A 57,245-nucleotide genomic window follows, 5' to 3' on the forward strand; every position below is an offset into this window, starting at 1 on the left:
CCGTGTTGACCCGGTGCGAAGTTGCGCTTGAGTTCTTTGCCGGTGCCGCTCAGGGAAATGCCGAGACGACGGCTGAGTTTAAACTTGGGACCTGTATAACGTGACATATTGGGTGTAACTCCTTCTTCAAATGGAATGTTTGAAAAGGGTCCAATGATTTCGCCGGATGCTGCACGGACATGGACAAGCCATGACCCCGAAGGACTAGTTCAGCCGCTGGCCCTCCAGCTGCAGCACCCCATGAGGGTGTCACAAAAACGTTGGCCTATATTCAACAACTAATTTTATAGGAATCAGGCATCCAGTGTCAAGCCGAATCCCGTTGCGGAAAGCTTGCTTCGCATATTAGTTGTTGCGGGTTGGAAATGCTAGTGGAAACGAGCGGAGGTTGGAATGACATGGAATGGAAGCGGGCAGGAACGGTTGCCGCCGGAACGGGCGCGATTCTGGCTATAACCTTGGGCGGCTGCGCGGCTATGCAGGCGGACCGTACGCCGGAGGAGCTGTTCAGCCTTGCCGTGTCGGGGCTGGCGGCTCAGGACAGCTACAGCTTCAGCGGCTTCTCCACATCGGCCGGCAGCTCCGCGGCCAAGACGCAGTTCAAGGGAGAGGTGCAGCGGCATGAAGGAGTTCGGCTGCTGGAGAGCAGAGAGGGAGAAGCGGACATGCTGGAAACCGAAGGCGGAATTCCGGCCGGATACAATCCGGCATGGCTGCTGGGCCGGCTGCTGGACAGCAAGGCGGCCGTCGCTCTGGACGCTGCCAATTCGGAGGCAGGCCGCGCTGTTCTCATCATCCGTCCGAACCCGGCAGAAGCCGGGAGGATATGGCGCAGCCGGCTTCAGGACCAATGGAGCCGCATCGAGAGCAGCTCCCCGGAGGACAGCGAGGTGTGGGGGCGGCTGGACGGCTCCCGGCAGGCGGAGCTGAAGCGGGAATGGAACCGGGAGCTTATGCGCAGCGCCGGACAGTGGCAGGAAATGATGGATTCCTTATCCGCGGACTCCTCGTATACTCTCGTCGTCGACCGCAGCCAGCTCGTGCCATTGAAATTGGCCGAAAACGCGGATCTTCATTATAGATTGGACGGGAACAAGGCCGATGAGCAGAGAAAGACGGAGTTTCTGTTCCAATTGAATCATTAGTGCAATAACGCATGACCGTGCAACAGAAGAGGCGTTCATGATAGGATGGTTCGCGTAAAAAGTTTTTTAGATCGAAGGGAGATTCAACCGTTCATGCGTGATCCTAGACTTCAAACACTCGCCGCGAATCTGGTGAGCCATTCCGTCCAAGTGCAGCCTGGCGAAAACATCCTGATCGACTTGATCGGAAGCGAGCTTGAGCTCGGCAAGTGCCTCATCGAGGAAGTGGTCAAGCGCGGCGGCCGTCCATTCGTGGAAACAAGCGACCGTTCCATCCTGCGCTCCCTGCTGCAAAATGCCTCCAAGGAGCAGATCGAGCTGTGGTCCAAGCTCGACCAGGAAAGAATGAGCCAGATGCAAGGCTACATAGGCGTCCGGTCGGGAGAGAACGTCAACGAGCTGGCCGATGTGCCGGAAGAAAGCATGAGGATGTACCAGCAGCTCTACTCTCACCCGGTCCACTCCGAAATCCGGGTGAAGCGTACCAAATGGGTCGTGCTCCGCTATCCGAGCGCATCGATGGCGCAGCTGGCCAAGATGAGCACCGAGGCGTTCGAGGACTTCTACTTCAATGTGTGCAATCTGGATTACAGCAAGATGGAAGCAGCGATGACGCCGCTCAAGCAGCTCATGGACCGCACCGACCGCGTGCGCATCACCGGACCGGGCACGGATCTCAGCTTCTCCATCAAGGGAATCGGATCCGTGAAATGCGCGGGCGAGCGCAACATTCCCGACGGCGAGCTGTACACAGCTCCGATCCGCGATTCCGTGCAAGGTACGATTACGTACAATACGCCCAGCGTGAATTCCGGCGTGACCTTCGACAACATCTCCTTCACGTTCGAGAACGGACGCATCGTCAAGGCGACCTCCAACAACACCGGCCGCATCAACGAAATTCTCGATACGGACGAAGGAGCCCGTTATATCGGCGAGTTCAGCCTCGGCTTCAATCCGTACATTCTGCATCCGATGAACGATACCCTGTTCGACGAGAAGATCGCGGGCTCGCTGCACTTCACGCCGGGTCAAGCGTACGAGGAGGCCGACAACGGCAACCGTTCCGCCGTCCACTGGGATCTCGTTCTCATCCAGCGTCCGGAATACGGCGGCGGCGAAGTGTATTTCGACGACGTGCTGATCCGCAAGGACGGCCTCTTCGTCCTGCCGGAACTGGAAGGCCTGAATCCGGACAGCTTGAAATAATCCGATTCGATTCCGACTGCGTTTGCGGGGCTCTAATTGAGGTTAAATTTTACATGTTCCATCTTGAATGGGCATCCTGATTCAGTTATGATGAAGGAAACGTTTTCTTTATCGACTTCTTACAAGGAGGAATCCCTATGTCCAACAATGCGGCTATCGTAGAAATTTCCCAAATTGCAAGCCGGTTCCGCTCATCGATCGTCCTTCAGGCCGACAACAAGTACATCGATGTGAAGAGCATCCTGGGCTTGTTCACGACGTTGGTCGGAGGCCATTCCTATGAGCTTCACGTTCACGGGCCTGATGCCGACGAAGCGAAAGCAGCCCTTTCCGAGGCTTTCTCGAAGCATAACCTCGACGTGAAAGTCATCGGCGAGTAGCTTCATTCAGCAGCTATCGATAAGCCCGGCCGCGCATTCGGCCGGGCTTATTTTCATGGGCTTGTTCCTGCAATGACCTTGTGTATTGGACAGAGATCGTCTAATATTAAAGATACTATCGTAACATGAAGACGGCGAGACATCCGCACAGGGGGGGAAACTATGTCTTCACCGGAAGTCCTGGTCCATCTGCATCAGAAGGCGGTTCAACTGCTGCAGGATGACGCGAACAAAATCGAGAAGCTGATTGAGGTTCAGATGGAGAATCTTGCTACCCGCAAGTGCCCTCTGTACGAAGAAGTCCTCGATACCCAGATGTACGGCTTCTCGCGGGAAGTTGACTTTGCCGTAAGGGCGGGGCTTATCGATGAGGCCGCTGGCAAAGCGATCATCAGCCGGCTCGAGCGCAACCTTGCCCAACTGTATGAAGCGCTGGACCAAAAGTCTCAGCTCCTATAGCAGCCAGCAACGGTGGCTTCCCGGCCATCCGCAGCAAAAAGGCGCATCCCCCGCTGTCGGCGGGAGATGCGCCTTTTTGCTGCGTGCTTCCTAGACGAGGAAGAAGGCGAAGCCTAGAATGATATAAACCATAATCAGCAGAAAGCCTTCATACCAGTTGGTCCTTCCGTCGCTGGAGACCGCCTTGGCGATAAATACCGCGACCGCAATGGAAGCCAGCTCGATCGGGGTGAAGACGATGTCCATCGTCGGCCCGAACAGGCCGCTGATCAGCACGAGCACCGGGGCGACGAACAGCGCGATCTGCAGGCTGCTGCCGACGGCGATTTCCACCGCTGCGCCCATCTTGTTTTTGAGCGCGAGCATGATGGCCGCGCTGTGCTCGGCGGCATTGCCGACAATTGCGACGACGAAGGCGCCGATGAACAGCTCGGAGAGGCCGAAGCGGGCCGACACCTCATGCAGCGTTCCGACAAGCCATTCGCTGACGAAGGCGACCATGACGGTGGCCACGACCAGATACAGGATGGAGCGGCCTTTGCTCCATACGGGTTCTTCGTGGTGGCCCTCCGCCGACGCATCGGCCTTATCCTCCATATCGGAGAGCATGTTTTTGTGCGTGACCATGGAGAAGACCAGCCAGAGCAAATAGCTGACGATCAGAATGATCGCGACCGTAATGCTGAGCACCTTGTCGGCTTGTACGGAGAAATGCTCCGCCGCGACGAAGATGGCCGGCACGATGAGGGCGATGACGGCCATCACCATGAGCGTCGAGTTGTGGGTGGCCAGCTGGACGTTGTAGCGCTGCTCCTTGTACTTCAGTCCGCCCAGAAAAATGCTGAGGCCGAGCACCAGCAGCAGGTTGCCGATGATCGAACCGGTCAAGCTCGCTTTGACGGTCTCGAAGGAGCCTGCCCGAACGAGGAAAATCGCGATGATCAGCTCGGCTGCGTTGCCGAAGGTGGCGTTGAGGAAGCCGCCGAGACGCTGTCCCGCATAATGCGCCACGGACTCGGTGGCCTGCCCGAGAAACCCGGCCACGAAGATGACGGAGATGGCGGAGACGACGAATTGGAACATTTCGTTCCAATGGGCGTAATGGGCGATTCCGCTCAATGCGAAGCTGATGATCAGCCCGGCGAAAAACAGTTGACGACGACTCAAGAAGCGGCACCTCGATCATTTTGGAATATGTAATACGGCAAAATCTGTATCTTAATATACCCATCCCGCATGGAAAAGTAAACGCCCGGAATGGATTGTGCTTGTCTTGCTTTTGGAAGAGATCATCCCTTACAATGGAAGAAAGAGTGGATTCATTGAAGGAGTTGAACGTGATGGCGGAAGACCTTCAAACAGGCTTGATTCGGATTTCGGATGACGTTGTCGCTACGATCGCCGGACTGGCGGCGCTTGAGACTCCCGGGATCGCCGCGATGTCCGGCGGCATATCCGAAGGTCTCGCCAAGAGGCTCAGCGGAAAGAACGCCCAGAAGGGCGTGTCCGTCGAAGTCGGCCAGCTGGAAGCGGCCGTCGATCTCAGGGTAATCGTCCAATACGGCATTCCGATCCAGGAAGTCTGCAGGCAGCTGCAGCTGAACGTCAGGGAAGCCGTAGAGAATATGACGGGTCTCAACGTGGTCGAGATCAACGTCAAAGTGGATGGAGTCCTGTTCCGGGACGAACCGGTAGAGGAAGCCGGAACCGGTCCGGCAAGGCTGAAATGAAAAAGGAGCCGCTCATGAGAGCGGCTCCTTTTCATTTTGCGGATGCAGGGACGGCAGCTACGAATTGGCCTGCCGGCCGACTGCGCGAAGCGGGTTGTCCGTCGCCCGCTTCGCCGATGCGGGCTGACGATTGGCTTCGCGGCTGATGCTGAGCAGCACGCCGACGGACATCAGGCTGGCCAGCAGGGAAGAGCCTCCATAACTGATGAACGGAAGCGTGACGCCGGTCAACGGAATCGCATTGGTGACGCCGCCGATGTTGATGAATGCCTGTACCGCGAACAGAGAGACGATGCCGGCTCCCACAACCGTGCCGTATATATCGGGACAGCGAAGGGCGACAATCAATCCGCGCCACAGGAAGAGCAGGAATACGATCAGGAACAACGTGCTTCCGATGAAGCCGAGCTCTTCCCCGATGATGGCGAAGATAAAGTCATTGTAGGCGAACGGCAAGTACTGGACCTTCTGGATGCCGTGTCCGAGGCCGGCTCCGCTGAATCCGCCATGGCCGAGCGCCATCAGCGAGCGGGCGACCTGATAACCGTCCCCCAGGGAGTCGGCCAGCGGATCCTGATAGCTCGTAAACCGGCTGATGCGGTATTCCCACTTGGTTGGCGAGATGAGGAAGGCTACGGCTCCGACAGCGGTCAGGACGATGCCTCCGAAAAAGGCGGATGCCGCCAGCTGGCGCAGGTTGGCTCCTCCTGCAACGATCATCAGGAACGCGCAGGCCGCTATGACGAGGCAGGAGCCGAGATCCGGCTGCAGCATGATCATTCCGCATACGATGCCGACGATGACGATGACCGGCACGAGCCCTTTTTTGAAGCTGCGGAACCGTTCCCCTTTTTTGGCGATCAGAGTGCCGAGATAGAGGATAAGCGCCAGCTTCGCGAATTCCGTCGGCTGTACCGCGAATCCCATCACATTGAACCAGCTTCTTGCCCCGTTGATCTCTCTTGCCACGAACGGAACGATCATGAGCATGAAAAAGACGGGAAGAAAGAACAGCATGAACCCCCGCTTGAACACCTGATAGCGGAAATTCATCACAACCAGCATGATGACCGTCCCGAGAGCGGCGAACAGGAATTGCTTCTTCAAGTAATAAAGAGGATCATTTCCTGCAGTGCGGCTGACGGCGGCCGTGCTGGAGCTGGAGCTGAACACCATGACGAGACCGAAGCCGACAAGAGCCAGCGTCAGAATCAGGAGCAGGAAGTCCGGCCTGCCGCGGCGGCCCTCCGGATTGACCTTCATGGTTGGCTGTCACCTACTCGGAAAGCTTATTTTTGAGGTCGGCGAGCTTCTGCTTGGCAGCGCTCAGAATAGGCTGGGGCACGGCGGACTCATATTCGAGGCCGTGCGGGAAAGTGGCTCGTCCGATATAGACGGATTCAACGGTGAGCACGGCTGCCGGATTTTCCAGCTTGCCTTCGACGGCCCGCGTGCTGATCCGCAGGAAATATTCGTAGTTCGTGCCGCGGTCCACGAATTTCAGATCGTATGTAGCGCGGTAGTATTCCCATTGCCAGCGGACGAATCCGAGGCTCTCGGCGCTTTCGTCAAGGTGGGCCAGATCGCTTTTCAACCCGTTCAAGCCTGAATTTTCAATTAACATGGGGGAAATCCTCCTCAGCAGCATGGCAAAGACTGTATTCCCTTTCATATTAGTATGTTTCCAAAGCCAGTGCAACCCTGCGCGGCCTGTCGTCCCGAGCGCCGCGGCAGTATCGTCTACCCCGGCGGGGCCTGCATCTGGTACACTACAAGAACAGCAGGAAGATTATAAACGGCCGCTCCGGGAGCCGCCTCTGGCGTCCCGGCACAAGGCAAGGAGGGCAACAGCTTGAATCAAGACCAGACCGCCGCGACGGACAAGCTTTTGGAATTGTATCCGCGCATGGTAAGCGACCGCCGCCATCTGCATCGGCATCCTGAAATCAGCTTCCGGGAAGAGCGTACATCCGCCTGGATTGGAGATCGTCTGGCAGAAATCGGCTGCGCCTCTGTCCGCAAGGGGGTCGGAGGCTACGGACTTGTCGTCGATCTGAAAGGGGATCATCCGGGTCCCGTAATCGCGCTGAGAGCGGACATGGACGCTCTGCCGCTCCAGGACTTGAAGGAAGTGGAATACCGCTCCCAGACACCGGGCGTCATGCATGCATGCGGGCACGACGCCCATACGTCCTCGCTGCTGGCGATCGCAGAGTACTATCATTCGCTCGACGGCGGCTTCGGCGGCACCCGCAGGCTGCTCTTCCAGCCCGCGGAGGAGCTTACTCCCGGCGGCGCGCTGCCGATGATCCGCGACGGAGCGCTTGAAGGCGTCGACGTCATCTACGGCGTGCATCTATGGACGCCGGTCCAGGCCGGTACGGTCAGCATCCGCGGAGGCGCGTTCATGGCCGGCGTGGACGAGTTCACCATCGAGATTACCGGCAAAGGGGGGCATGGAGGGATGCCGGAGCATACCCGCGACACGATCGTCGCGGGGTCTGCGCTCGTCCAGGCTCTGCAGTCGGTCGTAAGCCGCAATGTCAGCCCTCTCGACACGGCGGTTCTTTCCATCGGCTCTTTCCAGGCCGGAGAGGCGAGCAATGTCATTGCCGGCAACTGCCGGCTGAAGGGAACGGTGCGCACCTTCGACAAGGGCGTGCGGGACCTGATGCGCCAGCGCATCTCCGAGCTCGTCCGGCTCGTATGCGCCGGATTCGGCACCGAAGGGGAGCTGGATTACCGGGAGGGCTACCCGCCGGTCGTCAATGACGAGCTGGAGGCGGCCCGCTGCATGGCTGCGGCAGCCGAGCTGTTCGGAGACGGGAATGTCCGCGAGTCGGAGCTGATTACGGCAGGCGAGGACTTCGCCTATTATCTCGAGCAGGTGCCGGGCTGCTTCATGTTCGTCGGCGCAGGCAATTCCGAGGCGGGCGCCGTGCATCCGCATCATCATCCGAGATTCGACCTCGACGAAAGCTCGATGCTTCAATCCGCCCGGCTTATGATTGGCTGCGCGGAAAAATATGCCGCCACATTCTCCCGTGAATGACCTCATGGAGGCATGCGCACGATAAGGAAACAACCGGACTTCCTGTGCTGGAAAGCAGGACGGAACGAACCGGCCAATTTCTTGGGAGGTCAAGCGCATGCCAGTTGCGGTATCACAGATCATGAGCAAGCCTTGCATCACTGCTACGCTGAAGGACAATGTGTATGAACTGGCCGTGCTGATGAAGGACCACGGCATCGGCTTCGTTCCGATCGTCGAGGGCGAGAGGCTGATCGGAGTCGTGACGGACCGGGATCTTGTCGTGCGGGGATATGCCGGCAAGCATTCCGGCTCCACCGCCGTAATCGAAGTCATGACGCCGAACCCGGTCACGCTGAGCCCGGCTGACACGGCCGAGGAAGCGGGCCGCCTGTTCGCGGAAAAGGAGATCCGCAGGCTGCCCGTCGTGGAAGACGGCCGCTTGATCGGCGTTGTCGCGATCGGGGATCTCGCCGTACGCGACAGATTTGCGGATGAAGCGGGACATGCGCTGAGCGCCATATCCGAGGCGGCTCCGTCCCCGTTCGTCCATTGACAGGCATAGGAAAGAAAAAGGCCGGCATCCCTTCGGGAACTGCCGGCCTTTTTGCTTCAGCCCCTCCTATGCGCGGCCAGGCGGCATAAAAAGGCTGGGTTTTGCCCCATACTGTCAGCATTGGCAAGTGATAAAAGGAGGCTGGGTCTAACATGCTGAAGCGGAAGAGCGGCCCGCTTGTCGTGCTGGAGGACGGCACGGTGCTGCTGGACGATGCCCATCCCGGAGCCGAAAAGGCCAGGGAAGCGCTCGCGGGCTTTGCCGAGCTCGTCAAGCGTCCCGGCACGATGCATACCTACCGAATGACCCCGCTGAGCGTATGGAATGCTGCTTCCCAAGGCAAGCCGGCGGAAGAAATCCTGGACTGCCTAGAAGCCAATGCGCGGTACGGGGTGCCGGGCGCGGCCGCCGGCAGAGTGAAGCAGTGGCTCAGCAGGTACGGGGAGCTGGAGCTGACATCGATTGAAGACGGCATGCTGCTGCTGTCCGGACCCGCCGCAAGGCTGCGGGAAATTACGGACGAGTGCATCGCTTCATGGGGGGCTGCCCGCGCAGCCGATGGAATCGCCGTTCCGGGCGATCGCCGGGGAGATCTGAAGAGAGAGCTGCTGCGGATGGGCATGCCGGTCGTCGACCATGCCGGCTACCGGGAAGGCGAAGCGCTCCGCATCGGTCTGCGCGGCGAGCTGCCCTCGGGCAAGCCGTTCCGGCTGAGGGATTACCAGCTGCAAGCGGTGGAACGGTTTTGCCGGGACGGCGTCCAGGGAGAGGGCGGCAGCGGCGTCATCGTGCTGCCGTGCGGAGCGGGCAAGACCGTCGTTGGCGCCGCCGCTCTCGCCAGGCTCGGCTGCGCGACGCTGATCCTGACATCGGGCACGACCTCCGTACGGCAGTGGCGACGAGAGCTGGTGGAAAAAACGACGATCGCGGAGGATGACATCGGCGAATATACGGGGGAGAACAAGCAAGTACGGCCGGTCACCATCGCCTCGTATCAGATTATGGGACGCCGGGGCAGCGGAGGCCATATGGATTTGTTCAGCCGCAGGGACTGGGGCCTCATCATCTACGACGAGGTGCATCTGCTTCCGGCTCCGGTATTCCGGTTGACCGCCGAGCTGCAGGCGACGCGGAGGCTGGGCCTGACAGCGACGCTCGTGCGCGAGGACGGGCGAGCCGAGGATGTCTTTTCCCTGATCGGCCCCAAGCTGTTCGAGCTGCCGTGGAAGGCGCTTGAGCGCGAGGGCTGGATCGCCGCGGTCAGCTGCCGGGAGGTGAGGGTGCCGCTGCCGGAGGAAGACGGGGAAACATACGATGGGGCGGGAGCCCGCGCCCAGCTGCGGCTCGCCGGAGAAAATCCCCGCAAGGCGGAGGCGGTGCGCCGGCTTCTGGAAAGGCATCCGGGGAAACCTGCGCTCGTCATCGGCCAGTACTTGCGGCAGCTGTCCAGCCTCGGGAGGGAGCTCGAAGCTCCCGTGCTGTCGGGCAGCACGCCGCCCGAGGAGCGGGAGGAGCTGTACAGCCGCTTCAATTCCGGCAGCCTGCCTGTGCTGGTCGTATCCAAGGTCGCGAATTTCGCGATCGATATGCCCGATGCGGCCGTCGCCATTCAAGTATCGGGCAGCTACGGCTCCCGACAGGAGGAAGCGCAGCGGATTGGCAGGCTGCTGCGGCCGAAGGAAGATAACCGGGCTTATTTCTATACGGTCGTGACGGAAGGGACAAAGGAAACGGAATTCGCGTTGAAGCGGCAGCTGTTCATGATCGAACAGGGCTATACGTACGAGATCGCGGAAAAGGGGTCTTTATGATGGGCTCTGACAAGCCTTGGGAGCGCAGCAAAGCTGTCCGTCCTACCCGGAGACGCAGCGATCCGGTGATTACGCCGGAGCTGCCGGGCTCTGCCGGACCTTTCTCCGGAGAGGATTCGGAAGCGGAGATCTGGAGCCGCTTGAGCCCGGTCTCGAAGGATGTGCTCCGCTGTCTGCTGACGAGATTCGGCGTCCATCCTGCCGAGGAGGGGCGGCTGCTGGAGGAAGCCGCCGCAGGCTGCTGGTCGGGACTGGAGCTGCGTGCCGGCCTGTCCGGCCTGCAGGCAGCCGGAGCCGTGCAAGCGAGGCTGCGCTTCTGGGGGGAGCGCGCCGTCGCCGTGACGGCCGGCTCGTACTTGAAATGGGCGGCCGTTGCCAGCCCATGGATTGCTGCGGACGAGGAGGCGGCGCACCGCAGCGCCGCGTCGGCCGTAAGCGGAGGCGGCGCTCTGTACAGCCGCGCTCTGCTGGGGGCACTAGCGGAGCTTGCCCGAAGCGGACCGGTACTCACCGTGAAGGGAAGGCTTCATGGGAGCACCGTTAAAGCTCTGGAGCAGGCAGCGGGCTTGAGCCCCGAATCCTTTATCCAGCTGGACCCTTCCTTGAGGCTGGACTATCCCGGCTCGGTCGCGCTCGTGCTCGACTGGTCTTTCAGCAGCGGCATTTTGCGTCCTGGACGAGCCTGGAGCTGGGATGCGCAGAAGCTGCGGACATGGCTTGACGAGCCTCTGATGCAGCGGGAAAGGGGGCTGTTCAGGTGGATATTGGATCGGGCTGTCCGCCGTTCGGCGGAAGCGGCTGCCGCTGCGTCGGTCATCTCCAGTCTGAGGGAGGATGTCTGGTACAGCGTGCCCAAGCTGGAGCAGCTATGCCGGTCGCGCTCCGTGTGGCCTGCAGGCTGCCCGGGCCGGGACAGCGCGGCATGGACCGGGCTGCTGGAATGGCTGGCGGGCTGCGGCTGGGCCGAATGGGGCGAAACGGAGCAAGGAGAGTCCTGCTTCCGGCTGCTCCTCTCTGCTGAAGGCTGCGGGGAGGATGGGGATTCAGAGGGGGACGAGCCGCTTCTGCTGCAGCCTGACGGAGATATATGGGCGGGAGCCTGGACTTCGTATCGTCAGCTCTGGCCGCTCGAGCTCGTTGCCGAACGTGGAGAAGTGAGGGAGCTCACTGCCTACCGGCTTACAGAAAAATCTCTGAAAAGGTCGGCGGCGCTCGGCATTGGGGCTGGCCAGCTGCGGGAATGGCTGGCCGGCGCCTCGGGAGCGGCGCTGCCTCCGCAGGTGGAAGCGCTTCTGGCGCAATGCTTGCCCGGGACGGAGAGCCGCAGCACCCTCTTCGCCGTCGAGGAGAGCGGGGAGGACGCTGCAGGAAGCAGCGGCAGGCCTTGCTGGCAGCCGTCGGATCCTTCCTTGACCTTTGCCTCGCTCGAACCGGCGCCGGCGGCCGAGGTTCAGCCTTGGCTTGTCCTGCAAGCGGAGAAGCTGCCCGCTGCCTGGACAGCCGCCCCGCGCAGCTATCGCCCGTCCGCTTGCCGCCAGCTGCTGGAGAGCGCGGTCCGGCTGCATATTCCCGTGGAGCTTCATGACGGGGAAAGCGCCGGCATATTCGTTCCGCTCCAAGTACAGGGGGACGGCGACGGCTGGGCTGCGGAAGGCTTCTACCGGAAGGACAATGAAGCCAGAGTGCCGGCGATGCTGATTCCCGGCCAAGTCGGCCGAATCCGGCTGCACATTCCCGGAAACGCACCCGCCCGCTGAAGGCGTCTACCGAAGCTCAATCGGGTATGCTATGATAGGAGCAAGCCGGAAGGAGACCTTCCCCGGCAGGAAGGAGTGGACCGATCTTGCAGCAGCTTGAGATTGCGGAGCAGACGCCGCTGGATATGGCGCCAGTCGTGCTCTGCGCCTATGAACTGGGCGATTACATCAACCAATCGGCCGAAGTGGCGGATTATTTATATTGGAAGAACGAAGTCGAACACAACCCGGAGGTCGCCTCGCTGAGGGCGAGATTCAACCGGGCGAAGGAATTCTTCTCCGAATGCGAGCGCTTCGGAAGGTTCCATCCCGACTATCATGCGGCCAAGGATAAAGTGAAGGCTGTCGAAGCCGAGATGGCGCAGGTGGAATGCATCCGCCGCTACAAGGAAGCCGAGGAGGTCGTGGATACGCTGCTCTATGACGTATCCCTGATGATCGCCGAATCGGTATCCGGCTCGATCAAGGTGCCGGGCAACAATCCGCTGCCGTCGGGCGGCTGCGGCGGAGGCGGCTCCTGCAGCTGCGGAAGCGGGGGGTGCGGCTGATGGAGCATTCCGAGTCGATGCCGGCCGTCGAAGCGGCTTCGTTCCCCGAACAGCGTAAGGGCTACATCGTCTGGGTGAGCGACGCCAAATCGGCCCGCAGCCTGGAGAAATACGGCAACGTGCATTACATTTCGCGGCGGCTGCATTATGCCGTTATCTACATCGATTCGGGGCGCGAGGAAGAGACGCTGCGCAACATTCACCGCCTGCCGTACGTCAAGAAGACGGAACGCTCCCTCCGGAACGAGATCAAGACGGAATACACCAAGGAAAATCCGGACAAAACGCGTTTCTACAGCATGTAGATGCAGCGTCCGGCTTCGGTGGCCCAAGACCTTCGACCTCTGGCGGGCGAGGGTCTTTTTTCTTGTACAAAAACCCAAAATGTGACAATAATGGAGAGTCCTATTTTTTAATTTGAAATTGGAAATAGACATGGTAGAATAAACCTAATCATAAACTAGATATAAAGGCCTGCTTCCCAGGGAGGAGTGGACAAGATGAAGGATAGAACGACGGAACGCTGGAACACGTACGAGACGTTTCATGTTGAACTGGGCGAGAAGCGAGTGGCGGATGTCATCATCACTCATCATGCGAAGCTCCGCTGGGCAGACCGGGTGGAGAGCGTCAAGACCGGTTTCGACGACATCGCGGAATATATCTGGCAATGTCTCAAGCAAGGACGGATCGAATCCTATTACCGGAACGAAGAGGATGTCTACCTCATTGACGACGATCTGGTTTTCGTGGCGGAATTTAGCGATTCGGAGAAGGAATTCGATCTTGCCGGCACGCCGCTCCAGAAAATGATTGTCGTCACATTTTTGGGAAGAATGTCGGAAACGATCGAGCTGAGGGACTTAAAGTCCTATTACTCCTGGCTGCGGCATTCCCGGCGCATGACCTTAATCAAAAACAGCCGTAAAAGGAAATGACATATTATAACAATTATTATGATGTAGATGGAAATAGTGGAAACGGGTTTCCTGCTCCTAAGCGGCGAGGCCTGTTTTTTTCTATTTATTCCGATAGTTATGTTTTAGGCGCGGGTACGTTATAATGGACAAGAAAATGAGCGGGCATGTCCGGCCGGCAGCCGAAGCCGGATCAGGCCGATGCCGCCCGAAAGGATGACAATAAGGTGGCCATCAACTTCCATCAGCTGCATATTTTTTATACGGTCGCTGAAAAAGGCAGCTTTTCCGCGGCAGCGCAGGCGCTCCATATGACTCAGCCGGCCGTAACGATGCAGGTCCAGTCTCTGGAGGACCAGCTCGGTACGAAGCTGCTGCTCCGGTCCACGAAGAGAATCGAGCTGACGGACGCGGGGAGCGTCCTTCTGCCCTATGCCAAGCGGAGCATGGACCTGATCCGGGATGCCGATGCGGCCATGGCGCGTTACGCGAAGGGCCTCAAGGGACGTCTTCAGCTCGGCTCGAGCCTGACGATCGGCGAGTACATCCTGCCGCGGCTGCTTGGACCGTTCAACAAGGAGCATCCGGATATTTCCATCCGCATGAAGATCATGAACACGACCCAGATTCTCGAGCACATCCTGAACCATCAGCTCGACTTCGGCTTGCTCGAAGCCCCGGTCAGCCATCCGGACGTGCATACCGAGCCGGTGCTGAGCGACGAGCTGCAGCTGATCGTCGGTCCCGGCCATCCGCTGTCGGGACGGGGCGAAGTCACCCTTGCAGAAGCCATCAAGTACCCGCTCGTCCTGCGCGAGCAAGGTTCGGGCACGAGGCAGGTCATGGAGGACCAGCTGGCGATGAAATCCATCGATGCCGAGGACCTGAACATCGTCATGGAGCTGGGCAGCACCGGCGCGGTCAAGTCGGCCGTGGAGGCAGGAGTCGGCATGAGCTTCATCTCCGCTTCCTCCATCAAGCACGAGCTGGCGCTCGGCCTGCTGGAGACAGTGGCCATTACGGACGCCGATTTCAACCGGGAGTTCTATTCGATCTATTTGAAGTCGGCGCTGCTGCCGAAACCGGCCGTATCGTTCCTCAGCTTCCTGAGAGGCAGGGATCTTGCCCAATGGCTGTAATACGCGGAGATCTGCATACGCATACGACGGCGTCGGACGGGATGGATTCGCCGGCCGAGCTCGTTGCCAGGGCGGCGGCGCGTGGATTGGACGCGATAGCCGTGACGGATCATGACACGATGGACGGGATACAGGAGGCGAAGCTTCAAGGAGAGCGCTCCGGCGTCATCGTCATTCCGGGCGTGGAGCTGAGCACGGCTCGGAACGGCAAGGACATCCATGTGCTCGGATACGGCCCGGATCCCAGCGATCCGCTCTGGATCGAGCGCCTCTCCTCGCAAGGGAAGGTCCGCGAACGGCGCAACGAGCTGCTGCTGCAGCGTCTTGGACAGCTGGGCATCGAATTGACGCTGCGCCAAGTGCTGGATGCCGCGGCGCAGGGAGACCGCGGCGTTCCGGCAAGCCTGGGACGTCCGCATTTCGCCGCCGCTCTGGTGAAGGCCGGCGTCGTATCCACCGTACGCGAAGCATTCGAGCTTTATCTTGCGGAAGGAGCTCCTGCTTATGTGGAGATTCCGCGCCTGACGCCCGAGGAGGGCATTCGCTGGATCGCCGAGGCCGGAGGAGTTGCGGTGCTGGCCCATCCCGGCCTGTACCGCGACGACGCTGAAGTAGAGAGGCTTGCCGCAGCCGGGGGCCTGGCCGGAATCGAAGCCTTTCACTCCGACCATACGCCGGAGGAGGAACGCAAGTACTTGCGTCTTGCCGAGAGGCACGGCCTTCTTGCAACCGGCGGCTCCGACTACCACGGCAGCCGCGGCGGGGAGATGCGCCATGGCGACGTGGGAAGCCGTACCGTGGATGCAAGGACGCTCCTGGAGCGCTTGAAGCGCTGAATCGGATGCGGCCGGCCAGTTCCGCGAGAGGCCGGCAGAGAGCAGACGGAATGTGGATGTGGATAAAGGAAGGCACCTTTGCCTAGAAAAAAGCCGGCGCTGCAAGTCAGCGCCGGCCTTTTTCGTTTTTTATTGATTCGGCGAGCTTAGCCTCGTGCCTGCCGCCTTCCGCAACATGCTTTCAGCCTCGGCCGACGGAGCGGAACTTCCTCGATCTCCATCTTTCCTCCAGATAGCGTTCATACCATCCGATGCTTGCCGTCAGCCAGGCTGCACTGATCAGATAGCCTCCCAGTACGTCGCTCGGATAGTGAACGCCCAGATAGATCCGGCTGATTCCGATCATGAGGATCATGACGATTCCCGCCGACACGGCGGCGGCCTTCATCCAAGAGCGAGCAAGATGCTTCCAAAGGAAATAGATCGTCACGCCGTAAAGCGTGAAGGCAGCCATGGAATGGCCGCTCGGAAAGCTGTAGCCCGCCGCGTCGATGATTCGATGCACATCCGGCCTGGCGCGGTGGAAAATAAGCTTGAGCAGCACGTTCAGCAGGCTGGAACCGACGATGACGCCGGCAAAAAAGATCAGCTCACTGCGATAGCCGACGAGGAGCAAGGCAGCGACGATCACAAGCACAATCCCTGTAACCCAGGGACCGGAGCCTGCTGTCGTAAATCCCTTCATGACGACGGTCACGGCATCGGAGGCGACTCCCTGCACGGCATCGGACACCCGCTCGTCAAAGACGGCGGTATGCCGCCTTCCGATCAGCATAGCCCATGCTGCGAACAAGCAGAGGAGAAGCAGCGAGCTCACAAGGGGACGGATCAACACTGCTGTCAAAAAGCGCATAGGTTTTCTTTCCCCTTTGAAAGATGGCTGGAGCCAGTTTCTTATCCAGGATCCCGGCATAAGATTCGAAGGCAGGCAGGATCCATTTTTCAGGATGGACGATTTCAGAGCGGCTTTAGCGGCAATTGCCCGGACGCATCAAGCTTTGACTGCGGATGGAAGCTCCTGCAGGCGGGCTTCATCCGGGGTGATGAAGAGCGTTTTCTGCCGGTCGTAGATGACGAATCCCGGCTTGGAGCCGCTCGGCTTGTGCACATGGCGGATCAGCGTGTAGTCGACCGGAACCATGCTGGAGCTGCGGGCCTGGCTGTAATGGGCGGCCAGCATCGCGGCCTCCTCGAGCGTAGCATTCCCAAACTCGGCAGAGCGGATGACGACATGCGAGCCGGGAATATCCTTCGTATGCAGCCAAGTGTCGCCTTGAGAGGCGAGCCGGTTGGTCAAATATTCGTTCTGCGTATTGTTTTTCCCTACATAGATGGCGATGCCTTCGGATGACGTGTAGCAGAGCAGGGCGGGCCTTGCGGCCTTCTTGCGCTTGGCTCCCCGCTTCCCGCGCGCGCGCAGGTAGCCTTCCGCTACGAGTTCCTCGCGAATTTCCTCGATGTCCTCCAGAGAAGCGGTGTCCAGCTGCTGCAGCAGGGAGTCGAGATAGGCGATTTCGGTGCCGGCGAGCGCCATCTGCTCCTTCACCGCTTCGGTGCTGTTGCGGAACTTTGTATAACGCCGGAAGTACCGCTGGGCATTGTCCGAAGGGGATAGCTGCGGATCCAGCTCGATCGTGACGCTAGCCGCATTCTCGTCATAGTAGTTTTCCAGCTCCACGGAACGGTCGCCTTTGGAGAAGGCATGCATATACGTCGTCAGCAGCTCTCCGAGAATGCGGTATTTGTCGGCGCCCTTCGCTTCTTCCAGCGTCTCGTTCAGCTTGTCCACTTTCTTGACGTTTTTGGCTTTCTCGTTCTGGAGGAAGCGGATCATGTCCGACACCCGCTGCTTGACGGTGTCGCGGCTGGCCTTTTCCCCATAGAAGGCTTCCAGGCATTGGCTTATGGTCTCGAAGCCGCGGCGCTCTCCTTCCAGATGCGTCAGCTCGATAATGGAGAAATAGCTTTTGCCGGCCGGCGTCTCCACAATGTTGGGAGCGTAGCGGCCGCTGCGCACCGACTCCATGAAGGAGGAAAAGACGGTCCACAGCCGATGCAGCTCCGAGCCGTCGCCGGCGTCGACGGAGCCGGCGCGGTAGGCCAGCTCTCGCGCCAGCAAGGGACTGAAGCCGCTAAGCGCCGCCACGAGCAGCTTGTCGAGCGGCTTGCCGGGCTGCTCCAGATCGGCTTCGCTGCCAGCCGCCTCGCCCAGAATGCGGGCGAAATCATTTTCCTCCGTCAAATGGAGCGGGTCCGTCTTGTGCTGGTCGGGCGGAGCCGTATACGCCGTGCCCGGCATGACAATGCGGTAGCTGCTGATCGCCGGCGTCACGTGATGGATTCCGTCGTGGATCGTTCTCGTCGCGGTGTCGACCAGAATGATGTTGCTGTGGCGGCCCATGAGCTCGATGATGATCGTCTTCAGCGTCAGGTCGCCAAGCTCGTCGCGCTGGCGGATGTCCAGCTCGATGACGCGCTCCATGCCGATCTGGCGGACCGCTTCGATCTGGCCGCCTTCGCAGTATTTGCGAAGCAGCATGCAGAACATCGGCGGCTCCATCGGATTCTGGTAGCTGCGTTCCGTGAAGTGGATTCTCGGATAAGTCGGGTTGGCCGAAATCAGAAGCTTGCGCCCCCCGCCTGCTCCGCGTGTCTGAACAACGAGATCGTGCGCGGTCGGTTGATGGATTTTATGAATGCGTCCGCCGACGAGCTGCTGGAGCTCGCTTACGGCGGCGCGGGTTACGATGCCGTCCAATGCCATGAGGGTCGATCCTTTCGTGCGCGCCTTGTCGTCCATGCGGCGCAGGTTGTATTGCCGTCTTATTCTACCATAACTACAAGGACAAGGGATATTTCGGGGATTGTCCTCATATAGTGTCCTAGAGCCTTGCGGGTGCTGCCCGCAGCATTATCGTGCCATCTGCGGGAGGGAGAAGAGTCGAATGGAGAATAGGAAGTGGCACCAGCTGGCGGAGGAACAGCTGCTCAGCCAGCTCGGCAGCTCTCCGGACAACGGTTTATCGGCGGAGGAGGCTGCCAAGCGGCTGGCCGAGCATGGCCGCAACGAGCTGTCCGAAGGAGAGAAGCTGTCGCCGGTGAAGCTGTTTTTGAACCAGTTCAAGGATTTTATGGTGCTCGTCCTGATCGGGGCGACGCTGATTTCGGGTCTGCTGGGGGAATATCTCGACGCGATTACGATCATCGCCATCATTGTCATCAACTCGATTCTCGGATTCGTGCAGGAGTTCAGAGCGGAGCGGTCGCTGCGCGCCCTCAAGGAGCTGTCCGCTCCGATCGCCCATGTTCTGCGCGGAGGCAAATCGGATGCGGTCCCGGCCAGCGAGCTCGTGCCGGGCGATATCGTGCTGCTGAAAAGCGGCGACCGCGTTCCGGCCGACCTGCGCTTCCTGACCGCCAACAGCTGCCAGGCCGAGGAATCGGCGCTCACCGGGGAATCCGTGCCGGTAAGCAAGCATTGCCACGCGATCGCCGAGGAAGAGCTGCCGCTCGGGGACATGCGGAATATGGGCTTCATGGGCACGATGCTGACCGGAGGCACCGGCACCGGCATCGTCGTGAGAACAGGAATGAATACGGAGATGGGCAAGATCGCGGATCTCATCCAGCAGACGGACGAGATGGAGACGCCTTTGCAGCGAAGGCTGGAGCAGCTGGGCAAAATCCTCATCGTCGTCGCGCTTTTCCTGACGGTCATGGTCGTCGTGGCCGGCATCCTGCACGGCCAGCCTGCCTACGGAATGTTCCTCGCGGGCGTCAGCCTGGCGGTGGCGGCCATTCCGGAAGGGCTGCCGGCAATCGTTACGGTGGCGCTCGCACTGGGCGTCCAGCGGATGATCAAGCGCAAGGCGATTGTGCGCAAGCTGCCGTCGGTCGAAACGCTGGGCTGCGCCTCCGTCATCTGCTCGGATAAGACCGGCACGCTGACGCAGAACAAAATGACGGTCACCCGCATCTGGAGCGGAAGCCGCCAGTTCGAGGTCACCGGCGAAGGATATGAGCCCGCCGGAGGCTGCTACGCGGACGGCCAGCAGATAGAGGCCAAGGACGACGCTTCGCTGCGGCGCATGCTGCAGGTCGCGGCGCTGTGCAACAATGCGGAGCTGATCCGGGCCGAGGAAGGTGCGGAGCGCAAAAGCAAAGGGGGCCAGACGGAGCCGAAGGAAGAATGGTCGCTCAAAGGCGACCCGACGGAAGGCGCGCTCGTCGTGCTGGCGGCCAAGATGGGACTCAGCCAAAGCTCGCTCGGCGGCCTGTACAAGCGGGAGCGGGAATTCCCGTTCGACTCGGAGCGCAAGCGCATGTCCGTGATCGTGTCGCATCAAGGCGGACGGATCGCCTGCGTGAAGGGAGCGCCGGACATGCTCCTGGAGCGCTGCTCGTATATTCTGTGGGAAGGCAAGGTTGTGCCGTTCACCGGCACGCTCCGGCAGAAGGTGCAGCAGGCGCAGGAGGGCATGGCCCAGTCCGCGCTGCGGGTGCTCGGACTCGCTTACCGGGATCTTCGTCCGCATGACAAATGCGAGAGCGCCGAAGACACGGAGAGCCAGCTCGTTTTCGCCGGCCTTACCGGCATGATCGATCCGCCGCGCCGTGAAGTCCAGGGCGCCATCGCGACATGCCGCCGCGCCGGCATCAAGACCGTCATGATTACGGGCGACCACCAGCTGACCGCCGAGGCGATCGCCGCCCAGCTCGGCATCATGCCGCGCGGCGGCCTGTCGATCAGCGGACGGGAGCTTGCCGGCATGTCCGACGACGAGCTGGATAAGGTTGTCGACAACATCTACGTCTATGCCCGTGTTTCGCCCGAGCATAAGCTGCGCATCGTCAAGTCGCTTCAGCGCAAGGGGCATGTCGTCGCCATGACGGGAGACGGCGTCAACGACGCGCCGGCCATCAAGGCGGCGGATATCGGCATCGCCATGGGCATTACCGGCACGGATGTGTCCAAGGAAGCTTCCTCGCTCGTGCTCGGAGACGACAACTTCTCGAGCATCGTGGCCGCGATCGAGGAAGGCAGGGGCATTTACGAGAATATCCGCAAGTTCATCCGCTATTTGCTGGCGTCCAATGTCGGGGAGATCCTGACGATGTTCCTGGCGATGATGGCCGGATTGCCGCTGCCGCTGCTGCCGATCCAGATTCTGTGGGTCAACCTTGTGACCGACGGGCTGCCGGCGATGGCGCTCGGCGTCGATCAGGCCGAGAGCGACCTCATGACGCAGAAGCCCAGGTCAGCCAAGGAAAATATTTTTGCCCGCCGCCTCGGATGGAAGATCGTCAGCCGCGGCGTGCTGATCGGCGTCTGCACGCTGGGGGCGTTCTGGATCACCTTGAAGACGGCTCCGCAAAACGCGGACGGCCTCGTGCTCGCCCAGACCGTCGCCTTTGTCACGCTCGTCATGGCGCAGCTGATCCATGTGTTCGATTGCCGCAGCTCCCGGTCGATCTTCCACCGCAACATGCTGCAGAACAAATATCTGGTCCTGTCGGTCCTTTCTTCGCTGGGCCTCATGCTGGCCGTCGTGTACGTTCCCGCCCTGCAGCCGATCTTCAAGACGGTTCCGATCGGATTCCGCGAATGGTGCCTCGTCTTCGTGGCCGGCGGCATCCCGACGTTCCTGATGGGAGTGGGCAGCGTGCTTGGATCGTCCAAGCGGCGCAAGCCGAAAGCCCGCATCTCCTATACGGGCGGACAGACAAGCGCCCGCTGAGCGGATTCCGGAGCGCCGCGTCAGACGTTGTTGCCTGCGAAGCAAAGCCCCCCGGCTGGACGCCGGGGGGCTTTGCCGCGTTTTACCCCTCAAGTCAGAGAATTATAGTAGAGAAAGCAAGGAAGCATTCCAGGAGGCCTTACAGATGGAGAATAAGAACGGAGATGCCGCCGGACATCGGCGCCATTCATGAAATCAATGCCCTTGCGTTCGGCAGAGAGGACGAAGCCGGCCGGCGGGAGCTGCCGGTCTCCGGCTGCTTTCGCCGCGGCCGACGGGGAGGCGCGGGGAAAAAGTACAAATCTTAGACGCAATCGGGAATAGCCTTGCCCGGCTTGATGCGCTATCCTAATAACGACGGCCGCCCGCAGCGGCGGCGACCAACAGGCCATCAATGCTTCGGCATATCAAAAGGAGAGCATCTATCGTGGAATTCACCAAAATGCACGGTCTAGGCAATGATTTTATCGTCGTATTCGGAGAAAAAGACCTTCCGGCCGGGGTGGACGAGCTTGCGGTCTCCCTGTGCAACCGTTTCTTCGGCATCGGAGCCGACGGGCTCGTCTATATCCTGCCTTCCGATAGGGCGGACTTCCGCATGCGCATCATCAATTCCGACGGGTCCGAGGCGGAGCAGTGCGGCAACGCGATCCGCTGCGTAGCCAAGTATGTCTTCGACAACGGCCATACGGACAAGGAACGGCTGACGATCGAAACGCTCGGAGCCGGCGTGCAGCAGGTCGAGATCACCGCGCAAGACGGCAAGGCGGCTTACATCCGCGTCGACATGGGCGAGCCGATCCTGCAGGGGCTGCAGGTTCCGACGACGGTCGATGCCGACCGGGTCATCGGGCATCCGGTCGAAGTGGACGGACGGGAGTTCCGGTTCACGGCCGTCTCGATGGGCAACCCCCACGCGGTCATCTATGTCGACGACGCGGCCGGATTCGATCTTGCCGCCTGGGGCCCCAAGCTGGAGACGCATCCGCTCTTCCCGCGCAAGACGAACGTCGAGTTCGTGACCGTCAACTCCCGCAGCCAGGCGGACATGCGCGTATGGGAGCGCGGCGCGGGTCCGACTCTGGCATGCGGCACGGGAGCATGCGCGACCGTCGTCTCCTCCGTGCTCAACGGGCTGACCGACCGCAAGGCGACGGTATCGCTCAAGGGCGGGGATTTGCTGATCGAATGGAACGAGGAAGACAATCATGTGTACATGACCGGACCGGCGGCGGAAGCATTCCGCGGAACCGTGTAGGGAGCTGTCCGGGCTCTTGAGGAGATCCGCCCGCGTGGGCGGATTTTTGCTTTATCCGGATGAAGGCGCCCGTGCAGCGGAGTTGATGCGCCGGCCATCCTGCGACATCTCTTCGCCGCGAACAGGCGGCTTCGGGCCGCTTAGCCGGCGGACGGGAAAAGGGCAGGCTTCATCGAAGCGCGGGCTCCCGGGGGAAGATCGCCGGCAAGCCAGGAAGGGCGTTTCAAGCGCAAATTACGCCCCGGATTCTATTTTTCTCCCGAAATCGCTTTGAACCTTGTTCGTTTGGCGAATATCGATTAGAATAGGTACACGACTGTCCGCCTGGGCTTATGCCCGGGTGCGAAACGGGATGACGCTTGGGACGGCCGCCGGAACGGCGGACGGAACGTTTGCGCCGTGTTTTTTGTGTCAACACTAGTTGCAATGGTTCTGCCCATTGCCAGATGGCGGACCTTCTTGGAAGACCGCCGATCTGTTCCAATCTGTCCGGAGGGAGAACCTGACATGGCTATCAAGCTCATCAATATCGGCTTCGGCAACATCGTATCGGCTAACCGGATCATTTCGATCGTAAGTCCGGAATCGGCGCCGATCAAGAGAATCATTCAGGAAGCGCGGGATCGCCACATGCTTATCGACGCCACGTACGGCAGGCGCACGCGGGCGGTTATCATTACGGACAGCGACCATGTCATTTTGTCGGCCGTGCAGCCGGAGACGGTCGCGCACCGGTTGTCCGCGAAGGATGACGATCACGACGAATAATAGCGGGGAGTATTATGAATAAGGGATTATTAATCGTATTGTCCGGACCTTCCGGCGTCGGCAAGGGCACGGTATGCTCCGTGCTCCGCCACAAGATGCCGGAGCTGGTCTACTCGGTGTCGGCGACGACCCGCAGCCCGAGACAGGGAGAGACGGACGGCATCAATTACTTCTTCAAGACGAGGGAGCAGTTCCAGGACATGATGGCTCGCGGAGCCATGCTGGAGCATGCGGAATACGTCGGCAATTATTACGGCACTCCCCGCGATTTCGTGGAGAGCACCATCAACAGCGGCAAGGATATCATTCTAGAGATCGAAGTCCAGGGAGCGCTCAAGGTCAAGGAAACGTTTCCCGAGGGCGTCTTTATTTTTCTGATGCCGCCTTCGCTTGAGATTCTGAAGCAGCGCATCACCGGACGCGGCACGGAAACCCAGGAAGTCATCGACTCCCGGATGTCCGTCGCCGCCGAGGAGATCAACCTGCTCCGCTATTACGACTATGCCGTCGTCAACGACGAGATCGACGCGGCCTGCCACCGGATCCAGAGCATCGTCACCGCCGAGCATTGCCGCAAGGAACGTTATTTGGCGGGGCTCGCCCACGATATGCAGACTGCATCCGAAAAAGCCTGAAACGGAGTGATTAGCCATGTTGTATCCATCCATTGACGAAATGATGAAGAAGGTCGACAGCAAGTATTCCCTGGTCGTCGCGGCATCGAGACGCGCGCGTGCCCTGAGGGACGGAGAGAAGACCGAGCTGCGCGGACAGAAATCCCATAAGCAGGTAGGCGTCGCCCTCGAGGAGATCTACCACGATCTCGTGCAAGTGGAGCAGCGGAACGAAGACTAGGACATGCCGGCCGCAGCCCGGCTGCGGAAGGCGCATGAAAGATAGCAGCATAGCGGTACGCTTAACAACCCTCTGCGGTTGTTATTTTTTTAGCGGAAGCAAAACCCGGCGGAGCGGCCGGTGCCGGCGGGTATTGCCGATGAGGGAGGAGAACACCCCATGCTTCAGGGAAAAAGAATCGTTCTTGGCATAACGGGAGGCATTGCGGCCTACAAAGGCGCCGCTTTATGCAGCAAGCTGGTCCAGGCGGGTGCCGAGGTGCATGTCATCATGACGGAATCGGCGGCCAAGTTCGTTGCGCCGCTGACGCTGCAGACGCTGTCCCGCCACCCTGTATATCTGGACACCTTCGACGAGCGCGATCCCTCTGTCGTGTCCCATATCGAGCTGGCGGACAAGGCCGACCTTATCCTGCTCGCGCCGGCTACGGCCAACACGCTGGCGAAGCTGGCGGCCGGACTGGCCGACGACATGCTCGGCGCGACGCTGCTCGCCGCGACGTCTCCGGTCATCGCGGCTCCGGCGATGAATGTCCATATGTACGAGCATCCGGCAACGGTGGCGAATATGGAGCTGCTCGGCAGTCGGGGAGTCCGCTTCATCGATCCCGGAACCGGCCAGCTCGCTTGCGGCTACGTGGCCAAGGGCCGCTTGGCCGAGCCGGAGGAGATCGTGCTGGCGGTCGAGCGGTATTTCGCTGCGGGCAAGCTGCTGGAAGGAAGGAAGGTTGTCGTGACGGCGGGAGGCACGGTCGAGCGCTTTGATCCCGTGCGTTACCTGACGAATGATTCCTCGGGCAAAATGGGCTTTGCCATCGCGGAAGCCGCCCGCGACATGGGCGCTCAGGTGACGCTGATCGCCGGCCGCGTGTCGCAGCCGCTCCCCGGGGGCATGAAGATCATGCGCGTAGAATCCGCGCAGGAGATGCTGGAGGCGGCGAACAGCGTATTCGACGACGCCGACATCGTGGTCAAGGCAGCGGCGGTCGCCGACTACCGGCCCGTCGTGCGGCATGCCTCCAAGCTGAAGAAGACGGGCGGCACGCTCGTCCTTGAGCTGGAGAAGACGGCCGATATTCTGGCCGCTCTGGGAGAGCGCAAAAAAGGCCAGTTCCTCGTCGGCTTCGCCGCCGAGACGGAGCGTCTGGACGAGCATGCGATGGACAAGCTGCGACGCAAGAACTGCGATCTCATCGTAGGCAACGACGTCTCGATGGAAGGGGCGGGCTTCAACGGCGACACCAATGCGGTCCGGATCTTCGACCGGGACGGCCTGGTCGAATCGCTGCCCGTGATGAGCAAGCGCGATGCCGGCGAACGGCTGCTGCGCCTAGTCGCGGAGCGTATCGGCTCGAAGGGGCCGAAGGGACCGATATCATGATCGCCGGCGTCATCGTCGATGTGCCGAGCCGTCAGACGGACCGGCCCTTCAGCTATGAGGTGCCGCCCGCCATGGAGGAGTGGATCGAGCCGGGCAGCCGTGTCGGCGTTCCCTTCGGCGGACGGACCGTGCAAGGCTTCGTCGTCAGCCTTTCGGCCGAAGCTCCGGCCGACAGCGCCGGGAAGCTCAAGCCGATCGCCGAGCTGCTGGATCCGCTGCCGCCGCTCCTTCCCGATCTGGTCGAGCTCGCCCAATGGATGAGCGGGAAGTACTGCTGCACCTGGACGGCCGCGCTGCAGGCGATGATTCCGGCCGCGATCAAAGGCAAGGCCGAACGGTACATCCGCATTGCGGAAGACGGAGCCGGGATAGCCGATCTCCTGCGCGCGGAGCCGTCCGGGAACGTCGGATCGGCTGCCGGACGGGAGGAGAGTCATTCCTTCGCCGCGGGAATCGTTTCGGCCGGCCGGGGCGAGGACGATGGCAAGGGCATGAGCCCGGCAGCGGTCGCCCAGCAGCAGCTGCCTCTGGAGCAGCTGCCTCCGGCTCTGGTTCAAGAGCTGCAGCGCTCCGGCGGCATGCGTCTGGAGCTCGTCGCGCAGCGTTACCCGGAAGCCGGAGCGGCGATCAAGCGGGCGCTCGCTTCGGGATGGCTGGCCGAAGAGACCTCGATTCGGGATCGGCTCGCCGTCCGCAAGCAGCTGACGGTGTATCCGCCCGAGGATCGGGCCGCCGCGGAGGCGGCGCTGTCCGCGATGTCGAAGCAGGCTGCCCGGCAGCGGGAGCTGCTGGAATATGTTCTTGAACTGAGCGAGCCGGTCACGCTGCAGGCGATGCTGTCGGAGACGGGCGCCAGCGCCTCCTCCGCCAAGGCGCTCGAGGCCAAGGGCCTGATTGCGATCCGCGAAGCGGAGCAGCAGCGGGATCCTTACGCCGGCCGCGAGTTCCGGCGCAGCGAGCCGCTGCCGCTGACGGATGCGCAGCGGGAAGTGTTCGTGCGGCTGAAGGCGGCGGTTGAAGCTCCCGAGCCGGCGACGTTCCTGCTGCATGGAGTGACGGGAAGCGGCAAGACCGAAATCTACATGCAGTCCATCCAGCGGGCTCTCGAGCTCGGCATGGAGGCGATCGTCCTCGTGCCGGAGATTTCCTTGACGCCTCAGATGGTGGAGCGGTTCAAGGGACGCTTCGGAGACGAAGTCGCCGTCCTGCACAGCCGCCTCTCGAACGGAGAGCGCTACGACGAATGGCGGCGGATCCGCCGCGGCGGCGCCAAGGTGGCCATCGGAGCGCGCTCCGCCGTATTCGCGCCGTTCGGCAATCTCGGCCTGATCATTATCGACGAGGAGCATGAGTCCAGCTACAAGCAGGAAGAAACGCCGAAGTATCATGCCCGCGAGGTCGCCGTGCGCCGCGCGCGGCAGCAAGGCGCCGTCGTCGTGCTCGGCTCGGCGACGCCGTCGCTCGAGAGTTACGCGGCAGCCGTCCGCGGAGGCGCGGGCGGCAACGGGGCTTTGCTGGAGCTCAACGAACGGGTAGGGGCGCGGCCGCTTCCGCCCGTCAAGATTGTCGATATGCGGGACGAGCTGAAGAGCGGCAACCGCTCCATGTTCAGCCGCGATCTTCACGAAGGGCTGCAAGCCCGGCTCGAACGGGGAGAGCAATCCGTCCTTCTGCTCAACCGGCGGGGTTATTCCACCTTCGTCATCTGCCGCTCCTGCGGGTACACGGCCGTGTGCCCGCACTGCGACATCTCGCTCACCTACCATCAGAAGACACGAGCGATGCGCTGCCATTACTGCGGCCATGCGGAGCTTGCGCCCCGGACATGCCCGTCCTGCTCCAGCGAGCAGATCCGCTATTTCGGAGCGGGCACGCAGAAGGTGGAGGAGGAGCTGGCGAAGCTGTTTCCCGGCATCCGGGTCATCCGGATGGACGTCGACACGACGACGGAGAAGAACGCCCATGAGAAATGGCTGACGCTCTTCGGCGAACGCAAGGCGGATGTGCTGCTCGGCACCCAGATGGTCGCCAAAGGGCTTGATTTCCCTTACGTGACCCTTGTCGGCGTCATCGCGGCGGATACGTCGCTCAACCTGCCCGATTTTCGGGCGGGGGAGCGGACGTTCCAGCTGCTGACGCAGGTCGCGGGCCGCGCCGGACGCCATCATCTGCCGGGGGAGGTCGTCATCCAGACGTACAACCCCGGCCATTACGCCGTCACGACCGCTCAGCACCATGATTACGGCGGCTTCGTGGAGGAGGAGATGAAGCATCGCCGCATGATGGGCTACCCGCCTTTCTGCAGGCTGATTCTCGTCACGATGTCCCATGAGCAGCTCGCCACCCTCTCCTCGGTAAGCGACCGCTTTGCAAGCAAGCTGCGGGCTCTTGCCGCCGAGAGAGGCGTGCTGGCGCCGCTGCAGAGCGGCGGGGAGCGGGCGTTCGACCTGCTCGGCCCTGTCGCGTCCCCGATATCGCGGATGAAGGACAAATACCGATTCCAGTGCATGATCAAATACAGGGGAGCGGTCGACGCTTCCATGCTCGTCAAGGAAGCGATAACCCGCACCGAAGCGGAGGCGGCGCGCTCCGGCGTGCTGTTCAGCGTCGACGTCGATCCCCAAATGATTTTATAGAAATTGGCCTCATCGCCTGTTGTCCCGACATATCCTTCTATATCCGGCCTCAGGCGTCTACTACTACGAAGCAATCAAGGAAGGTGCATCCATCATGGCCATTCGGCTTATCGTTCAAAATCCCGACTCCGTCCTGCGCGAAGTCGCCAAGGAAGTCACGAAGTTCAACTCCAATCTCCACAAGCTGCTGAAGGATATGGCGGAAACGATGTACGACGCGGAAGGCGTCGGCTTGGCCGCTCCCCAGGTCGGCATTTCCAAGCGCGTCATCGTCGTCGACGTCGGCGACGAGAACGGCCTGATCGAGATGGTCAATCCGGAAATTCTGGAGCGCTCGGGAGAGCAGTTCGGACCGGAAGGCTGCCTCAGCATCGCCAACCTCAACGGGGATGTGCGCCGCGCCGAAAAGGTGAAGGTGCGCGGCCAGAACCGCGACGGCGAATACTTCGAGGTGGAGGCGGAAGGCTTCCTGGCGCGCGCGTTCCAGCATGAGGTCGACCATCTGAACGGCATTCTGTTCATCGACCTGGCGGAAGAGCTGTACGACGGGTCCGCCCGCGACCGCCGCGAAGACGGGGAGTGAGGAAGCCGATGCGCATTGTTTTCATGGGTACGCCCGACTTCGCGGTTCCGTCGCTGCTGTGGCTGCTCGGGCCTGAAGCCCGCAGCCTCGGCTGCGAGGTGGTCGGCGTCGTGACTCAGCCGGACCGCCCGAAGGGCCGCAAGCGGGAGCTCACCCCTCCCCCGGTCAAAGCCGCCGCTTTGGAGCATGGCCTGCCCGTGCTTCAACCGGAGCGGATGCGCCGGCCGGAAGCGGTGGAGGAGCTGAAGCTGCTCGCTCCCGAGCTGATCGTGACGGCGGCCTTCGGGCAGATTCTGCCGGTTGCGGTGCTGGAAATGCCCCGTCTCGGCTGCATCAACGTCCACGGCTCGCTGCTGCCGAAGTATCGGGGCGGCGCTCCGATCCAGCGCTCCATCATGAACGGCGAGACGGAGACCGGAGTGACGATCATGCATATGGCGGAAGGCCTCGACACCGGCGACATGATCAGCCGCGTCGTCGTGCCGATCACGGATGCGGACGATTCCGGGACGATGTTCGCCAAGCTCAGCGGCGCCGGAGCGCGGCTGCTGGCGGATACATTGCCGCAGCTTCTGGACGGCACGGCACCCCGCACGCCTCAGGATGACAGCGAGGCGACGTACGCGCCCAATCTGAGCCGCGACGACGAGCGTCTGGACTGGAGCCGCGGCGCGCGCGAGCTGTTCAACCAGGTGCGCGGCCTCTCGCCGATGGCGGGCGGCTTCACGCTGCTCGGCGGCGAGCCGTTCAAGGTCCGCGCCTGCCGGGTCGAGCGTGAAGACGGCAGCGGAGTCCCCGGAGAAGTCGTTGATGCCGGCGAAGAAGGCATCGTCGTGCAATGCGGCCGCGGCCGGCTGCTGCTGACGGAGATTCAGCCCGCAGGCAAGCGCGCGATGGCCGCCGCCGAGTGGCTGAAAGGCTCCCGGCTGCAGCGCGGCGCCGTCTTCGGCGTCGAAGCCGGCGGAGGCGGCCTGTGAGCGCCCTTACGCCGGGGCCGGGCGGACAAGCCGGCAGCTCCGGTTCCCGCGGCCCTCGCGCCGCAGGCGGCGGCAATGCCAAAGGTGTAGGCAATGCCAGAGGCGCCAAAGGCGTCGGCAGCAGCGCCAAAAATGGCAGCGGCGCCAATGGCGGCGGCCGGGCATCGCTGAAGCCGGCAAAGGGGAAGGAGCAGGCCCCGGGTGGCCAGCGCAGGCATCAGGGTCCTGATTCCGCACGGAATGCGGCGGGACAAGCCGGCCCCGGCGCCAAGCCTGCCGCCGGCAAAGGCAAAGAGCGCCAGGCTGCCGGTCAAGGACAGCAAAGCCGCGGCAGCGCAGCCTCCAGGCAGCCGCGCAGCGCGCGCGAGCTCGCGCTCGACGCTCTCATCCGCGTCGAGCGGGATGGAGCCTACAGCAATTTGCAGCTCAACCGCGCGCTGCTGGATTCCGGTTTGTCGCGCGCCGATTCCGGCCTTGCGACCGAGCTTGTATACGGCACGCTGCAGCGCAGGCTTACGCTTGACCACTGGCTGGCGGGCTTCATTCCCAAGGGGCTCAACAAGCTGGAGCCGTGGGTGCTGTCCCTGCTGCGGATGAGCCTGTACCAGCTCGTCTATCTGGACCGGGTACCCGCTCATGCGGCTGTGAACGAGGCCGTCAACATCGGCCGCCGCCGGGGCCACTCCGGCATCTCCGGAATGGTGAACGGCGTGCTTCGCAGCGCCGTGCGGCAGCTGCCACGGCTGAAGGCCGAAACCTTCGCTGCCGTAGCCGACGCGCCGAGCCGCTTGTCGCTGCGGCATTCGTATCCGCAGTGGCTGGCCGAGCGCTGGATATCCGCTCTCGGCGAGGAGGCTGCTGAAGCGGTCATGGCTTCGGGCAACGAGGCGCCGCACGGCAGCCTGCGTCTCAATCCGCTGAGGACGACCCGGGACGAGGCGCTGCGCCTGCTGGAGGAAGCGGGACTCAGCGCCCGTCCGGCATCGGCTCTTCCGGATTCCGGAATTGTCGTGGATCGCGGCGGCAATCTGGCGATGACCGACGGCTATGCCAAAGGATTATGGAGCATACAGGACGAGAGCTCGATGCTTGTCGCCGCTGCGGCGAATCCCCGGCCCGGCAGCCGCGTCCTGGACTGCTGCGCCGCGCCGGGCGGCAAGTCGACGCATCTGGCGGAGCTGATGGGCGATCGCGGCGAGGTCGTCTCGAACGACCTGCATGCCCATAAGCTGGCGCTGATCGAGGACAACGCCAAGCGGCTCGGCCTCCGGGCCGTGCATCCCGTTACCGGGGACGCCGCGGAGCTCGGCCGGCTGTATCCGGCGGAGTCGTTCGATCTTGTCCTGCTGGATGCGCCTTGTTCCGGTCTCGGCGTCATCCGCCGCAAGCCGGAAATCAAATGGACGAAGTCCGAGGGCGACATCAAGGATATCGCCGCGCTTCAGACCCGCCTGCTCGAAGCGGCGGCCGGCCTGGTCAAGCCGGGAGGAGTGCTGCTGTACAGCACCTGCACGATCGAGCATTCGGAGAACGGCGGACAGGTCGCCTCCTTCCTGGGACGCCATCCCGAATATGCGCTGGATCCCGGCGGCTGGCCGGAGAAGGTGCTGGAGCCGCTGCGGGCTGCCGGCGTCGCCGGGGCGGAGGAAGGTCGCTTTGACGGCTCCCTGCAGCTGCTGCCCCAGCATTTCGGCAGCGACGGCTTCTATATCGCCAGGCTGACTAAAAAAAGCGGAATAACCGAGAAAACCTGAAGAACTTCAAGCACTCCAAGAACCAAAAAACCCGTATCCCATCGCTGGGATACGGGTTTTTCGCTTGGAAGATCGGGTAGTCCTTGATTGCCGAACGACTAAAAAGCACACCCGCAAGACAGACAGCTCTATTGCTTTCCACCTAGCAGCCGTCTTCTTTAGAATGGCGGCGTTTTGAAGCCTGGCGGCTGCAACAGAGCCGGACCTCCGGAAGTCCCGAAATTCGGACCTCCGCTAAGCCTTCCGGCCTCCCTTTCCCGAAATCCATGGTGCCGAGGTTGGCATCTCTTTTCTAGTATATTAAAATATAGTAAAGGGAACATGGGAGAATACCGGACAGGGAGTAGATGGACTTGCGAAGTTGGATCAAGCCTACGCGAAAAATCGTTTTGACCATGCTGGCGCTTTATCTCGTCGCCATGCTGCTGAACGCGGGCATGCAGACGGCGTCGATGGGGATGGATTACGGTGCGGTGAGACAGTGGATTGCCGGCCAGTACCCGCTGTTTTTCATGGGGAGCTTCATTTTCTTCTTCCTCCTCCTGGCTGCGGCATCCATCGTCCGCAATGTGTACGGAGGCACGGCGCTTGTGGCCGCGGTTACCGCCCTTACGGGCACAGCCGTCTATCAGAAAATGAAAGCGACGGGAGAGCCGCTGTTCCCCTGGGATCTGCTGCAGCTGAAAAACGCCGGCGAAATGGCGTCCATGACCCGGGGAATGTTCTCGCCGCTTGTCATCGTGCTCACGCTCGTCGTCGTGGGCAGCTTCGGCTTCCTCGTGTTCAAGCTTCCGAAGCTGCGTTTTCCGCTCGTGCTGCGCGTCGTATTCGCCGTGTGCTCCATCACGGGCATTTTCTTCTTCGTCCATATCATGGAGAGCAAGGACAGCACGCTTCTGAACAAGATCAGCTACGAGGATATTTTTTGGGACCAGAAGCAGAACTACCAGTACAACGGCTTTGTCATCGCATTCGCTTCCAACCTGACGGGGAGCATGATGGCCGAGCCCGACGGCTACAGCAAGGAAGCCGTCGAGGCGATCGCCGCCAAATACGCGTCCATTCCCGATGCGGAGCCGGCCGCCTCGCCGGCCGAGGCGCCCAACATCGTGTTCGTGATGAACGAGGCTTTCTTCGATCTGACCCGGGTGACGGACTACAAGCTGAGCGAGGATCCGCTGCCGTTCCTGCATGAAGCGAGCAAGACGAAGCCGTCCGGCTACGTGCTTTCGCCCGAATTCGGAGGCAGCACGGCGAATGTCGAATTCGAGGCGCTGACCGGCCTCACCAACTATTTTCTGAATGACGGCTCCGTGCCGTTCCAGCAAAATCTGACCAAGCAGACGGACCTGCCCTCGATCGTAAGCATTTTGAAGCAGCGCGGATATGCGGCGCTGGCGCTCCATCCTTTTGATAAAACCTTCTACAGCCGAAACACCGTCTATCCGATGCTCGGCTTCGAGAAATTCACCAGCTCCAAGGAAATGCCGAACCGGGAGTACCTGTCCTCCCGCAGCTATGTCTCCGACATGGCCGCGATGAAGGAAGCGGTGAGAGAGCTGAAGGAGCAAGAGAAGACCGGCAAGCCGGCATTCCTTCATCTCGTCACGATGCAGAACCACTTCCCGTATACGAACAAGACCATCCACGGCATGAACACGGTCCGCGCGGCTGGCGTCGCTTCTGAATATACGGATCAGGTGGAGACGTACGCCGAAGGAATCAAGCATACGGACGGAGCCCTTTCGTACTTGTCCTCGGCCATCCAGCAGCTTGGCCGGCCTACGGTCGTCATCCTGTGGGGAGATCATCTGCCCGGCCTTCCCGCCAAAGTGTATGACGACGCAGGCTGGACGGACGAAAGGCTGCGCCACGAAACGCCGCTGCTCGTGCTTTCCAACTACGAGGTGGGCAGCAAGCCGCTCGGCACATTGAGCCCTTCTTTCATCGGACCCGAAATCTTCTCCTTCGCAGGCCAGAAGCTGCCAGCCTACTACAAGCTTCTTCATGAGGTCAAGACGGCCATGCCGGGTTTGAACAAGAAGGTTCTGCTGGGACCGGAAGGCAAGGTCGGGGAGCCGACGGCGGAGCAGCAGGCGCTGCTCGACGACTACAAGATGATCCAGTACGACCTGCTGGAGGGCAAGGGATACGCCAAGGAAAGCATGTTCGACTAATTTAAGGCCGGCTTTTCGAAGCCGGAAGCCTCCGAGCCGGCGCTCTATGCGCCGGCTTTCTATTTAGCTGGGGCGGAATCTGTGACTCCGCACGCATCGCAATTTCCCGAACGGGAGGAGCAAGCGTGGCTTCCGTCCTCGCCAGAGGACCAATAGGAAACCATTGCCGCCTCATGCTCGTCTATCCCTGTGCGAGAAAGAGATGACGATGGGGGCGACTGAAGGGTGAAGATGCGGAAAAAACGGCTGCGGCAGGCGGTGCCGATTGCGGCGGCCGCATTGCTCCTGGCGCTGCTGGCGGACATAAACGGCTACTATGGACATCGGGTACCCGGCGGTGCCGGAGAATTGTTCCGGGCGCGGCTGCTGGAGACGCTCGGACAAGGAGGGCAGGTCAGGCTGTCGGAACTCACGGATTTCGACTGGGATCGGATGGCCGTCGTTCCCCCTTATACGACCTGGGAACAGATGGAGGAGGTCGTCGGGGCTGAATGGACGAACGCCAGTACTTATCCGGGCTACATGCTCCTGCGGATGCTTCCCGATACGTGCACGATGTGCCATGAAGGGATGCACAGGCTCGTATTCGCCATAGGAAGCCGTGTCCTGGCAGACGTATCCTTATCCCGGACGGATTTTGACTTTACCGGCTTGAGCGGCATCACCCGCATGGAGGAGCCGATCGTCGGGACCGAATCGGCGGGAAGTCCGCTAGTCGTTGTCATCCAGCCTTGACGAGCGCGTGCCGGCAGGCTGTGGTCTTGCGAGGGACGTTTGTGGTAAACTAGAGCGACGAGCGTCCTGCGGCAACGGATTCCGGCAGCCGGATGACGGATTGAATGATAATGAAATGAGTGAAGCAACGAAATGAAAGCATTTGATCAGCCTTACATTGTGGAAACACCTTTTATATATGATTATTCTCTTGATCAGCTCCAGGGATGGATGAAGGAGCAGGGCCAGCCCGCCTTCCGCGCGGGCCAGCTGTTCGACTGGCTGTACGTGAAGCGCGTCACCTCGTTCGAGGAGATGACCAACCTGCCCAAGGAGCTCCGGGACAAGCTGGCGGAATCGTTCCAGTTCGTCACGCTCACCGAGATCACCCGCTTCGAATCGAAGGACGGAACGGTCAAATTCCTGTTCGGGCTCCATGACAATCATGCCATCGAGACCGTCATCATGCGCCACAACTACGGCAACAGCGTCTGCGTGACGACCCAGGTCGGCTGCCGCATCGGCTGCACGTTCTGCGCCTCCACACTGGGCGGACTCAAGCGCAATCTGACCGCCGGCGAGATCATCGCGCAGGTCGTCAAGGCCCAGCAGATGCTTGACCCGACCGGAGAGCGCGTCTCCAGCATCGTCATCATGGGCTCCGGCGAGCCGTTCGAGAACTATGAGGCGACGATGGGCTTCCTGCGCACGATGATTCACGAGAAGGGGCTCAACATCGGGCAGCGCCACATTACGGTATCCACGAGCGGCATCGTGCCGAGCATGTACAAGTTCACGGACGAGAACACGCAGATCAATCTGGCGATCTCGATCCATGCGCCGAACGATGAGCTGCGCTCCAAGCTGATGCCGGTCAACCGCCGCTATCCATTCCAGGAGGTCATCGACGCCTGCCGGAACTATATCGCCAAGACGGGCCGCAGGATTACTTTCGAGTATGCCCTGATCGGCGGCACCAACGACCGGCCGGAGCATGCGCAGGAGCTTGCCGAGGTGCTCAAGGGCATGCTCTGCCACGTCAACCTGATTCCGGTCAACCATGTGCCGGAGCGCAAGTATGTGCGCACGCCGCGGGAGGATATTTTCGAATTCCAGAGAATTCTGGAGAAGAACGGCATCAACGCGACGATCCGCCGCGAGCAGGGCCACGACATCGCGGCAGCCTGCGGCCAGCTTCGCGCCAAGCATATGGAACTTACGCAGTGAGGTGACGGGATTGATAACAGTGAACCGCAGTGACATCGGCCGGATCCGGATGGCCAACGAAGACCGCTCCTGGGCGGGCTTGACGGACGGAGGCTTGACCGTCGCCATCGTGGCCGACGGCATGGGCGGCCATCAGGCCGGAGACGTGGCTAGCCAGCTTGCCGTCGACGCCTTCCGCGAAGAAGTGGAATCCGCGGCCGCCGGCATGACCGAGGAGGAAGCCCGCGAGCTTCTGCGCCGGGCGATCCGCAAAGCCAACGAGGTCGTATTCGATATGGCTTCGCGCAACGAGCAGTACCACAACATGGGCACGACAGTCGTCGCGGCCCTGTTTGTCGAGGAGCAGCGGCTGATCGTCGGCCATATCGGCGACAGCAGGGCTTATCGCATCTCGGAAGGCGGCATCACGCTGCTGACCGAGGATCATACGCTCGTCAACGAGCTTGTCCGCTCCGGGCAGATCAGCTACGAGGAGGCGGCTCATCATCCCCGCCGCAACGTGCTGACCCGCGCGCTGGGCACGGATTCCGAGACGGAGCTGGAGCTTCAGGCGCTGCCTTGGGCGGCAGGAGATATTCTGCTGCTGTGCAGCGACGGCCTGAGCGGAATGGTTAGCGACGAGGACATCCGCTCGACCGTATCCGCCGAAGGATCCTCCCTGGAGGAAAAGGCCGAGTCTCTGATCCAGCAGGCGCTGGCAGCGGGCGGGGACGACAATATTACGGTAGTGCTGCTGCAATCCGGCTCCGGCACGGACGGAGAGGAGTGAGCGTAAGCGCATGATCGGCAGAGAATTAGGTGGACGCTATGAAATCCTGTCCCGCATAGGCGGGGGAGGCATGGCGCTTGTATACAAAGCCCACGACGTGCTGCTCAGCCGCAACGTCGCGGTGAAAGTGCTCCGTTCCCAATATGTCCATGACGAGGAATTCATCCGGCGCTTCCGCCGCGAGGCGCAATCCGCCGCCGCCCTGTCCCATCCCAACGTCGTCAGCATCTATGACGTGGGGCAGGAAGAGGACGTCCATTACATCGTCATGGAATATGTCGAAGGCCATAATCTTAATGAAATCATTCAGGAGCGGGCGCCGCTTCAGGCGGACGAGGCTGTACGGATCGCTTCCCAGATCGCGGACGCTCTGGACCACGCGCATCAGAACCATATCATCCATCGGGATATCAAGCCGCACAATATTCTGATCGGCCGCAACGGGCGCGTCAAGGTGACGGATTTCGGCATCGCCCGCGCGGTGACGTCCTCGACGATCACCCAGACGGGCTCGGTGCTCGGGTCCGTGCATTATTTCTCGCCGGAGCATGCCAAGGGCGTCAGCACGGGAGAAAAATCGGATATCTACTCGCTCGGCATCGTGCTCTATCAAATGGTGACGGGCAGGCTTCCGTTCCTCGGCGAAAGCCCGATCAGCGTAGCGCTCAAGCATCTGCAGGAACCGCTTGAGGATCCAAAGTCGGTGAATCCGCTCATTCCGCAAAGCGTGGAGAACATCATCATCAAAGCGACACGCAAAAATCCATCCGAACGATACCGGACGGCAGGCGAGATGCTGGAGGATCTGGAGACGTCCTTGAGGCCGGACAGGATCGGGGAGCCCAAGATTACGTTTGCGGCCGGCGACATGGACGAAACCAGGGTCATGCCGGCGATACGTCCCGGCATGCTCGGGAACGAAGGCAAGCCTTCCTTCCAATATCCGGCTAGCGGGCAGGGTGCGGCGGCGAAGGATACCGCGCGCAAGGCTCCCGCCGAGGAGGAGGAAGAAGAGGAGGAGCCTGCCCGCCGCAGAGGCTGGGTCAAGCCTCTCGTCATCATCCTGATCACGCTCGCCGTCATCGGAGCCGTATACGGCGTATTCCGCGTCGTATCGGGATCCCTTGACGTAGCGGAGGTCGAGGTGCCTTATGTGGTCGGACAGACCGAGCAGCAGGCCCGCACGATGCTGGAGGACGCGGGGCTTATGATCGCCGAGCCTTCCATCCGCGCCTACAAGGCGGATATTCCGAAGGACCAGGTCTTTGCCCAGTCCAAGTCCAATATGCGGGTGAAGAAAGGCTCCCGCGTCCAGCTGTCGGTCAGCGACGGGCCGGAGCTGAAGAAGCTGGACAGCTATGTCGGCCAGAAGGTCCAGGACGTCGTCGCGGCCCTCCAGGATCTAGGTCTGGAATCCGGACAGATCAAGCAGACCGAAGTGTTCGACGCATCGGCTGAACCGGGAACGGTCATCAGCCAGAATCCGCCGCCCGATACGGAGCTCGACCCCGCAACGGCGACGGTGACGCTCACCGTCAGCAAGGGCCAGGAAACGGTGCCGATGCCGGATCTGCTCGGCAAGTCGATCGATGACGCCAAGAAAATGCTGCATAATGCCGGGCTTGAAGTCCGCGACGAAAATATTCTGAAGCAGGACAGCTACGAGAAGGAAGGAACCGTCCTTTCGCAGGATCCTTACAGTCCGGGCTCTCAAGTATCCAAAGGCACCCAGCTTACGCTGACGGTCAGCGGAGGTTTCCCTAAGGATGCTTTGGAGTATACGTTCAACCTGCTCATCTCTCCTTCGCGGGCGGGCAAGTCTAGCGAAATCCGGATCGTCTACAGCGATGCGACGGGCAACGACATCGAAGCGAGAAAAACGAGCATCAAGGAAACCAAAAGCTTCGACGTCAAAGTCGTGCTGGCTCCCAATACGGAAGCGCTCGTGAAGATCTACCGCGACGGCCAGCTGGCCGATACGTTCTCGCGTTCCTACGAGGACGAGAAGGCGGGCAGGGACTCGGGGCCGATGGCCGTGCCGGGAACGGAGCCGACCCCGACGCCGACGCCTGAAGCAACCCCGACGCCGGATCTTGGAGCAGTCGCTCCTCCGGATGGAGAGAACACTTCGTTGGACCTGGACGGCAAGCCGGGCAAAGGCAAGGACAGAGACAAGGAAAAAGACAAGGAAAAAGACAAGGACGGCAACCATGACGGAAATGACTGACTACTCCGGCACAACGGGCGAAGGCCTGATCGTCAAGGCGCTTAGCGGTTTCTATTACGTCATTCCGGACGGCGCCAGCGGCAAGCCGCTGCAATGCAGAGCGCGCGGAATCTTCAAGAAGCGGGGAGAGTCCCCGCTTGTCGGCGACCGAGTCGTCTACAGCGCGAGCGTGACGGGGGAAGGCACCGTGGAGGAGATTCTTCCGCGCAGCACGGAGCTCGTCCGGCCGCCTGTAGCCAATGCCGATCTGGCGGTGCTCGTGTTTTCCGTATCCGAGCCGTCGCTCAGCCTGACCCTGCTGGACAAATTCCTGGTCCATATCGAGCATTCGGGCCTCGAAGCGGTGTTATGCCTGAGCAAGCAGGACTTGTCCGAGGATGGCCCGGACGCCAAGGAAGCAAGAGAAGCGATCGATACGGTGGAGCGGGTATACCGGGCGATCGGCTACCGGGTCATCGGCACGAGCTCCAGGCAGGGCAGCGGGCTGGAAGAAATCCGTGCCGTGCTCAAGGGCCGTCTGGCCTTGTTCGCGGGGCAGTCGGGCGTCGGCAAATCATCCCTGCTCAACGCGCTCGTTCCGGAGCTGAAGCTGGAGACGAACGAGATCAGCTCCAAGCTGGGCCGCGGCAAGCATACGACGCGCCATGTGGAGCTGGTCGAGGCAGGCTCGGAGCCTGGAGACGGTTATGTCGCCGATACGCCCGGATTCAGCCAGCTCGACTTCCAGGAGCTCGGCATCGAGGATCTGTCCTACGGCTTCAAGGAAATGCGGGAGCTGTCTCCGGATTGCAAATTCCGCGGCTGCACGCATACCCATGAGCCGGGCTGCGCCGTTACGGCAGCGCTCGCGGAAGGAACGGTCGCACAGAGCCGGTACGACAGCTATGTGCAGTTTCTGGGAGAAATGAAAGAGAAGAAGCGGAGGTACTGAACATGACCATCATTGCGCCATCCATCTTATCCGCTGATTTTGCCAAGCTGGGGGAAGAAATCGCCGCCGTCGAGAAGGCGGGAGCGGATTGGATCCATGTGGACATCATGGACGGCCACTTCGTCCCCAATCTGACCTTCGGTCCCCCGATCATGGGGGCGGTCCGCCATGTGACTAAGCTCCCGTTCGACGTTCATCTCATGATCGAGCAGCCGCAGCAGTACATCGAAGACTATGCCGGAGCCGGAGCGGACCGCATTACGGTGCACCTGGAAGCCTGCACCCATCTGCACCGGGTCATCCACCAGATCAAGGATCTGGGGCTGCCCGCGGGCGTGGCGATCAATCCCGGCACTCCGGTGCAGCTGCTGGAGCCGGTTCTTGACGATGTCGACCTCGTGCTCATCATGACGGTGAATCCGGGCTTCGGCGGCCAGTCCTTCATCCCTTACTCGCTCGACAAGCTGCGTAAGCTCCGCGGCATGCTCCACGACCGCGGCCGCAGCGGCGTCCATGTGCAGGTGGACGGAGGCATCAATGCCGCGACAGCGCCGCTCGTGCGCGAAGCGGGCGCGGATGTGTTCGTTGCCGGCAGCTACGTATACGGGGCGGAGGATCTGGCGGCGGCGATAGCGTCGCTGCGGTAGGCGCCATGGAGACGGAGAGCAGATGGAGAGGATTTGCCGCCGCGATGCTCTACGGCATCGCCTGCGGCCTGCTGATGACTTTGTTCGTCATGGTGCCCGGCGTCATCCGGTTCGTTTTTTCCCTTGTGGCTTTATGGCTGGGGCTGCGTTTTTTCCGGGCCCACGAGACGGTATGGAGGCGAGTCGGCTTCGTCTTCGTATCCATTCTCTTCTTTATCCTGTCCGTCATCGCGTACACGATGTACGTCTTCGTCAAGCACGGCACCGCTCCGTAAAGGCAGGCTGCCGCCCAAGCTGATGCCGAGGCGGAATAGGACAATGTCTTCCCGCATAGGATGGTTACATGAACTTCAGGTTCTTGTAGCCTTTTTTTGTTGTGCATGAACAGATAAGGGGCGAATGTTCCGCGGCTGGAGGCGGCCCGGCAGCCTCATTCGGGCGGAAGCGCGGCCCGGCAGTGAATACACGACCAGCGATTCCGAGGAGGGATGAAGCATGAAATTCTACACGATCAAGCTGCCTAAGTTTCTGGGCGGATTCGTCAAGGCCATCTTGAACACCTTCCAAAAAAGCTGACTTCCGTGAGCAGCTGCCGGCCCTTCCGAACTGAAAAGCCCGCAAAAAAGCACCTGGGCTTAAAGCCCAGGTGCTTTTTGTCGTCGGAAAAGAAGGTACAGGCATGTCCCTTCTTGGACGCAAAGGCGTGTTCACTACACGCGGGTTACCTTGCCGGATTTCAGCGCGCGGGTGCTGACCCATACGCGTTTAGGCTTGCCGTCGACGAGAATGCGCACTTTTTGGACGTTGACGCCCCAAGTACGGCGGTTGCGGTTATTCGCGTGGGAAACGTGGTTTCCGGTGCCCGGAGCTTTGCCGGTTACGAAACATTTGCGAGACATGCGATACACCTCCTTTACAGCTTGCAGGTCGCCCTATGCGAACAACAAAGTCCGCATGAAAACATACTTGGATATCTTAACATACAATAGGCTCTTGATCAACCATCGTTTGGCAGGCGGGACGCGGCGCCGCAAGGGGCAAGAGCAGGCGCATTTGCGAGAAAAACGAAGGGAAGAGCGTTTCAGGCTTCATAAACGGGCTGAAATATAGTACAATGGATGTCAGTCCTTGTTCCCAGGGAATAGTAGGGCGTGCAGCTTGCCAAGTTCTGCCCGATACGAAGGAGTGTGTAACCTGCCATGCCCATGCAGCTATCGACCGAATTAGGTAAAATTTTTGTAACTGACGATGTCATCGCCGTCATTGCGGGATCTGCGGCGCTCGAATGCTACGGGCTTGTCGGCATGGCCTCGCGCAAGCAGCTCAAGGACGGCATCGCCGAGCTGCTCAAGAGGGACAACCTTTCCCGCGGAGTGGAAGTGCGGCGCGAAAACGAAGAATTTCATATCGATTTGCATATCATTGTAAGCTACGGCACCCGGATTTCCGAGGTCGCCCATAATATCCAGACCAAAGTCAAATACGTGCTGAACGAAGTGATCGGCCTGAGGGTAGACCATGTCCATATTTTTGTCCAGGGCGTGCGGGTCATCAGTTAGTGGAAGGGGAAATTTTGCTTGGGAAAGCGCTTTATTAACGGTTCGGACTTCGCCGGTATGGTTTTGCTCGGTGCGGAGAATTTGCAGCGGGGCGCGGAACGCGTCAACGCTTTGAATGTATTCCCCGTTCCCGACGGCGATACGGGTACGAATATGAACTTGACGATGGCTTCCGGAGTGCGGGAGCTGCAGAATAAGAAATCGGACTCGGTGGGCCGTACGGCCGAGGCTTTGTCCAAAGGCCTGCTGATGGGCGCCCGAGGCAATTCCGGGGTCATTCTGTCCCAGCTTTTCCGCGGAACCGCAAAAGCGCTGGCCGGCCTGGACGAGGCAGGGCCGGTGCAATTCGCCGCCGCCCTGCAGCAAGGAGTGGACATGGCCTACAAGGCTGTCGTGAAGCCGGTCGAAGGCACGATCCTGACCGTCGCCAGGGAGACGGCCCGCCATGCCCAGACGGCAGCCCGCCGCACGGACGACATGGAATCCCTGATGAGGGAGGTGCTGTCTCAGGCCGAAGAGACGCTGCGGCGCACGCAGGAGATGCTTCCGGTGCTGAAGCAGGTCGGCGTCGTCGATTCCGGCGGCCAAGGGCTGGTGCTCATCTACGAGGGCTTTTTGGCCTACTTTGTCGAGAACCGGCTGCCTGTTCTTTCGGAAGCCGCCCCGATCGAGGCCTTCCGCGAGCATGGCCGCTCCTCCGATCCCCTGCCGGTCTATTCTGCAAGTCAGCAGCCGGCAAGCCGCCCTGGAGCCAAAGCCCAGGCACGGCTTTCGACAAGCGAGATCGAATTTTTCTACGACATGGAATTCTTCATCAAGCCCAAGCTTGCGCTGCCGGGAGCTCCGGCCTTCGATGAAGAAGGCTATCGGCAGCAGCTGGCGAAGGACGGCGACTCCATTCTGGTCATCGCCGAAGACGACCTTATCAAGGTCCACGTCCACTCCCGCCGCCCAGGAGATGTGCTGAATCTGTCCCTTCCATACGGCGAGCTGACGGATTTCCATATCCTCAACATGAGGGAGCAGCACCGGGAGCTGCTCGGCGAGGATGCTTTCAACGAAGCGGTGCGCGGTCTGGACATGGCTTCGGACGAGGCGCTTGCCGTGGCGGAAGTGCTGGCGGGATCGGCTTCCGCTCTGCAGACGCCTCCGGAATCCGTTCATGAATGGGCTCCTTACGGCATTATCGCCGTCGCGATCGGAGACGGCATCTCCGGCATCTTTCTCGACAACAACGTCGATGTCGTGCTGTCCGGGGGACAGACGATGAATCCGAGCACCGAGGATTTCGTCAACGCGATCGAAGCGCTGCCGGCCGAGCATATTTACCTGCTCCCGAACAACAGCAACATCATTCTCGCCGCGGAGCAGGCAGCCGAGCTGTCCGGCCGCAGCGTCAGCGTCATTCCGACCCGTACGGTGCCGCAAGGCCTCGCGGCGGTGCTCGCTTTCAAGGAGAACGAAACGCCGGAGCGCAACAACGCCCTGATGGCCGGCGCGGCCAAGGCCGTACGGTCGGGGAGCGTCACGCAAGCTGTCCGCAACACCGAGATCGACGGCGTGGAAGTCCGCGAGGGCGATTACATCGGCATCTTCGAGAAGGCGATCGTCGTCTCGGAGCCGTCGCTCCTGGAGTCCTGCAAGGGGCTTGTCGGACGCCTGCTGGCGGATGGCGGCGACCTGCTGACCATCCTGACGGGAGAAGGCTCCACGGAAGAAGGCACGGAGGAGCTGGCGGCCTGGATCGCCGATGCCCATCCGGATGTCGAGCTTGAAGTGCATGAAGGCGGACAACCGCTTTACCCTTATTTGTTTGCCCTGGAATAACGGGGATACCGGCTGGAGGAAGGTTGCAACGGAATCGTCCTCCAGCCGAACAGCAGCAGTCCGTGGAGGTTGACGTAAATGACGACGAAGGTTCGGATAGTAACCGACAGTACAGCGGATATTCCGCGCGAAGTCCGGGAGCGGCTGAACATCGAGATGGTGCCGCTGCAGGTGCTCTTTGGAACGGAATCCTACCTGGATTCCGTAACGCTCCAGGCCGATGAATTCTACGAGAAGCTGGAGAAATTCAGCGGGCTGCCGACGACATCGCAGCCTTCCCCGTCCGAATTCATGGCCGTATACGAGAGGATTCTGGATGAATCTCCGGATGCGCCGATCATCTCCATCCATCTGTCCTCCCAGTTCAGCGGCACCTTCCAATCCGCTCTGCTTGCTCAATCGCTGATCGAGAGAGAGGCCGACATTACGGCCGTCGACTCCAAGTCGGCTTCCTACGGCAACGGCATGCTGGTCGTGAAGGCTGCCGAGATGGCCGAGGCCGGCGCGTCCAAGGAGGAGATTCTGGACGAAGTGTACCGGATGCGCAAGGAGACAGGGCTTTATTTCCTCGTGGATACGCTGGAATACCTTCAAAAAGGCGGACGGATCGGCAAAGCCTCGGCATTTTTCGGATCCATTCTCAATATCAAGCCGATTCTGTCCATCGATGACGAAGGCTCCATCACGCCTGTGGACAAGGTTCGAGGCACCAAAAAAGCCGTTCAGCGCGTCGTTGACCTGCTGAAGGAACAATTCGGCGACGATCCTGTGGCGGTCCACTTCGCCTGGGGATACCAAAGAGGCTCCGCACTCGATCTGTATGAAGCGATCAACGCTTCGTTCCAGATCCGCCATACGACCACCACAACGCTCGGTCCTGTCATCGGCGCCCATGTAGGCCCAGGTACCGCAGCGGTGTTCATGCAGAGAGCATGACCCATAATTCTCTTGCCCGGCTGGAAGAAATTCCGCTGAGGCAGATCAAAGGCGTGAGCGCTCCGAAGGAGCAGGAGCTTCACGCCTTTGGCATCTATACGGCAGCCGATCTGTTGAACTATTTTCCTTTCCGCTACGAGGATTATCGTCTCCGTTCCCTGGGAGAGGCGAAGGACGGCGAGAAGATCACCGTTCAGGGCGTCATCCGGGGGCTGCCGATGGTCGCCCGCTTCGGCAAGGGAAAAGCCCGCATCACCTGCAAGGCCGAGGTGGACGGGCAGCTGGTGACGGCCGTCTGGTTCAACCGGATGTTCCTCAAGGACCAGCTGACGCTGAGCCGTGAAATTACGCTCACGGGCAAATGGGATGCCCGCCGGATGCAGCTGACGGTGACCGATTCGGAATTTCCCGACAAGGGAGTCGCCAAAACAGGCACTCTGCAGCCGGTCTATTCGGTCGGAGGCGGGATAACGCAGGCATGGATGCGCAAGACGATCGGACAAGCGCTGGCTCAATACGGCAGCCTTCTGGAGGAGAACCTCCCGGAGAGGCTCGTGGCGAAGTACAAGCTCATGCCGAGAGCCGAAGCGGTGCTGCATATCCATCATCCCGAGCATCCGAAGGATGGGCAGGGAGCGCGCAGAAGGCTCGTCTACGAGGAGCTGTTCTTCTTCCAGCTCAAGCTGCAGGCATACCGGATGCTGAACCGCCGCCGCGCGGACGGCATCGTCCACCGGGTCGATCCGGAGGTCATCCGTCAGTTCGCGGCATCGCTGCCGTTCGAGCTGACGGATGCCCAGAAGAAGGTCGTCAATGAGATTCTTGCCGACATGCGCCAGCCCCATGCGATGAACCGGCTGCTGCAGGGCGACGTCGGCGCGGGCAAGACGGTCGTCGCCGCCATCGCTTTGCTTGCGGCCGTCAAGGCCGGGCATCAGGGAGCGCTCATGGTGCCGACGGAAATATTGGCGGAGCAGCATATGAGGTCTCTGACGAGGCTGTACGAATCGGCAGGCGTCCAGACCGGGCTGCTTACCGGCAGCGTAGGGGAGCGCAAGCGCCGCGATCTGCTCGCCGGGCTGCAGATGGGGCTCATCGACGTGCTGATCGGGACGCATGCGCTGATCCAGGACGACGTCGTCTTCCGCTCGCTTGGGCTCGTCGTCACGGATGAGCAGCATCGGTTCGGAGTCAATCAGCGCAGCGTGCTCAGGCGCAAGGGGCCGAGTCCGGATGTGCTGACGATGACGGCGACGCCGATTCCGCGCACGCTCGCCATAACGGCGTTCGGCGACATGGACGTGTCCACGATCAAGGAACGCCCGAAGGGCCGCATTCCGATCAAGACCTATTGGGTCAAACATGCCATGATGGACCGGGTGTTCGGCTTCATCCGCAGGGAGACGGCGGAGGGACGGCAGGCTTATGTCATCTGTCCGCTCATCGAGGAATCGGAGAAGCTGGACGTGCAGAATGCGATCGATCAGTTCGTGCAGCTGCAGCAGGCTTTCCCGGATTTAAAGGTCGGCCTGCTGCATGGCAGGATGACTACGGCCGAGAAGGATGAGGTCATGCGGGCGTTCGGCGAGAACGAGCTGCAGGTGCTCGTCGCGACGACGGTCGTGGAGGTCGGTGTCGACGTTCCCAACGCGACGCTGATGATCATCATGGATGCGGAGCGCTTCGGCCTCTCGCAGCTGCATCAGCTGCGCGGCCGGGTAGGGCGCGGAGCCCATGCCTCTTTCTGCGTGCTCGTCGCGGATCCGAAGACCGAGACCGGCCGCGAGCGGATGGCCGTCATGCAGGAGACCGACGACGGCTTCGAGGTGGCGCGGCGGGATCTGGAGCTGAGAGGTCCCGGCGATTTCTTCGGCACGAAGCAGAGCGGCCTGCCGGACTTCAAGCTGGCCGATATGGCCGCTGACTTCGCCGTGCTGGAGGCCGCGCGGGACGATGCGGCCGACATCGCCGCCGAGCCTGATTTCTGGACTGCGCCGGCCTATGCCGACATGCGTGCGATGCTTGCCAAGGATCCGATTTTCCAGGGAGCCCAGCTCGATTGAGTCTTGGCGTTTTCGTCCTTGGAGCAGCAGCTGCCAAGGATCCGATGTTTCATGATGCAGCTCTAGGGCGGAACATCGACATCGGTGCCATGCCATTCTTGTCCCATCCGGGTCCTGCCCCGCAGCTGCTTGCCGGCTGCGGGGCGTTTTTGCCTCCCGTGCGCATATTTCGGCTATGTCAGGAAACTCTCGGATGGGCCCGGCATAGGATAACATCGGTGGTTTTGGGATGTTGCCCGACCAAATCGATGGAGGTGCCTGGCTGCATGAGCTACGTAAAGTACGGGATACGGCCCGAATTCGTGGAACGAGTCAAGCTGAAGCTGAAAAATCCGGCAGTGAAGGATCGCATCAAGCTGCTTGTGAACGGAATTACGAAGTACGATCTGGCCGACCGCGCCAAAGTGAAAAAGCTGGTCCGCAACGGTGCCAGCATCCTGCAGGAAAAGCTGACGGATACTCAGGAGGAGCAGCTGGTGCAGTTCGTGCTGAGCCTCAAGATCGATCCGAACAATACGTTCCACCTCATCAAGCTATGGGGAATGTTTCGCTGATCGGGACGAAGCGCCCGTACCTTCCGGCAATCCGCTCCGTCATTGCATGGATGCCGCTTGGGCGTTGGGAATATAGACACGAGCGCATTTTGGCCGGCAGCGGCAAGGGAAAAGCGTTGAATTTCGGGCGGAACACCCGGCATTCAGCGTTTTTTTGTGCTTGAAGAGCTCGCATAAGCATTCCTGATGACTGGCATAGAGGATCTGAATTTCACATCTCTCCCCGACTGTCCTATAGTGAAGTCAACAACAGGACGGAAGGTGAACGGTTTGACACAGGTTCAGGTACAGATACAGGCGGCATTCAAGCAGCTGCCCGGAAACAAGGGGTTCGCCTTCGGGCTTTTCCTGACGGCTACGCTGGCGGCTGCGGCGAAAATGATCGCCGAGCTGCCGGGATTCCAGGTATTCGGTCCGCTGGTGCTGGCTATCGTGCTTGGCATGGCCTACCGGCATTTTGCGGGAGGAGTGCCGGCGGCGGCAGGGGCGGGCATCTCGTTCGCCTCGAAGACGCTGCTGCGGGCGGGCATCGTCCTGCTCGGCATGAGGCTGAATCTCGGCGACATCGTGTCGGCCGGCCCCCGGGTGCTCGCGATCGACATCATCCATATCGCGGTGACGATTCCATTCGTAGCCTGGATCGCTTCACGTCTGGGCACGAGCCGGAATCTGGGACTGCTCACCGCCTGCGGAACCGCTATCTGCGGCGCGGCGGCAGTCGCGGCCATATCGCCGCAGCTCAAGGCCAAGGAGGAGGAGACGGCTGCGGCTGCAGCCGTCGTCGCAATTCTCGGCACCATCTTTACGCTGCTCTACACGCTGCTCTATCCGGTGCTTGGAATGAGCGCTTCAGGATACGGAATCTTCTCCGGCTCGACGCTGCACGAGGTCGCCCATGTGCTGGCCGCTGCAGCTCCGGGCGGACGCGAGGCGGTCGACATGGCTGTCGTCGTCAAGCTTGCCCGCGTGGCGATGCTGGTTCCGGTCGCGCTGCTGCTCGGCATGTGGTCGGCCAGGAAAAGCCGCAAGAGCGGCATAGACGGAACGGCGACAAAAACGCCCGTTGCGATACCATGGTTTATTTTCGGATTTCTGGCCGTCAGCGCCATCCATACGACAGGATTGGTTCCGGAGGAAGCCGCTTCCGCTCTTGTCACGGCGGCTTACCTGCTGATCGCCATGGCGATGGCGGGGCTCGGACTGGGCGTAGACGTCAAGATGTTCAGGCGGCTTGGACCAAAGGCCTTCGCGGCGGGGCTTGCCGGCTCGGTGCTGCTGACGGCGATCGGTTTCGGCCTGGTCCATCTGCTCGGGCTCGCGCAGGGCTGAGCCGGCGCTCCTCTAGGGCTGGACGCTGCATTGGCACAAGGATGGATAGAAGGGCGGCTTCGGTTCCGGGGGCCGCCTTTTGATTTGATTTTCATCTTGATGGTCAACCTATGAATGCGTCTCCATATTGCGCGTCAAGGTGTATAATGGGCGGTGGAGGTGTACATACATGACATATATTGAAGATGGAGCCGTCGTTTTGTTTCAGGGCGACAGCATTACCGACGCCGGACGCGACCGCAGCCAGGGAGACAGCCTCGGTTCCGGTTATGCTCTGATGGCAGCAGCGCAGTTCGGAAGAAAGCACCCGACCAAGGACGTGAAGTTCCTCAACAGAGGCGTCGGGGGAGATCGCGTCGTCGACCTCGCCGGCCGGTGGGAGGAGGACTGCCTGGAGCTGCGCCCGTCCTGGCTGTCGGTCTATATCGGCATCAACGATACTTGGAGACGCTTCGACAGCGGCGTGCCGCTGAGCGCGGAAGAATACCGGGACACGTATCGTTCCATCCTGGAACGAGCGCTGGAGAAGAACGCTCCGAAGCTCATTCTGGTGGAGCCGTTCGTGCTGCCGGTAAATGAGGGACAGAAGGCGTGGCGCGAGGATCTGGATCCTAAGATCCAGGCCGTGCGCGAGCTTGCAGGAGAATACAAGGCCCTTTATGTACCGCTCGACGGCCTGTTCGCCCAAGCGGCGGCCGCGACAGGACCGGAATACTGGGCCCCGGACGGCGTCCATCCTTCCCCGGCGGGCAACGCGCTGATCGCCGAGGCCTGGCTGAATGCGGTGAAGGCGTAACTTTCTTTTCATGTGCGGAAAAGAAAAGAAAGATATTGGAGCGCAACTGCCGCAAGCACAGGCAGCGGCAGGCCATTCGGCTTGAGAGCGGAGCCGGACTCTGAATGCGGAACGCTCAACAACGAACAGAAGCCCGCCGGAAGAGGCGGGCTTCTGCCTTTTCTTTTGCCTTGTCTGCCTGCAGGGAAGGCGGTCAAGGCCGCTTCTGCCGCAAGCCTGCATCAGGCAAGCGGACGCAGCTTCTTCTTGAAGCCGGCTTCGCGGCGGAATCCGACCGATTCATAGAAGGCATGCGCTTCGCTGCGGTGGGCGCCGGATACGAGAATCATGTACGTGCATTGATGCGCGTTGGCGAAGCTTTCCAGATCCGCCATCAGCTTTCTTCCGACGCCGCCTCCCCGGCAATGGGCCGATACAACGACGTTCTCGATCAGCAAATAGGGGCGGAGGCCGCAGACGAGATCGGGGCAGAGGATGCCCATCGCCGTGCCGACGAGCCGCTCTCCGTCGGAGGCAACGGCTACCCGGATGCTGTCGTTGCCGGCCATGCGGTCCAGCCGCTCCGCCAGAGCCGCCGGATCGGTATCCGTCCCGGTCAGCTCCAGCAGCAATTCCGCCAGGGACGAGGCATCCGCAGGCACGGCGCTGCGCAGTTCGATCGAATTCAGCATCGTTGTCGAGGCCGCCTTTCTCAGTTGAAGCATCTTTCTACAGCATACCAAAATCGGCTTTATCCGTCTTGTCCCGAAGGAAGAAGCCGCTCTAAGCCGAATAGAAGAGACGGAGAACGAGTAGCGGACATCGACTATGGTCCTATGAGCGCTTGTTTGGAGAGGAGAAGATGCCGTGAGCGGATCTCTGCATGAATGGATGGATCCACTGGGACTGCCGGATGTCGATGAGCCCGCCCGGCTCCTGGCCCAGTGCATGTACGCAGGAGGCGACGCGGAGAGGCCGCATCGTGTCCTGCAGCAGTACCGCGAGGATCGGGAGCTTCACTTGGCCGGCCTCGGCGAGGGCGGCAGGCTGATCGGCATTGCCGGTTATCGGGCGCCTTCCCATCGCGACGCCGTGCTGCTGCATCTTGCGGTGAGTCCGGAGCTGAGGGGAGGCGGGGCGGGCAGGCGGCTGGTATCCCGCTGTCTGCAGGCGGCGAGGAATGGCGTTTTGCGGGCCGAGACCGACGCCGATGCGGTTGAATTTTACCGGAAGCTCGGCTTCGATATCCGCAGCCTGGGAGAGAAATATCCTGGTGTGGAACGCTTCGACTGCACGCTCCGCCGTTATGTCCCGAGGAAGGCGGACAGCGGGGACTTCTCCGTTGTTTCCGCATGGCCGGCGAGCCGCAGCGAGGCGTTTTATATGTTCCCTAAGGGCGGATATCCATTGCGTGCCGACGAGCTGGAGGCGGCTGCGGCTGAAGACATCCATCCGACGCTGCTGACCGAAGCCGCGGACGGGACGCCTGCCGCATATGCGAATCTGTACGAGTCGGAAGGCAAGCTCTGGCTCGGCAATGTCATCGTCAGTCCGGATTACCGCGGCAAGGGAGCCGCCGCAGCTCTCCTGGAAGCGATGGAAGCGGCAGCCGCGGAGCGGGTGCGGGAGCTTCATCTGACCTGCCACGGTCCGAATGGCAAGGCTCTGTTGTTCTTTGCCGGCGCAGGCTGGATGCCTTGGGACATCCGCAGGATGGAGGGACCGGATGGAACGCCGATCGCGGCCGTTCGTATGAGGAAGCTGCTGACACATCATTGACGATCGAAAGGATGATGAAAATGGGACGCTGGGAATATAAAACGCTCAAGCATCAATTCGGAGGCTGGACAGGCACGAAAATCAACATCGAAGATCTCGACGGACGGCTGAACCTGCTTGGAGCCGAAGGGTGGGAGCTGGCCTCATCCTTCGATACGAGCCGTTACGAGGGCGCTTCGACGGGAATTGTGATGATTTTCAAGCGATGGGTGGAGGCATGACCGGCAGCAGGGAGGAAGCCCGATTCGGCGGCAGGCTGAGGATGGACTTCGACGAAAGCCTGCAAGATTCCGGCGAAGCCTTCTCAGGCTGGGACTTCGGATATTTGACCGCAACCGGCCGCATGATCGAATATCCTCTTCCATGGAGTTACCGCAATCTGCTGGAGCCTTATAAAAGAGCCGCTTCCTCCATGCTCGACATGGGCACGGGCGGAGGGGAGTTCCTGCAGCGGCTGAAGCCGCTGCCTCCCGATACCCGGGCGACGGAAGGCCATCTGCCCAATGTGGAGGTCGCGCGCCGGCGGCTGGAAGAGGAAGGCGTGCAAGTGGCCTGCATCGAGAGCGACGAGGACCTCCCCTATGGAGATGAATCGTTCGACTTGATCATCAACCGGCATGAGTCGTACTGCGCTGCCGAGCTCCATCGCTTGTTGAAGCCCGGAGGCATATTCATCACCCAACAGGTAGGCGGCAGCAACGACCGCGAGTTCAACGAGCGCCTCGGGCAGGCGCCGCCGGCCCACGCGGACTGGACGCTGGACCGGACACGCGGCGAGCTGGAAGCGGCGGGCTTGCAGCTGATCTGGCAGGACGAGGTTCTCACGCACACCCGATTTTACGATATCGGGGCTGTCGTCTGCTATTTGACTATAATCGAATGGCAGGTCGTTGGCTTCTCTCCATCCACGCACCGCGATGCGCTGAAAGAGATCCATGATGAAATCGAAAGGCGGGGCTGGCTGGATGTCACCTGCCATCGATTCGTGCTCGCGGCAGCCAAGCCGGCATGACGCTGCGGCGGGCAGCAACGGAAGGTGAAGGGCGGCTGACGGAGCCGGCAGCCGGGGAGTATCCTTGAGAGCTGTCATGGAAGCTCTCGAAAAGCGAAAAGCCTTTCGGATGTCCGAAAGGCTTTTCGAGTTCAATCCACCAGCGGCTCGATGCAGTCGCGCGTGTCGTTTTTGACGCTGCCGACGCCCGCGCCGACCGGATAGGCGGCCATCTCTTCCTCCGGATAGGGGACGAGCAGCGGCGACAGGCGGGCCGCATCCTGGACGCCGCGGTCAAGCCACAGAGGCTCGTCCTCCCGCCGGAGGATGACCGGCATCCGGTCGTGAATGGAGGCCATCAGCCCGTTCGGAGACGTCGTAAGCACCGTACAGGTGGACAATCGTTCGCCGGCCGGCGACACCCACGTCTCATAGAGGCCGGCCATGGCAAAGGGCTCCCGGCTGCGGAGCGTAATTCGCATCGGCTGCTTGCCCGATTCCGTGCGCTGCCACTCGTAGAAGCCGTCGGCAGGAATGAGGCAGCGCTTGCGGCGAAGCGCATCCCGGAACGCCGGTTTGGCGGCGGCCGTTTCGGCTCTGGCGTTGAGCATGCGGCTGCCGATCTTCGGATCGTCGGCCCAAGGCGGGACCAGTCCCCACTTCAGCTCGCCCAGCCGGTTGCGCTTGCCGTCGCTGACGACGGCCATGACCATCTGGCCTGGGGCGACGTTGTAGCGGGGCTCCAGCTGCGGGATCGTCGTTTCCCCGATCAAAAATCGGAGCATGAGCTCTTCGAGCGTGACGGTCAGCGTATAACGTCCGCACATGGTTGTCCCTCCTCGAAAATGGAATGGCTTCGAAAGCAGGCTGTTCGCAGCGCTGCAGCTTCCTTTAGCATAGTATGTCTGCCGGCTTTCGGCAAATCGCATCAGCGGGAGCGTTGGGCCCGGCATCAAGCTTCCGCCGCCCGTCTCCGGCCTGTCGCCGATGAACGGTTGTTCGAGGATTAAGCAGATAGCTTTCCGACTATACTGGGAACAGAGAGATTCGGTGCGGGAGGAAGACGGGCATATGAAGGAAAGCAAGGCCGGAAACGAGAACGGACAACGGCATCGGCCCGGAAAGCAGGACGATGTCGCCGATATCCGGGAAACGGGGGACGGAGGGGGGGCGGATGGCGGCATGGAAGCCGCGTCTGAAGTCAAAAGCGCTCCAGCCCCCCGCAGGCATCCGCTGCTCAGGCTGCTCCTGCTGCCGGCGGCGCTGCCTCTGGCGGCGGCAGCCTATGCGGCCGCCAAACGGCGCAGCCGCCGGGCTTCCCGCGAGCTGGCGGAGCGGGCCGCTCCGCTGACGCTGACCGCTCCGTCGGTCGCGGAGCTCCGTGCCGCATGGCAGAAGCTGGAGCGGACTGCCGCCAAGAAAGCCTCCTTTCCCGCCCCGGGCTGGCTGGCGCACCCACATGCCGTCTCCGGCAAGCAAGCCGCCCTGCCGTCGCCCGATCCGGCATGGGCGATCGAAGCTGCGGCCGCGCCGGGAACGCCGCCCCAAGCAGCCGGTCCTGCCGGCGATGCCGCGCTTCTGCAGCGCATCCGTGCCGAGACCGCGCGGATGAACCGCAACAACTTGACGCGGACGGAAGCCTACCGCCAGTTCTATCTGCGGCGCCCGGAGGTTCACTGGGCGCTGCTGGCCCATATGGTGAGCCGCAACGGCGGCTGGAACATGACCGATCTGCAGGCCGAATGGCTGCCCAGGCTGCTCGACACCGCCAAGCGAAGGGCATGCTTCGGAATGCTGGAGAGAGCCAATGCGCTTATTTTCCATGACGCTTATGCCCAGCTGCTTCTCTACGAGGAGAGCAGGCGAAGCGGGCGCAGCCTGCTGCATCTGCTGCCGGCGCTCGGAGTGTCGGCCTTCATGCGGCCTGTCTGGCAGCAGTTCCTCCGCACGGGCGATGCGGTGCCGCTGACGATCGGTCTGATCGTGAACGAGCAGAACTTCATCGAGAGCCGGGTCGTCCAGAACGCCTACTATCGGCGCAAGGTGCTGGGCACATTCTACTTCGGCATGCAGTCGGTGCTGCAGCTGAACCAGGTCGTGTTTCCTTACGGCCGGGACGAGAGCGGAGAACCGCTGCTCGCAGGGCTTATTCTCGAGGACTTCTCCGATCTCAAGGAGCGGATCGAGTTCGGCAAGCGGCTGTACGCGCTGCTGTTCGGAGTTCCCGGGGTGGCGGAGGGCGTCCTTGAGTTCGCCAAGAAAACCCGCCATACCGGGTCGCGGAGCGACTACGCCCCTGCGATGTACGCATCTGTACGACGCTCCCCGCCAACCGCCGCCTACCGGGAACGCCTCTCCGGCGGACGGCTGCGCGACGGCGCGGAGCCCCTCTACAGCCCGCCGCTCCAAGCGGCCTGGTCGGACCGTCCCGTCGATGATCCGGAGCCGGGGGACTGGTTTGCGGGCACCGCTTCCGTCCTGCCGTATTTCCGCGGCTTGCCGCTGCCGCATCCATTCGAGATGACGGCCGACTACCGCATCGCGCTCGGCAAGGTGGAGCTTGCCGTGCTTGCCGCGCAAGCAGCCGGAGCCGCGGCCAAGCCGGTTCTATGGACGACACCGTCCGCAGAGGAAGAGAGCATGGACTAGGTCGTCCAGCCGGCTCCGGATTGCATCCGGACCGGCTTTTTTTGTCTTGCCGGCATGCCGCGGGCATCCGACGAACGGCCGCTCGGGCAGCCGCAGCCGAAGCAATCACCTGTTCGCTTGGCGTCCGGAGGGCGATGTCGTATGATAAAAGCACAACCGAGATCAAGCTCTGCCATCCAATTCCAGCTTCGGGCGGTGAGACGATGGGAAGCAGACGGTTTTTCAGCCTCAGATCCAAAGTTCTGCTGTTCGCCGTGGCGGTGGCCGTCATTCCGCTTGTAATTGTAAGCGGTTTCTCGACCTTCGAATCGACGAAGCTCATTCAGAACCAGGTCGCCCAGCTGAAGCTGGAAAGCGCGCGTGCCGTCTCCAGCCATCTCGACATGATGATGAACGACGTCAATACCATTTCCCTGAATCTCATCCAGAATCGGGATGTGTCCGCTTATCTGTCCTCGAAGGATCCTGCCGCCAGGCAAAAACAGCTCTCGCGCATCCTGTCCATCTGCAACGAGCAAGCCTTCAACAAACCTTATCTGTTTTCGATTTATTTGCAGGATCTCGCCGAAAAGGGCATTGACACCAGGGGCGCGCTCAACGCCATCCCTCCCGACCGCCTGCTTCGCGCCAAGGAACGGAAAGGAGGCGACAGCTGGTATCCCGACAGCGTCTACGTCCAGAACAAGGAAATCAAGGTCATCACGATGATCCGAGACATCCGGGATATCAACGATGTCGGCCGCTCGCTGGGCGTGCTTAAGATCAATATTCCGCAAAGCAGCATCCTGGAGCTGTACCGCAGCAGCATGCCGGGAGAGAGTCCGTTTTATTTGCTGGACGGAAGCCGGATCGTGCTCACCTCGGAGGAGTTTCATCCGGATGGAGGCAGCAGTCCTCCGCCGCTGCCGCCAGGAGGGCTCGGCTCCGCAAGCGAAGGGCAGTACGTCGCAGAGCTGGACGGAGAGAGCTATTTGGCGGTATACGACCGGATGAGCCGTCCGGACTGGCATATCGTGGAATTGACGCCGCTGCGGCAAATAGCGGAGCCTGCAGCGGTGATCCGGCGCTTCGCTTACGCCTCCATGCTGGCCAGCCTGGCCGTATGCCTGGCCTTCATCCTCATCTTCGGATCCAAGGTGTTGAAGCCGCTGAAGAAAATCCGGGAGCTTATGCGCCATGTGGAGCGAGAAAACTTCGGCGGGCAGATGGAGGTGAAGGGCAGCGACGAGATCGCGCTGCTGTCGCATGGATTCAACCGGATGTCGCGCAAGCTGGATGAGTTGATCAACGAGGTCCATGTGTCGCGGATGAAGCAGAAGGATGCCGAGCTGAAGGCGCTCGAGGAGCAGATCAATCCCCATTTCCTCTACAATACGCTGGACATGATCTATTGGATGTGCCGGATGGAGCGCGCCTTCGAGACGTCGCTCATGATCAATTCCCTGTCCCAGCTGTTCCGGATCGGCCTGAACAGCGGCAGCCGCTTCACGACCGTCGAGAAGGAAGTCGAGCATATCCGCCATTACATGGCGATCCAGCAGAAGCGGCATGACGGCGGAATCCGGTTTCTGGAAGAGATCGATCCGTCCGTCCTTTCCTGCAAGGTGACGAAAATCGTGCTGCAGCCTCTCGTGGAAAATGCGGTCCGCCACGGCATCGAGCCGGGAGGCGGGGAGGGCAGGATCCGGCTGCGGATCTACCGCCAGGGAGCCGATCTTCTCTATGAGGTCGCCGATGACGGGGCCGGAGCGGATGAGCAGGAGATTCTCTCTCGGCTGGAAGCATGCGAGTCCGGCAAGGGAAACGGGAAGGAGGGAGGGCTTGGCTTGACGAATATCCGCGATCGGATCCGGCTGAACTACGGCACCGGCTATGGAATCGATTTCCGGAGCATTCCGGGGAAAGGCACAGTCGTTACCGTGCGCCAGCCATGCACAGAGGGGGAGGCTGTCCATGTTCAAGGTCATGCTGGTTGACGATGAGAAGATGGTGCGCAAAGGAATACGGATGTCCATCGATTGGCAGCGTTACGGCGTCGTAATCGCCTCCGAGGCGCGCGACGGCGCGGAAGCTCTGGAGAAGCTGCGGGAGGAGCCGGTCGACCTCATCCTCTCGGATATCCGGATGCCGGTCATGTCGGGCATCGAGCTGGCGCGCACCGTCAAGCAGCAGTATCCGGACGTGGAAATGGTGCTGCTGAGCGGTTATGAAGACTTTGCCTGCGCCAAGGAGGCGATGGCGCTCGGCATCCGGCATTACCTGCTCAAGCCGGTGCTGGCCGACAATCTGGTGGAGACCGTATCGGGACTGCGCGACGAGGAGAAGGAGCGCAGGCTCCGGCGGCAGGGAGAGCAGCTCAGGGGACAGCTGCTCCGGGCGAGCGCTCCTCTGCTTAAGTCGAGGCTGGTCGCGGGGATGCTGGAAGGCAGGATCGGCCGGCAGGAGCTTCTCGAGCAGGCGCGGCTGCTGGGCATGGAGCTGGGAGGGCCTCCCTATACCGTATTCGCGGCCGAAGTGGACGGCTACCGGCAGCTGCAGGAACGTCTCACTCCCTCGGAGCTGGACGCTTACGGATATGCCTTGCTGAACATCGCCGAGGAAACGCTCGCCGCAGCCCCGGGAAG

Annotated in this window: 55 protein-coding genes (2 of these 55 cut by a window edge); 46 read left to right on the top strand and 9 right to left on the bottom strand. The window is 61.2% G+C overall.

The genetic code is table 11. The features are described from left to right. Positions 1–107, bottom strand: partial view of a 30S ribosomal protein S4 gene (gene rpsD / locus PHU01S_RS06400; RefSeq protein WP_048746580.1) — the beginning only. Its footprint begins 493 nt before the window's first position; only the first 107 of its 600 coding nucleotides appear in the window; it begins with the start codon at positions 105–107; its stop codon lies off the left edge, out of view. Positions 108–398: 291 nt separating this feature from the next. On the opposite strand from rpsD, the gene PHU01S_RS06405 reads away from it, so the two are divergent. The 4 genes from PHU01S_RS06405 (at position 399) to PHU01S_RS06420 (ending at position 3,193) form a co-directional block, all read left to right on the top strand. Continuing rightward, positions 399–1,145, top strand: coding sequence for a hypothetical protein (locus PHU01S_RS06405; RefSeq protein ID WP_048746578.1), 747 nt, complete (start codon positions 399–401; stop codon positions 1,143–1,145). A gap of 93 nt (positions 1,146–1,238) precedes the next feature. Next, positions 1,239–2,354, top strand: a complete 1,116-nt coding sequence (locus PHU01S_RS06410; protein WP_048746577.1) for an aminopeptidase — start codon at positions 1,239–1,241, stop codon at positions 2,352–2,354. 137 nt (positions 2,355–2,491) lie between these two features. Then, positions 2,492–2,734 (top strand): HPr family phosphocarrier protein, encoded by a 243-nt coding sequence (locus PHU01S_RS06415; protein ID WP_021878361.1) that lies wholly within the window; start codon positions 2,492–2,494, stop codon positions 2,732–2,734. 162 nt (positions 2,735–2,896) lie between these two features. After that, a complete protein-coding gene (locus PHU01S_RS06420; protein ID WP_021878362.1) occupies positions 2,897–3,193 on the top strand; it encodes an Fpa/YlaN family protein in 297 nt (98 codons plus the stop codon). A 90-nt stretch (positions 3,194–3,283) separates the two neighbouring features. Here the strand turns inward: PHU01S_RS06420 and cax are convergent, their stop codons facing one another. Next, positions 3,284–4,360: a calcium/proton exchanger gene (gene cax / locus PHU01S_RS06425; protein ID WP_021878363.1), complete on the bottom strand. Its 1,077-nt coding sequence runs from the start codon at positions 4,358–4,360 to the stop codon at positions 3,284–3,286. 173 nt (positions 4,361–4,533) lie between these two features. On the opposite strand from cax, the gene PHU01S_RS06430 reads away from it, so the two are divergent. Continuing rightward, a complete protein-coding gene (locus tag PHU01S_RS06430; protein WP_048746575.1) occupies positions 4,534–4,923 on the top strand; it encodes an Asp23/Gls24 family envelope stress response protein in 390 nt (129 codons plus the stop codon). 57 nt (positions 4,924–4,980) lie between these two features. Here the strand turns inward: PHU01S_RS06430 and ftsW are convergent, their stop codons facing one another. Further along, entirely contained in the window at positions 4,981–6,186 is a 1,206-nt protein-coding gene (gene ftsW / locus PHU01S_RS06435; protein ID WP_021878365.1) for a putative lipid II flippase FtsW, read from the bottom strand. Between the two features lie 13 nt (positions 6,187–6,199). Then, positions 6,200–6,547: a YugN family protein gene (locus PHU01S_RS06440; RefSeq protein WP_048746573.1), complete on the bottom strand. Its 348-nt coding sequence runs from the start codon at positions 6,545–6,547 to the stop codon at positions 6,200–6,202. A 282-nt stretch (positions 6,548–6,829) separates the two neighbouring features. On the opposite strand from PHU01S_RS06440, the gene PHU01S_RS06445 reads away from it, so the two are divergent. From PHU01S_RS06445 to PHU01S_RS06485, 9 genes are all read left to right on the top strand, one after another. Next, entirely contained in the window at positions 6,830–7,975 is a 1,146-nt protein-coding gene (locus PHU01S_RS06445) for an amidohydrolase (RefSeq protein WP_127506749.1), read from the top strand. Between the two features lie 97 nt (positions 7,976–8,072). Further along, positions 8,073–8,510, top strand: a complete 438-nt coding sequence (locus PHU01S_RS06450) for a CBS domain-containing protein (RefSeq protein ID WP_049867614.1) — start codon at positions 8,073–8,075, stop codon at positions 8,508–8,510. A 152-nt stretch (positions 8,511–8,662) separates the two neighbouring features. Then, a complete protein-coding gene (locus tag PHU01S_RS06455) occupies positions 8,663–10,321 on the top strand; it encodes a DNA repair helicase XPB (RefSeq protein WP_049867613.1) in 1,659 nt (552 codons plus the stop codon). Then, entirely contained in the window at positions 10,318–12,078 is a 1,761-nt protein-coding gene (locus PHU01S_RS06460; RefSeq protein WP_127506717.1) for a hypothetical protein, read from the top strand. Before PHU01S_RS06455 ends, PHU01S_RS06460 begins: the two co-directional genes overlap by 4 nt. A gap of 86 nt (positions 12,079–12,164) precedes the next feature. Then, entirely contained in the window at positions 12,165–12,626 is a 462-nt protein-coding gene (locus PHU01S_RS06465) for a YlbF/YmcA family competence regulator (protein WP_307721783.1), read from the top strand. Beyond that, positions 12,626–12,931, top strand: coding sequence for a YlbG family protein (locus PHU01S_RS06470; RefSeq protein ID WP_232313036.1), 306 nt, complete (start codon positions 12,626–12,628; stop codon positions 12,929–12,931). The genes PHU01S_RS06465 and PHU01S_RS06470 overlap by 1 nt, the downstream gene beginning before the upstream one ends. A 195-nt stretch (positions 12,932–13,126) precedes the next feature. Next, entirely contained in the window at positions 13,127–13,564 is a 438-nt protein-coding gene (locus PHU01S_RS06475) for a hypothetical protein (RefSeq protein WP_021882077.1), read from the top strand. Between the two features lie 206 nt (positions 13,565–13,770). Next, entirely contained in the window at positions 13,771–14,682 is a 912-nt protein-coding gene (locus tag PHU01S_RS06480) for a selenium metabolism-associated LysR family transcriptional regulator (RefSeq protein WP_049869653.1), read from the top strand. Next, positions 14,673–15,518, top strand: a complete 846-nt coding sequence (locus tag PHU01S_RS06485) for a PHP domain-containing protein (RefSeq protein WP_127506719.1) — start codon at positions 14,673–14,675, stop codon at positions 15,516–15,518. Before PHU01S_RS06480 ends, PHU01S_RS06485 begins: the two co-directional genes overlap by 10 nt. Positions 15,519–15,699: 181 nt before the next feature. On the opposite strand, the gene PHU01S_RS06490 is transcribed toward PHU01S_RS06485, so the two are convergent. Together PHU01S_RS06490 and PHU01S_RS06495 are read right to left on the bottom strand one after the other, a co-directional pair. Continuing rightward, entirely contained in the window at positions 15,700–16,311 is a 612-nt protein-coding gene (locus PHU01S_RS06490; protein WP_218032422.1) for a phosphatase PAP2 family protein, read from the bottom strand. 198 nt (positions 16,312–16,509) lie between these two features. Further along, the gene (locus PHU01S_RS06495) at positions 16,510–18,282 is read right to left on the bottom strand and encodes an Rqc2 family fibronectin-binding protein (protein WP_127506751.1); all 1,773 of its coding nucleotides are present in this window, start codon (positions 18,280–18,282) and stop codon (positions 16,510–16,512) included. A 181-nt stretch (positions 18,283–18,463) separates the two neighbouring features. On the opposite strand from PHU01S_RS06495, the gene PHU01S_RS06500 reads away from it, so the two are divergent. The 19 genes from PHU01S_RS06500 (at position 18,464) to spoVM (ending at position 40,735) form a co-directional block, all read left to right on the top strand. Further along, positions 18,464–21,256, top strand: a complete 2,793-nt coding sequence (locus PHU01S_RS06500) for a calcium-translocating P-type ATPase, SERCA-type (RefSeq protein ID WP_127506723.1) — start codon at positions 18,464–18,466, stop codon at positions 21,254–21,256. Between the two features lie 427 nt (positions 21,257–21,683). Further along, positions 21,684–22,514, top strand: coding sequence for a diaminopimelate epimerase (gene dapF / locus PHU01S_RS06505; RefSeq protein ID WP_048747182.1), 831 nt, complete (start codon positions 21,684–21,686; stop codon positions 22,512–22,514). Between the two features lie 507 nt (positions 22,515–23,021). Further along, positions 23,022–23,282: an extracellular matrix/biofilm regulator RemA gene (remA, locus tag PHU01S_RS06510; protein ID WP_006036475.1), complete on the top strand. Its 261-nt coding sequence runs from the start codon at positions 23,022–23,024 to the stop codon at positions 23,280–23,282. Between the two features lie 14 nt (positions 23,283–23,296). Continuing rightward, positions 23,297–23,917, top strand: a complete 621-nt coding sequence (gmk, locus tag PHU01S_RS06515; RefSeq protein WP_048747185.1) for a guanylate kinase — start codon at positions 23,297–23,299, stop codon at positions 23,915–23,917. 16 nt (positions 23,918–23,933) lie between these two features. Next, positions 23,934–24,137, top strand: coding sequence for a DNA-directed RNA polymerase subunit omega (gene rpoZ, locus PHU01S_RS06520; protein WP_048747187.1), 204 nt, complete (start codon positions 23,934–23,936; stop codon positions 24,135–24,137). Between the two features lie 159 nt (positions 24,138–24,296). Further along, entirely contained in the window at positions 24,297–25,517 is a 1,221-nt protein-coding gene (gene coaBC, locus PHU01S_RS06525) for a bifunctional phosphopantothenoylcysteine decarboxylase/phosphopantothenate--cysteine ligase CoaBC (protein WP_127506725.1), read from the top strand. Further along, positions 25,514–28,153, top strand: coding sequence for a primosomal protein N' (gene priA / locus PHU01S_RS06530; protein ID WP_127506727.1), 2,640 nt, complete (start codon positions 25,514–25,516; stop codon positions 28,151–28,153). The genes coaBC and priA overlap by 4 nt, the downstream gene beginning before the upstream one ends. 94 nt (positions 28,154–28,247) lie before the next feature. Then, the gene (def, locus tag PHU01S_RS06535) at positions 28,248–28,736 is read left to right on the top strand and encodes a peptide deformylase (protein WP_049867608.1); all 489 of its coding nucleotides are present in this window, start codon (positions 28,248–28,250) and stop codon (positions 28,734–28,736) included. Positions 28,737–28,744: 8 nt separating this feature from the next. After that, the gene (gene fmt / locus PHU01S_RS06540) at positions 28,745–29,713 is read left to right on the top strand and encodes a methionyl-tRNA formyltransferase (RefSeq protein ID WP_127506729.1); all 969 of its coding nucleotides are present in this window, start codon (positions 28,745–28,747) and stop codon (positions 29,711–29,713) included. After that, positions 29,710–31,467: a 16S rRNA (cytosine(967)-C(5))-methyltransferase RsmB gene (gene rsmB / locus PHU01S_RS06545; protein WP_176587491.1), complete on the top strand. Its 1,758-nt coding sequence runs from the start codon at positions 29,710–29,712 to the stop codon at positions 31,465–31,467. The genes fmt and rsmB overlap by 4 nt, the downstream gene beginning before the upstream one ends. Before the next feature lie 395 nt (positions 31,468–31,862). Then, positions 31,863–33,644, top strand: coding sequence for an LTA synthase family protein (locus tag PHU01S_RS06550; protein WP_218032423.1), 1,782 nt, complete (start codon positions 31,863–31,865; stop codon positions 33,642–33,644). Between the two features lie 225 nt (positions 33,645–33,869). Continuing rightward, a complete protein-coding gene (locus tag PHU01S_RS06555; protein WP_127506731.1) occupies positions 33,870–34,379 on the top strand; it encodes a hypothetical protein in 510 nt (169 codons plus the stop codon). A gap of 132 nt (positions 34,380–34,511) precedes the next feature. Further along, on the top strand, positions 34,512–35,585 hold the full coding sequence (rlmN, locus tag PHU01S_RS06560) for a dual-specificity RNA methyltransferase RlmN (protein WP_021879088.1): 1,074 nt from the start codon (positions 34,512–34,514) through the stop codon (positions 35,583–35,585). Positions 35,586–35,604: 19 nt separating this feature from the next. Further along, a complete protein-coding gene (locus tag PHU01S_RS06565) occupies positions 35,605–36,354 on the top strand; it encodes a Stp1/IreP family PP2C-type Ser/Thr phosphatase (RefSeq protein WP_373864523.1) in 750 nt (249 codons plus the stop codon). 10 nt (positions 36,355–36,364) lie between these two features. Beyond that, on the top strand, positions 36,365–38,581 hold the full coding sequence (gene pknB, locus PHU01S_RS06570; protein WP_127506735.1) for a Stk1 family PASTA domain-containing Ser/Thr kinase: 2,217 nt from the start codon (positions 36,365–36,367) through the stop codon (positions 38,579–38,581). Further along, the gene (rsgA, locus tag PHU01S_RS06575; RefSeq protein ID WP_083436534.1) at positions 38,565–39,512 is read left to right on the top strand and encodes a ribosome small subunit-dependent GTPase A; all 948 of its coding nucleotides are present in this window, start codon (positions 38,565–38,567) and stop codon (positions 39,510–39,512) included. The genes pknB and rsgA overlap by 17 nt, the downstream gene beginning before the upstream one ends. A gap of 2 nt (positions 39,513–39,514) precedes the next feature. Then, complete coding sequence (gene rpe / locus PHU01S_RS06580; protein ID WP_048748287.1) at positions 39,515–40,159, top strand: ribulose-phosphate 3-epimerase; 645 nt, start codon at positions 39,515–39,517, stop codon at positions 40,157–40,159. 5 nt (positions 40,160–40,164) lie between these two features. Continuing rightward, positions 40,165–40,434 carry a hypothetical protein gene (locus PHU01S_RS06585; protein ID WP_021879091.1) on the top strand — a complete coding sequence of 90 codons (270 nt, stop codon included), beginning with the start codon at positions 40,165–40,167 and terminating at the stop codon, positions 40,432–40,434. Between the two features lie 220 nt (positions 40,435–40,654). Then, positions 40,655–40,735 (top strand): stage V sporulation protein SpoVM, encoded by an 81-nt coding sequence (gene spoVM / locus PHU01S_RS06590; protein ID WP_040711006.1) that lies wholly within the window; start codon positions 40,655–40,657, stop codon positions 40,733–40,735. A 134-nt stretch (positions 40,736–40,869) separates the two neighbouring features. On the opposite strand, the gene rpmB is transcribed toward spoVM, so the two are convergent. Then, positions 40,870–41,058, bottom strand: coding sequence for a 50S ribosomal protein L28 (gene rpmB, locus PHU01S_RS06595; RefSeq protein ID WP_048748286.1), 189 nt, complete (start codon positions 41,056–41,058; stop codon positions 40,870–40,872). A 300-nt stretch (positions 41,059–41,358) separates the two neighbouring features. On the opposite strand from rpmB, the gene PHU01S_RS06600 reads away from it, so the two are divergent. From PHU01S_RS06600 to PHU01S_RS06630, 7 genes are all read left to right on the top strand, one after another. Further along, positions 41,359–41,718 carry an Asp23/Gls24 family envelope stress response protein gene (locus PHU01S_RS06600; protein WP_049867603.1) on the top strand — a complete coding sequence of 120 codons (360 nt, stop codon included), beginning with the start codon at positions 41,359–41,361 and terminating at the stop codon, positions 41,716–41,718. 18 nt (positions 41,719–41,736) lie between these two features. After that, positions 41,737–43,545, top strand: coding sequence for a DAK2 domain-containing protein (fakA, locus tag PHU01S_RS06605; protein ID WP_127506737.1), 1,809 nt, complete (start codon positions 41,737–41,739; stop codon positions 43,543–43,545). A gap of 78 nt (positions 43,546–43,623) precedes the next feature. Then, positions 43,624–44,481: a DegV family protein gene (gene fakB, locus PHU01S_RS06610; protein WP_048748285.1), complete on the top strand. Its 858-nt coding sequence runs from the start codon at positions 43,624–43,626 to the stop codon at positions 44,479–44,481. Continuing rightward, the gene (gene recG / locus PHU01S_RS06615; protein WP_021879097.1) at positions 44,478–46,544 is read left to right on the top strand and encodes an ATP-dependent DNA helicase RecG; all 2,067 of its coding nucleotides are present in this window, start codon (positions 44,478–44,480) and stop codon (positions 46,542–46,544) included. Before fakB ends, recG begins: the two co-directional genes overlap by 4 nt. Before the next feature lie 266 nt (positions 46,545–46,810). Next, positions 46,811–47,098 carry a stage VI sporulation protein F gene (locus PHU01S_RS06620; protein WP_021879098.1) on the top strand — a complete coding sequence of 96 codons (288 nt, stop codon included), beginning with the start codon at positions 46,811–46,813 and terminating at the stop codon, positions 47,096–47,098. Positions 47,099–47,389: 291 nt separating this feature from the next. After that, complete coding sequence (locus tag PHU01S_RS06625) at positions 47,390–48,427, top strand: YeiH family protein (protein ID WP_246029160.1); 1,038 nt, start codon at positions 47,390–47,392, stop codon at positions 48,425–48,427. 169 nt (positions 48,428–48,596) lie between these two features. Beyond that, on the top strand, positions 48,597–49,223 hold the full coding sequence (locus tag PHU01S_RS06630; protein WP_048748284.1) for an SGNH/GDSL hydrolase family protein: 627 nt from the start codon (positions 48,597–48,599) through the stop codon (positions 49,221–49,223). Positions 49,224–49,444: 221 nt separating this feature from the next. Here the strand turns inward: PHU01S_RS06630 and PHU01S_RS06635 are convergent, their stop codons facing one another. Continuing rightward, positions 49,445–49,927, bottom strand: a complete 483-nt coding sequence (locus PHU01S_RS06635) for a GNAT family N-acetyltransferase (RefSeq protein WP_246029156.1) — start codon at positions 49,925–49,927, stop codon at positions 49,445–49,447. Positions 49,928–50,069: 142 nt separating this feature from the next. Between PHU01S_RS06635 and PHU01S_RS06640 the strand changes: the two genes are divergently transcribed. Genes PHU01S_RS06640 through PHU01S_RS06650 form a run of 3 tightly spaced genes read left to right on the top strand, consistent with a single transcriptional unit; the run spans position 50,070 to position 51,993 of the window. Continuing rightward, entirely contained in the window at positions 50,070–50,981 is a 912-nt protein-coding gene (locus PHU01S_RS06640; protein ID WP_048748282.1) for a GNAT family N-acetyltransferase, read from the top strand. Further along, on the top strand, positions 50,978–51,202 hold the full coding sequence (locus PHU01S_RS06645) for a DUF4177 domain-containing protein (protein WP_246029157.1): 225 nt from the start codon (positions 50,978–50,980) through the stop codon (positions 51,200–51,202). The genes PHU01S_RS06640 and PHU01S_RS06645 overlap by 4 nt, the downstream gene beginning before the upstream one ends. Then, on the top strand, positions 51,187–51,993 hold the full coding sequence (locus PHU01S_RS06650; RefSeq protein ID WP_246029158.1) for a class I SAM-dependent methyltransferase: 807 nt from the start codon (positions 51,187–51,189) through the stop codon (positions 51,991–51,993). Before PHU01S_RS06645 ends, PHU01S_RS06650 begins: the two co-directional genes overlap by 16 nt. A 131-nt stretch (positions 51,994–52,124) precedes the next feature. On the opposite strand, the gene PHU01S_RS06655 is transcribed toward PHU01S_RS06650, so the two are convergent. Continuing rightward, entirely contained in the window at positions 52,125–52,799 is a 675-nt protein-coding gene (locus tag PHU01S_RS06655; RefSeq protein ID WP_048748280.1) for an SOS response-associated peptidase, read from the bottom strand. A gap of 244 nt (positions 52,800–53,043) precedes the next feature. On the opposite strand from PHU01S_RS06655, the gene PHU01S_RS06660 reads away from it, so the two are divergent. The 3 genes from PHU01S_RS06660 to PHU01S_RS06670 all read left to right on the top strand — a co-directional run. Beyond that, positions 53,044–54,621, top strand: coding sequence for a DUF2515 family protein (locus PHU01S_RS06660; protein ID WP_246029159.1), 1,578 nt, complete (start codon positions 53,044–53,046; stop codon positions 54,619–54,621). A 203-nt stretch (positions 54,622–54,824) separates the two neighbouring features. Beyond that, a complete protein-coding gene (locus PHU01S_RS06665) occupies positions 54,825–56,597 on the top strand; it encodes a cache domain-containing sensor histidine kinase (protein WP_127506741.1) in 1,773 nt (590 codons plus the stop codon). Beyond that, positions 56,575–57,245, top strand: partial view of a response regulator gene (locus PHU01S_RS06670; protein ID WP_049867600.1) — the 5' portion only. It continues 670 nt past the right edge of the window; the window shows 671 of its 1,341 coding nt (coding positions 1–671); its start codon is at positions 56,575–56,577; its stop codon lies beyond the right edge, outside the window. Before PHU01S_RS06665 ends, PHU01S_RS06670 begins: the two co-directional genes overlap by 23 nt.

Origin of the sequence: Paenibacillus humicus NBRC 102415, from assembly GCF_004000905.1 — a bacterium.
Lineage (GTDB): Bacteria > Bacillota > Bacilli > Paenibacillales > Paenibacillaceae > Paenibacillus_O > Paenibacillus_O humicus.

Coding starts and splice junctions, on each gene's coding strand:
- PHU01S_RS06405 (WP_048746578.1), top strand. CDS start 399: ATGGAATGGAAGCGGGCAGGAACGGTTGCCGCCGGAACGGGCGCGATT.
- PHU01S_RS06410 (WP_048746577.1), top strand. CDS start 1,239: ATGCGTGATCCTAGACTTCAAACACTCGCCGCGAATCTGGTGAGCCAT.
- PHU01S_RS06415 (WP_021878361.1), top strand. CDS start 2,492: ATGTCCAACAATGCGGCTATCGTAGAAATTTCCCAAATTGCAAGCCGG.
- PHU01S_RS06420 (WP_021878362.1), top strand. CDS start 2,897: ATGTCTTCACCGGAAGTCCTGGTCCATCTGCATCAGAAGGCGGTTCAA.
- PHU01S_RS06430 (WP_048746575.1), top strand. CDS start 4,534: ATGGCGGAAGACCTTCAAACAGGCTTGATTCGGATTTCGGATGACGTT.
- ftsW (WP_021878365.1), bottom strand. CDS start 6,186: ATGAAGGTCAATCCGGAGGGCCGCCGCGGCAGGCCGGACTTCCTGCTC.
- PHU01S_RS06440 (WP_048746573.1), bottom strand. CDS start 6,547: ATGTTAATTGAAAATTCAGGCTTGAACGGGTTGAAAAGCGATCTGGCC.
- PHU01S_RS06445 (WP_127506749.1), top strand. CDS start 6,830: ATGGTAAGCGACCGCCGCCATCTGCATCGGCATCCTGAAATCAGCTTC.
- PHU01S_RS06450 (WP_049867614.1), top strand. CDS start 8,073: ATGCCAGTTGCGGTATCACAGATCATGAGCAAGCCTTGCATCACTGCT.
- PHU01S_RS06455 (WP_049867613.1), top strand. CDS start 8,663: ATGCTGAAGCGGAAGAGCGGCCCGCTTGTCGTGCTGGAGGACGGCACG.
- PHU01S_RS06460 (WP_127506717.1), top strand. CDS start 10,318: ATGATGGGCTCTGACAAGCCTTGGGAGCGCAGCAAAGCTGTCCGTCCT.
- PHU01S_RS06470 (WP_232313036.1), top strand. CDS start 12,626: ATGGAGCATTCCGAGTCGATGCCGGCCGTCGAAGCGGCTTCGTTCCCC.
- PHU01S_RS06475 (WP_021882077.1), top strand. CDS start 13,127: ATGAAGGATAGAACGACGGAACGCTGGAACACGTACGAGACGTTTCAT.
- PHU01S_RS06485 (WP_127506719.1), top strand. CDS start 14,673: ATGGCTGTAATACGCGGAGATCTGCATACGCATACGACGGCGTCGGAC.
- PHU01S_RS06495 (WP_127506751.1), bottom strand. CDS start 18,282: ATGGCATTGGACGGCATCGTAACCCGCGCCGCCGTAAGCGAGCTCCAG.
- PHU01S_RS06500 (WP_127506723.1), top strand. CDS start 18,464: ATGGAGAATAGGAAGTGGCACCAGCTGGCGGAGGAACAGCTGCTCAGC.
- remA (WP_006036475.1), top strand. CDS start 23,022: ATGGCTATCAAGCTCATCAATATCGGCTTCGGCAACATCGTATCGGCT.
- gmk (WP_048747185.1), top strand. CDS start 23,297: ATGAATAAGGGATTATTAATCGTATTGTCCGGACCTTCCGGCGTCGGC.
- rpoZ (WP_048747187.1), top strand. CDS start 23,934: ATGTTGTATCCATCCATTGACGAAATGATGAAGAAGGTCGACAGCAAG.
- coaBC (WP_127506725.1), top strand. CDS start 24,297: ATGCTTCAGGGAAAAAGAATCGTTCTTGGCATAACGGGAGGCATTGCG.
- priA (WP_127506727.1), top strand. CDS start 25,514: ATGATCGCCGGCGTCATCGTCGATGTGCCGAGCCGTCAGACGGACCGG.
- def (WP_049867608.1), top strand. CDS start 28,248: ATGGCCATTCGGCTTATCGTTCAAAATCCCGACTCCGTCCTGCGCGAA.
- fmt (WP_127506729.1), top strand. CDS start 28,745: ATGCGCATTGTTTTCATGGGTACGCCCGACTTCGCGGTTCCGTCGCTG.
- PHU01S_RS06550 (WP_218032423.1), top strand. CDS start 31,863: ATGCTGGCGCTTTATCTCGTCGCCATGCTGCTGAACGCGGGCATGCAG.
- rlmN (WP_021879088.1), top strand. CDS start 34,512: ATGAAAGCATTTGATCAGCCTTACATTGTGGAAACACCTTTTATATAT.
- pknB (WP_127506735.1), top strand. CDS start 36,365: ATGATCGGCAGAGAATTAGGTGGACGCTATGAAATCCTGTCCCGCATA.
- rsgA (WP_083436534.1), top strand. CDS start 38,565: ATGACGGAAATGACTGACTACTCCGGCACAACGGGCGAAGGCCTGATC.
- rpe (WP_048748287.1), top strand. CDS start 39,515: ATGACCATCATTGCGCCATCCATCTTATCCGCTGATTTTGCCAAGCTG.
- PHU01S_RS06585 (WP_021879091.1), top strand. CDS start 40,165: ATGGAGACGGAGAGCAGATGGAGAGGATTTGCCGCCGCGATGCTCTAC.
- spoVM (WP_040711006.1), top strand. CDS start 40,655: ATGAAATTCTACACGATCAAGCTGCCTAAGTTTCTGGGCGGATTCGTC.
- rpmB (WP_048748286.1), bottom strand. CDS start 41,058: ATGTCTCGCAAATGTTTCGTAACCGGCAAAGCTCCGGGCACCGGAAAC.
- PHU01S_RS06600 (WP_049867603.1), top strand. CDS start 41,359: ATGCCCATGCAGCTATCGACCGAATTAGGTAAAATTTTTGTAACTGAC.
- fakB (WP_048748285.1), top strand. CDS start 43,624: ATGACGACGAAGGTTCGGATAGTAACCGACAGTACAGCGGATATTCCG.
- recG (WP_021879097.1), top strand. CDS start 44,478: ATGACCCATAATTCTCTTGCCCGGCTGGAAGAAATTCCGCTGAGGCAG.
- PHU01S_RS06620 (WP_021879098.1), top strand. CDS start 46,811: ATGAGCTACGTAAAGTACGGGATACGGCCCGAATTCGTGGAACGAGTC.
- PHU01S_RS06630 (WP_048748284.1), top strand. CDS start 48,597: ATGACATATATTGAAGATGGAGCCGTCGTTTTGTTTCAGGGCGACAGC.
- PHU01S_RS06635 (WP_246029156.1), bottom strand. CDS start 49,927: ATGCTTCAACTGAGAAAGGCGGCCTCGACAACGATGCTGAATTCGATC.
- PHU01S_RS06650 (WP_246029158.1), top strand. CDS start 51,187: ATGGGTGGAGGCATGACCGGCAGCAGGGAGGAAGCCCGATTCGGCGGC.
- PHU01S_RS06655 (WP_048748280.1), bottom strand. CDS start 52,799: ATGTGCGGACGTTATACGCTGACCGTCACGCTCGAAGAGCTCATGCTC.
- PHU01S_RS06660 (WP_246029159.1), top strand. CDS start 53,044: ATGAAGGAAAGCAAGGCCGGAAACGAGAACGGACAACGGCATCGGCCC.
- PHU01S_RS06665 (WP_127506741.1), top strand. CDS start 54,825: ATGGGAAGCAGACGGTTTTTCAGCCTCAGATCCAAAGTTCTGCTGTTC.